Source organism: Mesorhizobium sp. WSM4310 (genome assembly GCF_007003935.1).
In the GTDB taxonomy this organism is placed as follows: domain Bacteria; phylum Pseudomonadota; class Alphaproteobacteria; order Rhizobiales; family Rhizobiaceae; genus Mesorhizobium.
In genome coordinates this window covers 54,751-102,680 of record NZ_VFTA01000024.1, presented here as the reverse complement: position 1 = coordinate 102,680, position 47,930 = coordinate 54,751, and the positions used below count along the sequence as shown (strand labels likewise).

Below are 47,930 nucleotides of genomic sequence, written 5' to 3'. Positions count from 1 at the left end.
CGGGCTGCGGCGGCTCCCGCGACCAGCGGTCTCGGCAGTGCGCTCAACCTCAACAACATCGTCGGCGGCGCCGGCGGCGGCGCGATCCTGACCGGCATCATCGGCGCTGTCATGGGCGCTATGAAGAAGTAAGCCTGACGGTCTCAGGTTTGTTCAAATGGGCGGCTTCGGCCGCCCATTTCTGTTTCTGCAACGACTGACTGTTCGTGTTTCGAGCGTGGACGCCCTTCATTCGCGCCGCCGGAGTGGTTCATCGTTTCAAGGAAACGCAGAACCACTCCGTCTCTTTATTTTGACGCAATTCCCAAGGGAAAGCGCTACGCGCTTTTCCCGGGAAAACCGTCTCACACTTTGCCTGGAAGTGTTCTACATCACCGCGTGAACATCGAAAGGACGATCATGGGTCAGCTCAATGCCGGCATCGTGCCGGTCACACCGTTTCAGCAGAACTGCACCATCCTGTTCGACATGGTCGACAAGCACGGCGTCGTCGTCGATCCGGGTGGCGATATCGACAAAGTGCTGGCGGTGTTGAAGGACAATGCGATCACGGCCGAGGCGATCTGGATCACGCACGGCCATATCGACCATGCCGGCGGCGCCATGGAGCTGAAGGATGCGCTCGGCCTCGAAATCATCGGCCCACATGCAGCCGACAGGCCTTTGCTCGACAATCTGGAGAAACAGGGCAGGCTTTACGGCATCGCCGGGGCGCGTAACTGCGTGCCCGACCGGTTCCTCACCGAAGGCGATACCGTGTCGTTCGGCGATCATGTGTTCGAGGTGCTGCATTGCCCCGGCCACGCGCCCGGCCATGTCGTCTACTACAACCGCGCGGCCAAGTTCGCCCATGTCGGCGATGTGCTGTTCCGCGGCTCGGTCGGCCGCACCGACCTGCCGGGCGGTGACCACGCGACGCTGATCGCCTCGATCAAGGACAAGCTCTTGCCGCTCGGCGACGATATCGGTTTCATCTGCGGCCACGGCCCCGGCGGCCGTTTTGGCGAGGAGCGGCGAACCAATCCGTTCCTTGTTTAGGATCAGCACCCTCGACACGAAGTTGCAGATCAATCAAAAAGCGCTGGCCTTGCGTTCAGCGCTTTTGTCTGGGGCAGGGAAGCCCTAAGCGCTTTCGCGCTTTAGGTTTTTGTCTGGTGCAAGTCGTTATCCCAAAACCGCTGCGCACTTTTGGGCGAAATGCACTCAGTTGGCAGTGCAGAAATGCTGCTCGCCGTCATTGCCGGTGAAGGTGCCGGTGCGGGAGTTGAAGCTGCGGTAGCGGTCCGAGCAGTATTCGTACCAGTCACGCGTCCACGGCTCGGCATAGCGATCGGCATAGACCACCCGCGGTTCGACATAGTAGCGACGGACCGGTGCCGGGCGGATCCGCACGTCACGATCGTAGTAACCGTCATCGTAGTAGCGGTCAGCGTCAGGCGGTGGCTGGTCATTGGCCAGCGCGCCACCGATCAGCGCACCGGCGGCGAGGCCAAGCACACCGGCGGCAATGGCGTCGCCATTGCCGTGGTGGCGGTGATGGCGCCATTCATCGGCGTTGGCCGCGGGCAAGGCCACCAGCATGGTGGCCGCCATGGCGGCGGACAGCACGGCAGTCTTGAAAATTCTGTTCATCTTGGTCTCCTTCGTACCGGGCCGTGCAGTTTTGCAGGGGATGCGGTCCGGCTTTACCCAAGACTAATATGCGACCGTGGCTGAACGGAGGCTGAACGGATTTCGACGTGCCGGGTAAGAGGGCCGTCAAAAACCAGGCTCTGATCGAGCTGCGCAGCCCTGCTGAAGCCGACAGTCTGAAGCCGGCTCAGCCGACCGACAGGTTGACGGCCTTGGGTCCCTTGCCTCGCTTGTCCGGCTCGGTGTCGAATGTTACTTTCTGCCCATCTTCGAGACCGGGAAGACCCGACGCCTGCACGGCCGAAATATGGACGAAGACATCCTTCGCGCCATCGTCCGGCGTGATGAAGCCGAAGCCTTTGGCATGGTTGAAGAATTTGACGGTGCCGGTCTGCGGCATGGGAAGCTCCTTTGATCCCATAAACTCCAGTCTCGGGCCGGCAAATGCCCGAGAGGAAATTTGTCCTTTATTTTAGCGTCATCGGCAAGAGAAAGTTTTGCGGGCACTTAAAGCGCCTTAGGCCCTTGTTGTGATGCATGTCGTTGACCGGGGGCCGGATCCACTTCCGGGCTACATGCATTGATGCCGCGCCACGGACATGAAAAAAGGCACGACGAAAATCGCCGCGCCTTTTTAAAAATCTGTCTGCGTTCCCACAGGCTGGGCAGGCTTCGAACCCTCGTTCGCCCGCCGTCAGGGACGCGCGGCGCCGATGGTTCAGGCAGCGCGGAGGTTGACCGCCTTCGGGCCCTTGCCCATGCGGTCCGGCTCGACGTCGAAGGTGACCTTCTGGCCGTCGACGAGCGTGCGCAGGCCCGATGCCTCGATCGCGGAAATATGGACGAACACGTCCTTGGCGCCGCCGTCGGGCGTGATGAAACCGAAGCCTTTGGTCGCGTTGAAGAATTTAACGGTGCCGGTCTGGGCCATTGGGGAAACTCCTTCACCCGTTCAGTCTTTGTTGGTCCTGCCCGCCACCTGGCGTCGAGGGCAGTTCCCGGTGGTTGCTTTCGGCAGTCATGCATTGGCGCATGGTCAAACCCCCCGCCGAAAAACGGGGCCGTCAGAGATTCACAGTATCGGGGAAAGGTCGTCCAAAACGTTCCGCTCTCCGGGTCGCAAATGCCCGAACACGGAATTTATCGCACGGAAACGTGAAGGTTGCAAGATAGCGCCGCGGGCCGCCGCACTGAGCGCATCCCGACGCAAGAATCGACCGATCTGAGCGTCGACGGGCCGCAAATAGGCCCCGTTGCCGGGCCGGTCATTGACCCACAGAGAGGGTCGCGCATGTGCCAGTGTTGCCGGCGGACGCCGGCCATGGCTGTAACCGGCGTTTCCGTCCCCGCGAACGCGGTCGCATCCGCGAGCGGGGTTGCATTTGACAGGGGAATGGCGAGGATCGTGATCGGGGATGGGATCGAGGGAGGAATCAGCATCAAATTCCTGGCGTCGGTTTTTTCGCGGCAAGGGTTTGCCGTCCTGTTCCTGTCGGCGCTTCTGGCCGCCTGCACCGTGGTCGTCGATGATGGGCCAGGACCGCGGCCGCCGCGTCCCGAACCGGAATTCTGCACCAGGCAATACGAGCCCGTCTGTGCCCGGCGCGGCGGCGACCGCCAGACCTTCGCCAATGCCTGCCTTGCCGACCGCGCCGGATACCGCATCGTGCGCGACGGCCCCTGCCGCAGCGATGGCGGCGACGGTGGCGATGGTGGTGGTGGTGGTGGTGGCGAAGAGCAGACGTTCTGCACCCGTGAATACGCGCCCGTCTGCGCCCGCCGCCATGGCGAGATGCGCAGCTTCCCCAATGCCTGCGAAGCCCGCGCCGCGGACTACCGCGTCGTCGGCGATGGCCCGTGCTGAGAACGTCCTACCGGTCCACGCCAGTATAGGCTTTGCCTTTCAGCAGGGCTGCCAGGTGGGCGGCATTAGACGCGGCCATCTCGATCATGCCGGCGACCTTTTCGGGGGTCTTTGGCAGATCGACATAATTGACGTCGCCCATCGCCTCGCCCACCCAATAGACGCCGCCATTGGCCGGAATGGTGAAGCCGACATCGTTGAGCGCCTGGAAGCACTCGGCATGGCAATGGTGGGCACCATCTTCGTTGCCGACGATCGCCACCAGTGCCACCTTGCCGGCGGCCGGCATGCGGCCCTTGCCGTCGGTTTCCTCGAGAAAGGCATCCATCCGTTCCATGACGCGCTTGGCGACGCTGGAGGGTTGTCCCATCCAGATCGGCAGACCGAGTATGAATATATCGGCCGCGATAATCTTCTTACGCAGACCAGGCCAGTCGTCGCCTTTGCCCATGTCGGAGAGCACTCCGGGCTTGATATCATGATCGAGGGCGCGCACGACCTCCCCCTTCACGCCATGCGGCTTGAGCGCTGAGAGCAGGTCGGCGATGAGCCTGTCGGTGGAGGATTTTTCCTTGTCACTGGATGCTTTCAGCGAGCAGTTGACGGCAAAGGCGGTGAGGGACATTCGGCGGCTCCTGCATATGACTGCAGGCTCAACGTCGCGAGGCGCTTGCGGTTGCTCTGATCGCTCAACGCATCCCGAAAGAACTCGCAACCCCGCGAAGACTTGAACCTGCCGCGCCAATGGCCTAGATCGCAGCAGGCGGACAAACACGGCAGGTTTCCCATTAACAGAGATCAAAGACGAGCGGCGAGTGCGGGAACCAGGTCTGGCGCAGGCGGACAGCCGCCGCTGGGTCTCGACCAGTATGTGCAGCAGGCCCTGCAATTGCACCAGGCCGGGCGCCGGCAAGAGGCAGAGACCATCTACCGGCAAGTCTTGGCGCGCCAGCCCAAGCACGCGGCGGCGGCGCATTTCCTGGGGCTGCTGCTGCACCAGACCGGACGCAGCGAAGAAGGGTTGGACCTCATCGAGCGGTCGGTGAGCCTGCAGCCGACGAATGCCGATTTCCTCAACAATTTCGGCACGGTGATGCGCGATCTCGGCCGCGTCGCCGCGGCAACCGACTTCTTCCGCGGCGCGGTGGATCTGCGGCCGGAGCAGCTCGCCGCGCGCGACAATCTCGGCTCGTCGCTGAAGCAGCTCGGCCGGTTCGAGGAGGCCGAAGAAATCTATCGCGGCACGGTAGCGCGCAATCCCTTCCATGTGCGCGCCCGCATCGGGCTTGCCGAAACCCTGCAGGAAGCCGCTCGCTTGGACGAGGCGCTGGCCGTGTTTCGCGAGTCGCTGACCATCCGTCCCAAGGATGCCGACCTTCTGCATGGGCTCGGAGTCGGGCTGATGGAAAAGGGCAGGCTCGACGAGGCGGCCGATCTGTTCCGGCAGGCGCTGGCGGTCAACCCGGGCATGGCCAAGGCCTGGCTGATGTTGTCGCAGGTCAAGCGCCAGAAGGAGCGCGATGCCGAATTGTCCGGCATGGAAGCGCAGCATGCCAAGGCGCCGCAGGACAGCCTGGCGCGCATGCAGCTGTCGTTCGGCCTCGGCAAGGCCAATGACGACCTGAAGGACTATGAGAAGGCCTTCGACTATTTTGCCGAAGGCAATGCCATTCGCCGCAAGGGGATCAACTATGATCCCGTCAGGACGCGCGAGGAATTCGCGGCGATGAAGACGGTGTTCGATGCCGGCTTCTTCGAAAGGCACAGACCGAGCCCGATCACCGATGACGCGCCGATCTTCGTCGTCGGCATGCCGCGGTCGGGCACGACGCTGGTCGAGCAGATCATCGCCAGCCATCCGCAGGTCTATGGCGCGGGCGAGCTCAGCATCCTGAAGAACGCGGTCGGCAAGCAGTTCCCGGCGACCATGCCGGGCGGCTTTCCGTGGGGCGTATCGGATACGGACGATGCGGATTTCGCCGAGGCGGGCCAGGCCTATCTCGACATGCTGCATGCCCGCTATCCGCATGTCAGCCACGTCACCGACAAGATGCCGGGCAACTTCCTGCTTGTCGGCTTCATCCACATGATGATGCCGAAAGCCAGGATCATCCATTGCGCCCGCGATGCGGCTGCAACCTGCCTGTCGATCTACAAGGTGCATTTCCGCGGCGACAGCCACCGCTATGGCTACGATCTCGGCGAGCTCGCCGACTTCCACAATCTCTACACCGACATCATGGCGCATTGGCACAAGGTGCTGCCCGGCGTCGTGCATGATGTGCGCTACGAGGATTTCGTCGCCGATCAGGAAGGCCAGAGCCGGGCGCTCATCGACTATCTCGGCCTGCCATGGGACGATGCCGTGCTGTCGTTCCACGAAACCGACCGGCCGGTGCGCACGGCGTCCGCCGCGCAGGTGCGCCAGCCGATGTATCAAGGCTCGGTCGACCTGTGGAAACGCTATGGCGACCGGCTGAAGCCGCTATTGGACAAGTTGGATTAGCGCGCGAGGTCCTCAGCTTCGTCATCCACGGGCGGAGCAGCTCAAGGGGTCAGCGCCGCGTCGCTTCGCGCCTTGCTCCGCCATAGGATGACGAAGCGGTGGGGCTCAACTGCTCAAAGCTCGATGAAGGGCTGGAAGCCGCCGAAGATCATGCGCTTCATATCGAAGGGCATGGGACCCAAATCGGGTGTCAGGCGCGGGTCGGCCATCACCTTGGCCATCACCGTGTCGCGGCTTTGCCTGGATTCATAGACCGCCCAGGCGAAGACGACGATCTCGTCGTCCTTTGCCTGGACGGCACGCGGAAACGAGGTGAGTTCGCCATAGGGCACGTCGTCGCCGATGCATTCGACATAGGCCAGCGCGCCGTGTTCCATCCATATGGGGCCTGCGAGGTTGGCCAGCTTCTTGTAGTCATCGAGTTTGGCCTTTGGCACGGCAAGCACGAAACCATCGACATAGGACATGGTGAGCTCCTTGCTGAAAACCGAGCGCCGGGTCGGCGGGGATACGACCCGGCGCGGTGAGCGCGTCAGCCCTGACGGGCGACGCCTGCTCGCTACTTCACCGGCGCGTTCATCGCCCAGGCGACGCCGAACGGATCATTCAGCTGGCCCCAGCGATCGCCCCAGAACATCACCTGCAGCGGCGTGACCACTTCGCAGCCGGCATCGACGGCGCGCTGCCACCAGGTCTCGATGTCGCCATCTTCGAGATGGAGCTGCAGCGTGTAGCCCTGCGCGGCCTTATGTGGATGGCCGTGCTCGGGATAGGCGTCGCCCAGCATCAGCGTCGAGCCGTTGATGTGGAGATGGATGTGCATGGTGCGGCCTTTTTCATCCGCCGGATAGGCAAAGACCTGCTTGGCGCCAAAGGCCTTCTTGTAGAAATCAGCGGCCTTGAAGGCGCCGTCCACCTGCAGGTAAGGGGTTAACCCGCCGAGCACTTCTGCCCTGGGCTGAATGGGGGTCTGGTCAGTCATGTCTTGCTCCTCTTTGCGTTCGGCTTGGCCTTACGAACCACAGGACGCGCGAGGTGACGGCAATCCTACATGGCGGCGCGAATTTTCTTTCGAGCCGGACCCGGACGGGCCGGGCAACCGGCGGATTGAAGCGGCAATCGCATGAACAGGCTGATCGCGGTCATATGACCTTGGTCGAGAAGGTCGTTGCACGACGGCTGTTCCGCGCGTCGAAGAGGTCCGGAAAGCCGATGTCCTTACGCAATTCGGCTGGCAGCGAGATCAGGATGCGTTCGCTGCGATGGCGGGCACGTGCCGCCGCGTATTGGGTTGCGATGCGACCGATGGATGAAAGGACCGACATGATGTTCTCTCCCTGGGTTGATGCCGGCATCATCGCGTCGGCATCCCAAGGACGTGGCAGGTTCAGGCGATCCGACAGAGCGCCGAATTTTTTGTTACGACTCCGAATTCGATCGAAGAAGCCTTCGTCGCTCAGAGCGGCGGCTATGCGACCTTAAGCGTTGGGATCGCTGAAACATCAACCTCGCGCTCGGCGTGCCAGGCATCGAAAGCCGCCTGCATCCGAAGCCAGATCGCGGCACCGTCGCCAAACATCTTCCCAAGGCGAGCGGCCACAGCCGGCGAAACCGGCTTCTTTTCGCGGATGATGTCATAAAGCTGTTGCCGGGAGATCCCGAGCAGATTTGCAATTTCCACCTTGGTCTTTCCGGTTGCCGGGATAATGTCCTCAAGCAGCGCTCCCGGGTGGGAGGGACAACGCTCGATCGGACGCATCGGCTCGTGCACGGTCATAAGTCGAACTTCTCCAATCTGGCCGCCTCAGTGGTATTGCTCGAAATCGACGCGGGCGGCGTCCTTACCGTCGAATTCAAATGTGATGCACCACGGGCCGTTGACATGGACCGTGTAGCGAATTGGATCGAAGCCTTTCAGCGGGTGGAAGTCGAAGCCGGGGAGGTTCATCTCCTCCGGCTTCTCCGAAGCTTCCAGGCGGTCAAGCTGGACCAGAATGCGCTTGTGCATTTTGGCGTCGATCTTACCGGTTTTTCCGGTTTGAAAGAGGTCCGACAGCTCCTTGTTCTTGAAGGACTTGATCATCGATCTATGTAAACAGGTTGCTTACACAGATCAAGATGTGTAAGCAACTAATTTACAGGCAAAACGAACCTGTCTCGCCGCTCAACCGCCGCCTTCCGCTACCTCAAGGAAAAAGCCCTCGGGGTCCTCGACCTCCGTCAGCTTTCGCTTCTCGATCAGCCAGAAACGGTTGCCGACGGCGCGGATGAAGGAGCGGTCGTGCGAGGCGAGCACGCAGCTTGCCTGGTGCTTGAGCAATTCCTCCTCCAGCGCTTCCTGGCCATCGATGTCGAGATGGTTGGTCGGCTCGTCGAGCAGATAGAAATTGGGATTGGCGAGCCTGAGCGCAAGCATCATCAGCCGTGCCTTCTGGCCGCCGGACAGCGCGCCGATCCTTTTCTCCTGCATCTCGATGACCACGCCGGCGCCGGCAAGCAACGAGCGGGCGCGTTGTTCGCCGACGTCGTAGCGGCGCGAAACCATCGCCAGCGGCGTGTCGTCGCCGCTGATGCCGGACAGCGCCTGGTCGCTGTAGCCGAGCACCGTCGACGGCGTCACCTTCACGTTCTGCACCGTGTCGGGCTCGGCGATGGCGCTGCGGATCAGGCTGACGAAGCGCGATTTGCCGACGCCATTGCGGCCGAGCAGCACGATGCGGTCGCCCTGACAGATGTGACGCTTGCCGGTCTTGAACAGCAGCGTGCCATCGGGCGTTTCGACCACCGCGTCGTCGAGCGTGATCAGCACCTTGGCGTGGGTGCCGCGATTGGCAAGCCGGATCGCACCGGCCGATTTTTCGCGGTGCGCCGATACCGCCTCCTCTTCGAGTTTGTCCGCCCGTTCCCTGAGCTGCTTGGTTTTCACCGTCAAGAGGTCGCTGCCGGAATTGATGCCGATGTTGTTGAGCTTGGCGGCCTGCTTTCGCAGCTGCTGGGCGACCTTCATGTCGCGCTCGAATTTTCGCGCTGTCGAGGCGTCGACCTCGTCGAGCGCCTGTCTGGCGCGGGAGTAGGGCAGCGCAAACACCGGCGACTGTTCCGGGCGCAGGAACAGCGTCCGGTTGGTGGTGGCGTCGAGGAAGGCGCGGTCATGGCTGGCGATGACGACGGGCACTTCGCGCGGCAGCGCGTTCAGCCAGGTTTCCAGCTGGCTGATGCGGGCAAGGTCTAGATGATTGGTCGGCTCGTCGAGCAGCAGCACATCGGGATCGGTGACCCAGACGCGGGCGATCAGCGCCAGCCTCTGCCAGCCGCCGCTCAGCGCCTGCATTTCCCGCTCGCGCATCGGCTCAGGCACGTCGAGAGAATCCAGCACCACGTCGACGCGCCACATCTCGCTTTCGGCCTGCTCCGACGGCAAGGCGCCGGCCACCACCTCATGGAAGCTGCGGCTGAGAAGGGCAGGGGGAACCGACTGCTCGACATGGCCGACGCGCAAGCCGCGCGTGCGGGTGATGTCGCCAGAGGTCGGCTCCATCTCGCCGGTCAGGCATTTGAGCAAGGTCGACTTGCCGCGGCCGTTGGCGGCAACGATGCCGAGCCGGTCGCTACTGCCGATGGTGAGGTCGAGGTTTGCGAAGAGCGGCGCACTCACGGTGACGCCGAGGGATTTGAGGCTGATCAGGGCCATTGTGATTTCTCTGGTCTTGCCGGAAACAACTCCGGATGCACTTTGACGGTGCGCGTGCTGGCCATCAGGCTCGGCGTTGCGGCACCACGAAGGGCAGACCAAAAAAATCGAAGCGGGAAAAACCCGGACCGTCCCTGGTCAGCCCTGCAAGCTGGCTTGCAGGGCAGAAATCGGGCCACGCTGACGATGGTGATCAATAGACACGCAGCCCTCCTTTCAAGACGTTCGAGTGTGCGAAGCGATTACACCAAAGGCGGTGCGGATGGCAAGGCCGCCGCTTTCGCCCGGTGCGGGAACGGATCCAGCACCAATATGCAGCCACCGATGATTGCTACCGCGCCGAAGGCCTGGATGATGGTCAGCGACTCGCCGAGCATGACAGTGCCAACCAGCACGGCGATCGTGGTCACGGCGAATTCGACGCTGATCGTCCTGGTCGCGCCGATGCTGGCCACCAGCCGGAAGTAGACGACATAGGTCAGCGCGCTCATCACGCAAGCGAGAAGGGCGAGATAGAGGAAATCGACAGGGCGCGGCATGGCCGGCACCGGGACGGCCAGCAGCAGCGGCAGTGTCATCAGCCCGCCGAACAGAAAGGCGGCGCCGGTGAGTTCGAACGAGCCGGCCGAGCGCAGATGGCGATTGGCGTAGTTGCTGCCGAAGGCGGCGGAGAAGGAGCTGAACAGCGAGGCGGCGCAGCCGAATGCGAAGGACGGCGTGATCGGCACCGAAGGGAAGCCGACCAAGACCACGATGCCCGCAGCGCCGAGCAGCAAGCCGGCCAGCCCGCGAACGGTGATGCGCTCGAGCCCCCATAACTGGCCAAGGATCATCGAGAACAGCGGGATCGCGGCAACGAGAATGGCCGCCATCGCCGTGCCGATACGCGGCGTGGCGTAGGACAGGCCGATCAGCTGCGCCGCGACGGTCGTCGCGCCAACCATGGCGAAGTGCCGCCAGCCGGCGCTGAAATCGAGCCGTCGCCGCGTCGCCGCCGCCAGCAGGAAGAGCGTGATGCCGGCGATCAGCGAGCGCAAGGTCACCGCGCCGACCCAGCCGAATGCGTGTACCACCTTGAGCAGCACGAGGAACGACAGGCCCCAGGTGACGGCCAGGAAGGCGTAGGCTGCGATATCCTTGGGTTTCATTTCGCGCGGCTGCGTGAGGTTTAGGCGGGAGACGAGAGCCCCACGGCCGTATCGCTTCGGCCGGCGACTGACAAGGGAAGGCGCATGGTCCAGTCGGCCGGCAAATACAGTTTCGAGATTACACGGGTCTCAGGTGACCGCCGCTTAGTTCATATTCCTTGTTGAGGTCGAGCAGGAAATGGCCGAACACCGTACAGGCGCGGAGATCGATAATGATCACGAGAAGGCGTTGAACCTGCCTGTGCCAATCAAAACCTGGTCAAACCGATTTTGGGCATCCCGGTAAACATAGTGTACGTCGTTCAGGTAGGGCACACCGATATCGTTGAGGTCCAGTGCGTCGACATAGGGCCATATGTCTACGACGGCATTCACCGTGGCGGTGACATTCGTCATCGGCTCAGCGAAGCAGGCTTTGAACTCTTTCTCATCAAGTCTGCGAACGACCACCATCATTTATTCTAGGTGATGGCGCTTGAAAATCGCAACCGATCGAAACGTGATGTTTACAGGCCGCTACTTGCCCGGCCTGCCCGTTTTCCCAGGCCGGCGCTTTTCGCGGCGGGCGTCGCCTGGGTCCTCGTAGGAGCCGATTCCGGCGCGTTGGCGGATGATTGGTTTGTCGTCGCGATCTGTCGCGCCTGTCCTGCCGGCCCCCACGAGGGGGGAGATCGGCTGGGGCTTCGCCGGCACTTTTCCTTCGACCGGCTTTTCCGTGCGCCGCACGGTCATCTCGTCCAGAGAGTTCTTCTTGAACAGCGGCTTGACCGGCTCGCCGGGAATACCGAAGTCGGAACCGTGCGCTTCGGACGCCGACTGTTTCTTGAACAGCGAACGTGACATTACACCCGCAGGCGTCGGCATGTCGGTGCCGGGCCCCATATCGTCGATCGAGGGTTTGGCGAACAGCGGCTTCTTCACCGGCACGGCGCCGTCGGCGCCCATCTCGTCGAGATCAGGCTTGCGGAACAGGTTGGGCCGGGCAGCCCTGGCGGCCTCTTCGGCGGCGCGTGCTTCGTCGAGCTTGCGGAAACGTTCCTGTTCCTCAGCCGTGCGATGCTTGGCCACGCCCTTGTTGTGCTTGCCCTTTTCGCGGCCCGAGACCGGGCTTTCCATCTCGGCGTATTTGGCCAGCGGGTCGTCGGAAATCGACAGTTCCATCTCGCGCAGCCGCTTGATCTCGTCGCGGATGCGGGCGGCCTTCTCGAAGTCGAGATTGGCGGCGGCGTCGCGCATCTGTTTTTCCATCGCGTCGAGATGCGCCTTGAGGTTGTTGCCCATCATGGCGCCGGCGCTGTCGGTGAACTGCGAAATGTCGGCGCGGACATGGTCCTTCTCGTAGACCGAGTCCAGAATGTCGGAGATGCGCGACTTGACCGATTCCGGCGTGATGCCGTTGGCGGCGTTCCACTCCATCTGCTTTTCGCGGCGGCGGTTGGTTTCGGCCATCGCCCGCTCCATCGAGCCGGTGACCTGGTCGGCATAGAGGATGACCTTGCCGTCGACGTTGCGGGCAGCGCGGCCGATTGTCTGGATGAGCGAGGTTTCCGAGCGCAAAAAACCTTCCTTGTCGGCATCGAGAATGGCGACGAAGCCGCATTCGGGAATGTCGAGGCCTTCGCGCAAAAGGTTGATGCCGACCAGCACGTCGAAAGCGCCGAGGCGCAAGTCGCGCAGAATCTCGATGCGCTCCAGCGTGTCGATGTCGGAGTGCATGTAGCGCACGCGCACGCCCTGTTCGTGCAGATATTCAGTCAAATCCTCGGCCATGCGCTTGGTCAGCACCGTGACCAGCGTGCGGTAGCCCGCGGCCGTGGTCTCGCGGATCTCGCCGACGACATCGTCGACCTGGCTTTTCGCCGGGCGCACCTCGACCGGGGGGTCGATCAGGCCGGTCGGGCGGATGACCTGCTCGGCGAAGACGCCGCCGGACTGTTCCATTTCCCAGCCGCCCGGGGTCGCCGAAACGGCGACGGACAGCGGGCGCATGGCGTCCCATTCCTCGAAGCGCAGCGGCCGGTTGTCCATGCAGGAGGGCAGGCGGAAGCCATACTCGGCCAGCGTCGCCTTGCGCCGGAAGTCGCCGCGATACATGCCGCCGATCTGCGGCACGGTGACGTGGCTTTCGTCGATGAACACCAGTGCATTGTCCGGGATATACTCGAACAAGGTCGGCGGCGGGTCGCCCGGCTGGCGGCCGGTGAGATAACGCGAATAGTTCTCGATGCCGGCGCAGGAGCCGGTGGCTTCCAGCATTTCGAGGTCGAAGCGGGTGCGCTGCTCCAGCCTCTGCGCTTCCAGCAGGCGGCCGGCGCGCTCCAGTTCCACCAGCCGCTGCTTGAGCTCTTCCTTGATCGACTTGATCGCCTGGTTGAGCGTCGGGCGCGGCGTCACATAGTGCGAATTGGCGTAGATCTTGACGCTTTTCAGCTCGCCGGTCTTCTGGCCGGTCAGCGGATCGAACTCGGTGATCTGCTCGATCTCGTCGCCGAACATCGAGATGCGCCAGGCGCGATCCTCAAGGTGGGCCGGGAAGATCTCGATCGTGTCGCCGCGCACGCGGAACGAGCCGCGCACGAAATTGATGTCCTGGCGCTTGTACTGCTGGGCGACGAGGTCGGCGAGCAAAGCGCGCTGGTCGAGCCGGTCGCCGATCTGCATCTGGAAGGTCATCGCCGTATAGGTCTCGACCGAACCGATACCGTAGATGCAGGACACCGAGGCGACGATGATGACGTCGTCGCGCTCGAGCAGCGAGCGCGTCGCCGAGTGGCGCATGCGGTCGATCTGTTCGTTGATCGAGGATTCCTTCTCGATGAAGGTGTCGGTGCGCGGAACGTAGGCTTCCGGCTGGTAGTAGTCGTAATAGGAGACGAAATACTCCACCGCATTGTCGGGGAAGAATTTCTTGAACTCGGAATAGAGCTGCGCGGCCAGCGTCTTGTTGGGCGCCAGGATCAGGGCCGGGCGCTGCGTCTCCTCGATCACCTTGGCCATGGTGAAGGTTTTTCCCGAGCCGGTGACGCCGAGCAGCACCTGGGTGCGGTCGTTGTTGTCGACGCCTTCGACAAGGTCCTTGATGGCGGTCGGCTGGTCACCGGCCGGCTCGAAGTCCGACACCATCTTGATGGCGATGCCGCCTTCCGACTTTTCCGGCCGGGCAGGGCGGTGCGGCGTCCACAGCACGCCATCCTTGTGCAGCGGATTGCCGGATTCGATCAGCGCCGAGAGCGCGGCGACCGTCGCGGTGACGCCGCTCGACGTCATCGTCTCGGCTTCTTCCAGCGAGATATCGAGGCCGGCGACCGGATTGAGGCCGGCCGCGGCGCGTTCGCGAGCGGTGGCCGCGCCGCCCATCGAGGTGCCGCGCGCCGTGCGCCCGGGCGCGGAGGAACGCTCGGGAACCTTCTTGGATGGTCTTGGCGCTTTGCCGCCGTCGCCCTTGCCAGCCTGGCGCCCTTCGCGCTCCGCCTCCTGCTCGATCTGTTCGGCCCAGTCGGCGATCGAACCGGTCAGCGGCGTGCCGGACAGTTCGGGCTGCGGCATCTCGGCAAAGCCACCTTTATGCAGCGGCTCGGAGGCGTCGAGGAAATCGGTCAGCGGGCTGCGCCGCTTCGGCGCGGCGCGATCGTCATTCGCCGTCGGCGGCGTTCTTTTATCGGGGGATTTGGCCATGCCCCGAATATGGGAGGTCTTGGCGAAAATGGAAAGAGCGCGATGCGGCTAGGCGCATGCCCCGATGCAGCTCCTGACAGCAGGCTGTCAGGAGGAGGCAGTTGCCGAGGGGGTCATCCGCCCGCGGTCAGGCGCCGCGGGCGTTGTCCGTCGCGACCTGGGTCGGCGATCCGTTGAGGCGCGGCACGACGACGAGGCGTGTGACCTTGCCTTTCTTGAAGGCGGCGAGGAAGCGGGAATAGTCCCTGAAGACCACGCAGCCATTGGACTCGGCGCGGCCGCCGCGCAGCATGTAGGTGTGGGCGAGCAGGCCGTTGCGGTTGTATTTGTTGCCACCGCCGACCGGAGTCAGGCGCAATGCCTCGACGCCATGGAAGCGCGATTCACGCAGCGACAGATTGTAGGTGTTGGGGGGCGTCGGGCCACGATCCTTCACATGGACATAGCGCGGCTGGTCGACCATGGCGCCGAGGCCGGAATGGGCCTCGAGCCGCTGGCCGTCCGGCATGTAGACGGTCTTGGCGCTGATGTCATAGACCGCGACGCCGTGGCCGGCTCCACTTCCGCCGCTCGGTCCATTGAAGAGGTTCCTGAACGCCTGGCCAAGGCCGCCCGAAGGCGTGTCCGGCTTGGCATAGGCCAGCACATCGCCGCCATCGCGGCCGGCCCGGGCCGGCCTTGCGGGCTGGGCCTGCTGGACCGGCTTTGCCTCCGGCGCCGGCTTTTGCTGCGCGATCTTGGGCTGAGCAATCTTGGGCTGCGGCGCCGGCTCATCCTGTTCCACCACGGCCCTTGGCTGCCGCGGCGCGTCATATTGCGGGCGGCGGGTCGGCAGCGGCACGTCGTCGGTCAGCGCATCCGGCAGCGAGGCAGCGTCGCCGGGCTGTTGCGGCTGGGTCTCGGCAGGCGCAACCGCGACATCGGCAGAAGATTCGGTCATCGGCAGCGGAGAGGCAAATGCTTCGTCCTCGACGGGCAGCGACTGGACGAGGGCCAGCGCCAGCTGCGTGTTGTCAGGCGCCTGCGACTGGGCGAGGCCCATCGGCGCCGGCGCGGTCTGGACGACGGCGCCGGTATCGGCACGGGCAAAGCGTTCCGCCACCGGAGCCGGCATGTCGCTCGACAGGCTGGCCACCACCTGGACCGACGGAACCAGCGACGCCTCGGTAATCTGCGGCGCGGCCGTGGAAATCACCGGGCGGGCGTCGGCCGTGGCGACGGGCTTGCCGGCGCCGGCAAAGGCGGCGGCGAGCTTGGTCGGCGACAGCGACGCCTCCATGCGGTCGAAGCGTTCCTGCGCCTTCGACTTCAAGATTGGCTGTTCCGGCCTTGCGTGGGCCGCGAGGCGCGCGGATTTCTCACCCAGCGGGCTCACACGGGCCAGCTTGAAGCAGGTGGCGCCGCATTGCACGGCATGGTCATGCAAGGCCTGGCTGCCGCCATGGGCATTGGCCAGCACGAACGGCGCCGAAGACCTCAGGAAATGCTGTTTCAGCGGATCGGCCATCGCCAGCGAGCCCGGCATGGCCAGCGTCTGAGGCAGGCCGCTCGATGTCGCCGACAGCGACGCACCGACGGAGCTGAGGCCGGCCATGGTGCCGATCAGCCAGAGGCCGACGGCGGCGCTGGCACCGGGGACCGCGACCCAGCGGACGATCCGTTTCGGATTGAAGGAAGGGGTGCGCTGCGCATCGACGAACTCGCCGCCCTCGCGCTGGTCCCGGATTATTTTGTGTTTACTCGACAACGCCATGCAACCAATCTCGCTCCAATCGGTTTTCCCCGTACGTGGCCTTGTCAGCCGCGACGACCATTCTGCGAGTGATCCCAGGGTGGTCCCCGACGCGTTTGCCGCGCCTGTCGTTGATTGCCGATTGCTTCAAAATATGGACAAAGTTGGTTAACCAATCCCTCTCAAAACCAACCGAGAGGCGTGGACTTTGTGCCAAAAAAGGCTCGTCCACGATCATGCACGCGGTATTTCAGCCCTTCCGATGCAGGTTTGCTGCCTGTTTTTGGCGACCGAGTCAAGCAAAACAGCCATTGCTAATATAAGGCAAGGTCGCTCCGGCGGGCCCTGCGGCAATGCGGCGTGCCGTTACACGGCCCTGAAAAAGCCGATGGCATCGGCGAAACTGTTGCCCGCTTGCCACATTTTTTCGGCCCGCACGGTCGTCCCCCGACGCCCATTGACTCGTTTTGGGAGGCGGTGCAATCGGGTTGAAGTGCTTGGTTTTGGGGTGGCAAAGGCCACTTTTGGAGGCTTTTTCCATGAAGCGTCGAGATTTCTTGACGCTGTCGGCGGGTGCGGCGGCGTTCTCCATTCTTCCGGCCGCGGTCAGGGCCAACGTGCCCGTGCCCTACGACCGCAACGCCGAAGTGCCGATCAACGACAAGAAATCGTTCATTGACTGGATGGTGGCCAATCGCGGCGAGGATCCGAAGCTTTTGGCGCAGCGATTCGATCGCTTCCAGATCATGGTCTACAACAAGGACGTGCTGGACGACCGCAACAAGCGCGCCTTCCTTTTGACACCGCGTGAGGAATTCGTGCTGCCGCAGAATATGGGGCGCGCCTATGACCATGCCTTCCTCGACATCGGCTATGGCGTGACGATTTCGGGTCCGCACCTCGTCGGGCGGATGACGACGTCGATCGACGTGCAATTCGGCGAGGCCGTGCTCGAGATCGGCACCGGCTCGGGCTACCAGTCGGCCTATCTCGCCAACCTCACCGACAAGGTGCACACGATCGAGATCATCAATCCGCTGGCGCAGCGCACGCGGCGCACCTATGACGGGCTGGTCGAGCGCGGCTACAGTGAGTTTGGTTCGGTCACCAGCCGCAATGCCGACGGCTATTATGGCTGGGAAAGCGTCGGCCCGTTCGACAAGATCATCGTCACCTGCGGCATCGACCACATCCCGCCGTCGCTGCTGCAGCAGCTGAAGCCCAACGGCGTGATGGTCATTCCGGTCGGCCCGCCGGGGGCGCAGCACGTGCTCAAGGTGACCAAGCAGCAGCTCGCCGACGGCACGTTCAACATCGTCCGCTCGGACATCTACAATGGCAAGGTGGTGCCATTCGTGCCGTTCACGAAGCTCGAGGGCGACCAGATCGTCGGCACGCACAACGGCTGAGCATTTGCGGCATCAAGGGACCTGAATGGCAGCCGTTGCATCGAATTCCCGCCTGAGCATCCCTTCCCTGGAGGCGCCACGGCCGGCGCACTACCTCGCGGTCGGGCTGGTCGCCGGCGCCATCATCGCCCTGCAGATCGCCGTCATGCGGGTGTTCGCGGTCGGCAGCTGGTCGCATTTCGGCTCGCTGGTGGTCAGCCTCGCCATGCTCGGCTTTTCGCTGTCCAGCGTCGTCATCTTCGCCGGCAAGGGCTGGTTCGACCGCCATTGGCAAGGGGCCGCCACTGCGGCCCTGCTGCTCATCGGCCCGCTCGCCGTCGGCTCCAACCTGGTTGCCCAGACGGTACCGTTCAACGCCATCTTCCTGGTGTCCGATCCGGCGCAGAAATGGCGGCTGCTCGCCAATTTCCTGCTCTATCTCCTGCCGTTCCTGGCCGGCGCGTTCTTCCTCGGCATCGTCTTCCTGAAAAGCCGCATGGCCTTCGGCCGCGTCTATTTCGCCGACCTCACCGGTTCGGGGCTTGCCGGCCTCGCCGTGCTGGTCTCGCTCTATCTGTTCGCGCCGGAAACCATCATCGTCGTGCCGCTGCTTTTGTGGGCCGCCGGTTCGCTGCTGTGGTTTGTTGCTTTCGGCGCCTGGAAGAGCGTCGTCGCCGGCGTCGTGGTCGCGGCACTGTCGATATCAGGCTATCTCATGCTGCCCAGCCTGCTCGGCATACCCGACATAGCCGTATCGCAATACAAGGGCGTCGCCTATGCCCGCAATTTTCCGGACGGCAAGCGCATCTACCGCAGCGTCTCGCCCTTCGGCGATCTGCAGGTCTATGCCAGCTCCTACATGCATTTCGCGCCGGGCCTGAGCGACAATGCCGCCTTCGGCATGCCTGAAGTGCCGGCCAACACCTATGTCGGCATGTATCGCGACGGCGACGGGCCTGAAGGCATCATGCGCAACCTGGCGCCGGCCGAGCAGGTCTATTTCCGCTATCTGCCGATGCACTATCCCTATGTCATCAAGGATAAGCCCAAAACCTTCGTCGTGCAGTTCGGCGGCGGCATCTCTACGCAGGCGGCGCTCAATGCCGATTCGACCTCGGTGACCGTCGCCGAGAGCAATCCGATGACATTGCGGGCGTTCCGCGACCCTGTGCTGAAGGATGTCACCGGCGACATCCTGGCCGAGCCGAGGCTCAAGGTCATCGACTATGATGGGCGGCTGTTCCTGGCCAACACGACGGAGCGCTACGACGTTATCGACCTCAGCCTCGCCGACAGTGTCGGCCTGTCCAATCCCGGCGGCTTCGCCATCTCGGAAAAATACGCCTACACGCGCGAAGCGATGCTGAGCTACATGCACGCGCTGGCCGATGGCGGCGTGCTGTCGATCACCTTGTGGAACAAGGAAGAGCCGCCGAAATCGGTTCTGAAGCTCTATTCGACCGTCGCCGAGGCGGCGAGGACCTTCGACAGCCAGGGCGCCGCCAACGACATCTTCGCGGTCTCGAGTTACCTCTCGACCACGACCGTGCTGTTCAAGCGCGGCGGCTTTACCGAGGCCGAAATCAAGACGCTGCGCGACTACACCAAGTCGATGTCCTGGGAGGAGGTCTACTATCCAGGAATGACCTATGACGGTTCGGGCGCACAAAAGGTGCTCGACGATTATCGCGCCTCGATCTTCGGCAGCGGACAGGACGCGACACTGACGCAGCAGCCGGCCGCCGGCGCGACCGCGCCTGCCGACCCGACCGCGCCGGCAAATCCTGATTGCGACCCGACGGCGCCGGCCGATCCGACGCTCGACGCCTGTGCGGGGGCCGGCGGCGATGCCGGCCCGCAAGTGCTGCCGGCGACGGAACTGCAGCGCATGAGCTGGCACGCGCTTTTGACCGGCGGCTGGGAAAAACTTGCCGGCGACTACGTCTTCGACACCCGGGCGCTGAGCAACGACCAGCCCTATTTCGCCGCCTATGTGAAGGTCGCCGACCTGCCGCGCACGCTCGACCGGCTCGACCTGTTCCAGGACGATTGGGGCTATCTCTTGATCTGGGCGACGCTCGGCATCGCCTGCATCACGGCGGCATCACTGGTGCTGCTGCCGGTCATCTTCGGCTGGCGCATCGTGTTCTCGCGCTCGCGCGGCAAGCTCGGCACCATCCTCTATTTCGCCTGTCTCGGCCTCGGCTACATCATGGTCGAGGTCGGGCTGATCAGCCGCTTTACGGTGGCGCTCGCCAACCCGACCGTGTCGGCCTCGGTGCTGATCTCCTCGATGCTGGTGTTTTCCGGGCTCGGCAGCCTGTTTGCCGAGCGCATCTTCGACCGCGCCAGGACGCTGCTGCCGATCGTGCTGCTGGCGGTCTGCGGGCTGCTGCTCGCCTATGGCTTCTATCTGTCGCCGGTGCTCGACCGGATCGGCGCCTATCCCTATGCGGTGCGCCTGCTGCTCTGCTTCCTTTTGGTGTCGCCGCCGGCCTTCCTGATGGGCATGCCGATGGCCACCGCCATGACCTGGCTGGCACGGCTCGGCAAGGAGCATCTTTTCGTCTGGGCCTGGGGCATCAATGGCTGTTTCTCGGTCATCGGCTCGGCCGCCGTGCCGATCGTCGCCACCAGCTTTGGACTGAGCGCCGTGCTGCAATGGGCGGCGATCGCCTATCTCATCGCCATCCCGGCCTTCTTTGCCGTACTGTTGCCGTCGAAAGCGCCGTCCGTGCGGCTGGTGGCGGCCTGATGCCGGACCGCCGCGCCATCGTTGCCGGATTGCTGGCCACGGCGATGTTTCCGGCGGTGAGCCAGGGGGCGCGCTTGCGCAAGGCCATATCCACCATCGTGCCGTTCAAGGCATCGCCCTTTCCCTACCGTGGCAAGCTGCCCGACGGCTCGGCGCCGTTTCTCGACGTCACGGCGGCGGATGGAAGGCGCGGCCACACCTCGCCACGCGGCGGCATCTATTGGGAAGACGAGACCTATTCCGACCGCTCGACGCTGCTGGCGGTGCCGAAAGGGTTCGATCCGGCTAGGCCGGCGGTCATCGTGGTGTTCTTCCACGGCAATGGCGCCACCTTGCAGCGCGATGTCGTCGGCCGCCAGCGTGTCGTCACGCAGGTCGAGGCGTCCGGCCTCAACGCCGTGCTGGTGGCGCCGCAATTCGCCAGCAATGCGCAGGATTCCAGCGCCGGCAATTTCTGGACGCCGGGCTATTTTACCAAATTCATGGCCGAGGCTGCGCAAGGCATGGCCAGGCTGACCGGCGCCAAGGCGGCAAAGTTCGACGCCATGCCGGTGGTGCTGGTGGCCTATAGCGGCGGCTACAATCCGGCCGCTTCCATTCTCAGGAACGGCGACATCGGTGGACGCCTGCTCGGCGTCGTCCTGCTCGACGCCGTCTTCGACGAGGCGGACATCTTCGCCAGCTGGATCACGCAGCACCGGAAGAGTTTCTTCGTCAGCGCCTATGGCAAGTCCTCGGCCTCCGGCAATGCCGAGATCAGGCAGTTGCTGGCGGGCCAGGGCATCGACGCCAGCACCGATCCGCCGCGTCGGCTCGAAGCCGGAACCATCGCCTTGCTCGCCTCCGATGCCGCCCATGACACGTTCGTCACCCGCGCCTTCGTCGGCAATCCGCTGCAGTGGCTGCTTGGCCGGCTGCACGGGTTTCCGCGCTAAGGCTTTTTGGTACTCCAGTCCAAGTCCCCGTTCATGCTTCTGACCGCCATCGTCATCGCCCAGCTGTTGGACCCGCTCAGGATCCTGCTGGTCGGGATCGCCTATTTTCTCAGCCGGCTGGTTAAAAGGCCGGGCGTGGCCTGGCTTGGATTGTGCGCGGCGATTGTCGTCATCGCCGCTGGATTTCCATTCGTTGTCCTTGGCCAATCCGGCGAAATCGCCTGGACGACCGCCGTCATCGGTGTGATATCGAACGCGCTGATAGCCGCCGCCATGGCCGGGCTGCTGCGGCTTCAGCGATGGCTTTTCCAACTCTTTGTTTGACACAATTTCTGCGGGAAAACCGTTTCACGATTTTCCCGGAACTGCTGGCGCCGTGGATGCTGGATACTTCTCCCGCGCCCAGCGAGGGCAGGGATCCAGCTTCTGATAGGCCGCTCAGTTGAACCACAGCGCGAACGTCAAAAACCCGCCGCCGCCAAATTCGCGCTGGATCTGGTCGAAATCCTCGGTGGTCAGGATCCTGCCGCTTTCGAGATAAGGCGCGATTCCAGGGCCGGTAATCGACAGCACCAGGTCGAAGGGCTTCGGCTCGTCGAAGAAGCGCTTCATGTTGATGCCCTTGCCGGCGATGCGGAAATGCGGCAGCAGCGCGCGGCCCTCGAGCAGGTCCTCGGCCATGGTCAAGGTGGCGAGCCACGCCTGGACCTGCTCCTCGCCGACTTCGAGGCCTGTCAGCGGGTTCTCGCCCTTCTGCTGTGGCCCGGGCAGCCATTCGCGGTCATTGTCGGTCTCGGCGCGGATCGCCTTCCAATCCTCGCGCGACAGCTGGATCATTTCGAGCAATTCCTGGCGGGCCGCCTTGCGGCGCTCCGGTTCGACCACCGGCCAGTTGATCATGTGCACCATCGAGATGAAATCGGCGATGCGCCATTCCGAGGCGAACATGCTCGAGCCCACCTCGCTGGGCGGCGGCACGAGAATATCCTGCAAGGGCAGCTTGGCGCGCGGGAACAGCATGTGGAAGGAGCCATCGAAAGTGGTTCTGAAATCATGCGCCAGCCAGAAATCGGCCTGCGCCATCAGGAATTCGGCATAGCCCTGCAGCCAATAGCCGTCGGCGCGGTCGAAGCGGAAGGTCAGCGCCGGTGCGGTATCGCCCTGCGAAAGGCCACCGTGCGACAGCGCGGCCATGATAGCCGCCATGCTTTCGTCCGGCGCGATCGTGCCGTCCTCGTTGAGGTCGATGCCGACATGGGTGAGGTCGATGACCATGCCGATATCGGCATCGGCCGGCACCGAGCCCAGGGTCGCGGCGGATTTTGCCAACCTGTCGCGGAAGGCCGCCAATATGGCGCGGAACTCTTCGTAGGTCAGCGGCTCGGGATTGGGATTGGAGGGCACCGGCAGCTGCATCAGGGGCAGCATGAAGGATTGCGGGCTTTCGAAGCCGTGGCGGTGCAGGCCGCTGGCGAGCAGTTCAAGTGCCGTGAAGAACTCACCGGCGCCTGCGGCATAGGCCGATGCCGGATCTTTCGGTGCGGCCGCCTCCAGCGTCGACAGGGCGCTGTCGCGCGCGGCCACGGTCTTAGCCTCGAAAAGCGCGGTTGCCCCTTCGGGCACGGCGGCGTGCGCCGAAGACAGCGGCACAAGCAGAATGAATGCGGATGCCATCAGGCTTGCTATTCGTGTCATCTTTCCCTCCCAAGCATTTGCCGCCGACGACCATACACAGATTTGCGGCTATTTGCGGTGTCGCGCCCGTCAGTGCCGATGCGCCGTCCACATCGTTGATTGACGACGGCTTCAACCCGCCCACGGGACAGTCTAAACAAGGCAAACGATTGGGCATTGCGTGTCGAACTATCCGCTTTCCTACAAACTGTCCTGGCTGCCGCGTTTCCTTAAGCCGTCGCTTGGCGGCGACGGCAATGGGTTTGCGCCGATGGCGGGGATGTTGATGGAGCCGCCGCCAAGGCGGACGGTGCGGCTTGCCTTCATCGGCGACATCTCGGCCGTGGCCAACGGCAGCACGCCGGATTTCGATCCGGCGATCAAGGCGCTGCTTGGCACCGCCGATCTGGTGATCGGCAATTGCGAAAGCCCTGTCGTGGACAGGCCGAGCGCGGTGCTGGGCACAAGGCTCGGCACGCACCATGCGATGAGCGAGCGGTTTCTGGCCGAGGCGCTCGCCGCGGCCGGTCTTGCGCGCGAAAAGCTGGTGCTGTCGCTGGCCAACAACCATGCGCTCGACCAGGGCGTCGCCGGTTTCGACGAGACGGTGGCGGCGCTGAAGCGGCTCGGTATCCGCAGCATAGGCCTTGCCGCCGATGGCCCGGTGCAGGCGGTCAAAGTCGGGCTGCTGAATGTCGGCTTCGCGGCCTTCACGCTGTGGCGCAATGCAGATGAGAGCCTGTTTGCAGGGCGTGTGTCGATGGGCAGTGATCCGGCCGGCTGGCCGCGCGGGTTCGATCTTCTTTGCGCCGTGCCGCATTGGGACTGGGAGTTCCGGCACTTTCCGCGCGCCGGGACGCGTGCATTGGCTAGGCGCCTGGCTGGGCAGGGCGTCGGCCTGATCGCCGGCCATCACGCGCATGTGGTGCAGCCGGTGGAGCTGATCGGCGAGACCGTCGTCGCCTATGGGCTCGGCGATTTCCTCGGCACCGCCCTGGCGCGACAGCCATGGCCGGGGCGCATTGGTGGGATTTTCGTTGTGGATGTCAGTGCGGATGTCGAGACGCGCGGTGCGATTGCGGCCTACCGGATGCATCCGTTCGTGCGGCTGCGGGGCAGCGGCCATGAGCGGCTCGTGCCGGTGGAAGGGTTGGAGGGCGCGATGAGGGAAAGGGTCGAGAGGCGGTTGGGCGCGATCTTTCCTTCTCCCCTTGTGGGAGAAGGTGGATCGGCGCGTTAGCGCCGAGACGGTTGAGGGGTGGGTGACGAAGCGCCGTCGGCGTCAAGCTGGAACACCCCTCGTCCGACCGAGCTTCGCTCGGCCACCTTCTCCCACAAGGGGAGAAGGGATCACCGCTTCATCCGTCTGGCGCCGCTCCTGCAAAACCAGCTATCATGATCGTAGTCAGGCTTGCGGGGGGTGGTGGTGGAAGCAGCGGATTTCATGCCTGATGAGACTGTCATCGCCGGCATCCGGAAGAACATCGAGGCCTATGAGGCGGCGCGGGCCTCGGCGGTGCGGCAGGTGCGCTGGCGAGTGCCGCTGTTCGTCGGGCTGGTGCTAGTGGCCGTGGCGGCGATCGCCTGGCTGTTCAACAAGGTTGCCGACCCCAACGAGCAATGGTTCTCGACGCCGCATGTGTTCCTCTATTGCATCGGCTTTGCCGCTTCGATCCTGCTGTATTTCCAGGCCATGAAGCCGGCGACGCGGCTGCAGCAATCGTTCCGCGACACGCTGCTGCCGATCATCTTCGGCTTCATCCGCGACATCAGTTATCAGCATGGCGGCAGGCCGAACTCGTTCGACCGGCTGCCGCGCGAGGCGGTCGGGCCCTTCAACCGGCAAGCCTTCGACGATGTCGTGTCCGGCCGCTACGAAGGGTTTCCGTTCGAGCTCTACGAGGCCGAATTGCGCGAAGGCACCGGCAAGGGCTCATCGACGGCGTTCAAGGGCGTCATCGTCGCTTTCGAGGCCGTCGAGCCGTTCCCGGGGATCCTGGTGGCGACGCGGCGGACCAATGCGGTCGTCGGCTTTTTCCGCGGCCTGTTCGGCTCCAAGCTGCAGGAGCTGTCATCGGGCGAACCATTGCTCGACGCGGCCTACGAATTCCGCACCGACAATGTCGAGGCGGCGCGGCCGCTGGTGACCGGCCGGCTGGCGCAGGCGCTGAAATGGCTCGGCGAAACCTGGCCGGACGATCCGGCCCGCGTCGCCCTCAACGGCGGCGATGGGTTCCTGCTGTTGCCGCAGGCAAAGAATTTCTTCGAGCTGCCGGAGATTTCGGCGCCGCTCGACTACACCAGGCATGTCGCGCCGATGATCTCCGACATGGGCGCCATGCTGGCGACGGCCGCATTGGTGCGCAAGATCGGCGCGAAGGACGAGATGGGTTGATCGCCGTCAGCAGTCGAAGCCATATTGTTCGCGCATGGCGTCTGCTTCTTCTTTGGACATTTTCTTGAACATCACGCAGACGGTGAAGCTGCCAACCTGCCGTCCACCGCTTCTGTATCCCCAGTCGGAAATGTCGTCCCTGGTGAATTCTATGGCCTGGCCGAGGACGACATTGTGCACCCCCTCCGGCTGATTTGCCAGGATGCCGACAAATCCGGCCCCGGTGCGGCTGAACGGGATGACCCAGAAATGTTCGGTGACGTGTCCATCCCGCACCTTAACCTTCAGTTTGAACGTGTCTGTCCCAGGGGGAGGAGCCTCGGACAAGGCGAGGAATTCATCCAGTCTGCTGCGCGCCTTCGCGGTAGCCAGAGCCATATCGGGATCGTCGGGAGTAAAGATGACGGTTTTGTCGCCCGGATCAAGGCCTTGTGCGCCGGCCAATCCCGGCGCAAACGCCAGCATCAGGGATATCATGGTCCGGACTGCAAGTTTCATCGTGTCCCCCGTCGCGACGGTTGAAATCATCGCGCATTCATTTCGGATTTGCAACCACAGCGCGAGTTTCATCCGCCTTTTTGAGATCGCGGTTGAGCTGATCCATGCAACAAAACTTGTATCAACCGAAGATCAGCAGGCTGTTTCGTGATGCAATCCGGGGCGGATTATGGCGGCTGCGTGATGGCCGCGAGGCGCCCGCTGCAATGGCCTAAACGATTCTTTTCGTGGACGAACGGCGCGCGTCGAAGCAAACGATAAGGCAGGAAACTGCGTCAGCCGCAAGCAATGTGTCAGAATTAAGCCTATGATTTCCTTTGCGAAAAGTCACTCAACGTGATTTGCGGCCAGCAGGCTTTCAGGCCCAGTGTCGGCTCGTTCGGTGCTGTCGTTGCGCAAGGCGGCAGCCCGGAAAAGTGAAACAGCACGGAGTGCTATCGATGAAGAAGACCCTCGCAACCACCGCCGCTCTGCTCGCCTTCCTCGGTACGGCCTATGCCGCGTCCGTTCAGGGCACCATCCAGGCGGTCGATCCGACGACCAAGTCGATTACACTCGACGACGGCAAGATCTATCAGCTGTCGCCGGAAGCGAAGATCGGCAAACTCAAGGTCGGCGCCAAGGTGGCGGTAACCGTCGATGACAAGACCGGCATGGTGACGTCGATCAAGAAGGCTTCGTAGCCGCGAGCGTCATGCGTCGGCAGACCTGCTGACCGTACTTTTCAGACCCTGCCCCAATGTTGGCCGGTTCCTTCGGGGATCGGCCATTTTCATGCTCCTGTTCACTCATGCCAGGCCACTGAGGTGGCGGAACGCTGCCCCGGTAGCGGCCCCTATGGTTTTCGCCGAAGAGCCGCGCTATCCCTTGGCCAACGGGGGATCTGCATGGCTGACGAACAGAAGGGGTTTCGCCTATCGCGCCGGCTGGTGCTCGGTGCGGCTGTCGTCGGCGGCGCGGTGCTGTGGGGCGGAACCACAATGGCGCGGCTGGCGCGCGGGCCTTCAGGGCCGAAGAATGCCGGACGCATCGCCGACATCGATGGCATTGCCCTGCCGCTGAAACCGATTGCCAGTCCGCCAGCCTTTGAGCCTTCGCTACCCTGGTCGGCCAAGGGCGGCGACATGAACGATGCCAGCGGCCTGTCGCGGACGCCGGTCTATGGCGTGGTCGAGGTCAGCGAGGAGGACCATATCGCCAGGGCGTTGGCCTTCGCCCGCGCCAACGGGTTGAAAGTGTCGCTGGCCGCCATCCGCCATTCGATGGGCGGCCATGCCTTCGACGACAATGCGCTGGTGCTCGACCTCAAGAAATTCAACAAGGTCAGCGTCGACGCGGCGGCCAGGACCATGACGCTGCAGCCGGGCGCGCGCTGGCACGACATCCAGAACATGCTGCATCCGCGCTTCGCGGTGAAGGCAATGCAGTCCACCGACATTTTTTCGGTCGGCGGCTCGCTGTCGGTCAACGCGCATGGCATGGACCATCAGGCCGGTTCGGTTGCCGGCTCGATCCGCTCGATGCGGGTGATGCTGGCCGACGGGTCGGTGACGACCTGCTCTGCCACGCAGAACAGCGAGCTGTTCCGCCATGTCGTCGGCGGCTACGGCCTGTTCGGCGTGGTGGTGGAGGCAACGCTCGATATCGTCGACAACGCCGTCTACCGCACCTCACGCGAAATCATCAAATCGGACGATTTCCCAAAGTTCTTCGCCGAGGTGCTGGAGCCGAACAAGGATATCGGCCTGTTCTACGGCCATCTGTCGACGGCGCCGGGCAATTTCCTCGAGGACATGATCGTCTATCGCTACGACAAGGTGGCCGAAGAGCCGCCGGCCGACCAGCCCGATATCGGCGAGCCGGGCTCGGTCGGACTGAAGCGGGTGATCATCAACCTGGCGAAATGGGGCAGCCTGTTCCAGGAGCTGAAGTGGTTCACCGAGAAGACGCTGGAGCCGAAATTCGAGAGCTGCACGGTGGCGCGCACGGCAGCCATGGCGCAAGGCGAGGCGTGCCTCGTCACCCGCAACAACCCGATGCATGATTCGGTGCCGTATCTGTTCAACGATCTGACCGACGAAACCGACATACTGCACGAATATTTTATTCCACGGGCTGCGTATAATCCGTTCATCACCGAAGCGCGCGAGATCCTGCGCCATCAGTCCCTGCCGGTGCTCAACGCCTCGGTGCGCATCGTCCACAAGGAGGATGTGGCGCTGACCTACGCGCCGGAGCCGGCCTATTCGCTGGTGCTCTACATCAACCAGCCGACCGATGCCGACGGCAATGCCAAGATGCGAGCGCTGACGCGGGCGCTGATCGACGTGACGATCAAGCATGGCGGGCGCTTCTTCCTGCCCTACCAGCTGCACTACACGGCCAAGGAATTGCAGGCCTGCTATCCCGAGCTGCCTGCCTTCGTGGCGGCGAAACGGCACTATGACCCTACGGAACTGTTTTCCTCGACCTTCTACCGTGGCATCAAGGCGCTGAGCGGGGTTGCATAAGCAGGAGAATAGTCGATGCGCATGGTATCAGCGGCAGCCCTCACTCTCATCGCGCTGTGCGCTGGACCGGCCGGAGCCGAGGACCTCAAGGCGTTCAAGCTGACCATCGACGGCGTGGCGGTCGATATCGACCCCGGCGAGAGCAGGACCATCACGCTGCCCGGCGGCAAGCAGAGCAAGGTGACGCTCGAGCGCAACGACTTCGCCACCTTTTCCGGCGACAGTTTCTCCTTCGTCCATCCGAGCGGCATCTCGGTGACCAAGACTGATCTCGGCGAGACCATCACGCAATATCTGATGGCTTCGGCGCTTGGCACGATCGTCGTCGTGCAGGAATATGGCAAGATGAACCCGGTGTCGCTCAACCAACTGATGCTGCAGGAGATGACCAGGGAATCGGTGCAGACCGGCGCGACGCTGACGCAGCAGCCGACGACGCGCAAGCTCGCCGACGGCAAGGAGTTGACCGGCATCCGCGCCGAGGTGAAGACGCGCACCGACACCGCTTATTTCGAGATCGTCGGCTACGGCCTCGCCGATCAGGGGCTGTTGTTCGTCACGCGCGTCGGCAGCGAGGACCTGGCCACCGAACAGCCGCTGATCGACAAATTCTGGGAGAGCCTGAAGGTCAAGATGTAAATCTTTCCCTTATGCAGTCGTTGTCGCAAAACCGCTGCGCACTTTTGGGCGACATGCATTGACTACAGCCCCGTCGGCACCAGGCCGGCCAGCCAGTTCACGGAGCGTTTTGCGGCATCAGCCGTCGCGGAAGCCGCACGGCCAAGATCGGTCTTGACCACGGCATAGCCGTTCTTCGTGCGATAGAGCACGCCGGTTCCGCCATCGACCATCTGTTCGTAGGCGACGGGCCGGGCAGCGTCCGCGTCGACGGTCGTCGTCGGCGAGCCGACGGGCACGCTCGGCCGATGGCTCAGTTCCGGCGGCAGCGGGCTTTCCGTCCGCACGACCCTGCTGGCGGGCTTGAGTTCGGGGCGCGATGCGGTGGCGGCCAGTTGCGAGGAGGATGACGAGCCCTTGGTGCGGCAGATGCCGGACACCAGCGGATAGTCGAAATTGCGCTGGTGCAGGATCTGGCTCTTCATCGCGGCCTCGCATTCGGCGATGGTCGACCACTTGGCCGGCGTCTCGCCGATATATTCGCACAGTTTGGCATCGCAGTCGCAGCCGACAATGGTCATGGCGACAAGGGCGGTCTTGATCACGGTCTTGTCCCTTCGAGATGCCCCCCGGCAGCCATTCAGGTGCATGTCGCCCGTCAGGCAACATGCACCGTTCCATCGCGCGCGAACAAGGCGGGATTTGGCCCCGATTGTGAAATGAGCATGGCGGCAGTCTGATCCTTGCCGGGCGTGGCCGAAAGGCCTCAATAATCGTAGACGTGTTCAAGCTTGGCGCCTGCTTTCATCAGCGACGGCAGCACCAGATGCAGCTTGCGCACGGCCACGACCATGCCGGTGCGGCGCGTCGAAGGATCCGCCGGCAGCGGATAGCTGAACAGGATGCGCATGCCTTCGGGAACAGCGATCGAGTCGGTCGACAGCATGGTGACCATGATCTCGTCATTGCCGCCGATCTCGACGAAGGAGACGCCCTTGTCGATCAGCCGCGGGATCATGTCGGTGAAGACCTGATAGCGCCTGGTGACGAAGACGGTGCCGTCGGCACCGTAGTCGCGCTCCAGCAATGTGTCCGGCTCGTTGCGGGTGGCTTCGCCGACCGGGCCCTTGGCCCAGACATGGACATCGAGGAAGGCCGGGTCGGAGGTCGCGGCAAGTGCCTTTTTGATCAGGTCGGCATAGCCCTGCTTGATGGTGTCGGCGAGGCCGAAGGCAAGCTTGCGTTCGCTGGTGCGGACGGAGCTGTCGCCTGGCGCCGGCTGCACGGCAAACAGGCCGGCGCGCTTTTCGGCATAAGCGAACTGGTACCACGGCACCTGGTCGAGGAAGGCGGCGTAGTCCGCCGCCACCTTGGCCTGGTAGATGTCGGCGGCGGTTCGCTTGGCCGATGTCGCCTCGGTGACGCGGCCGACCGTGTTCTCATAGGCCCATTGCAATATATGCTCAATTGAGTGGCTGGTGCCGATGATGACCAGCATCTGGTGGTTGGCATAGTTGAACTTGTAGGGGGAACTGGCGCGGATCACCGTCACATAATCCTGCCAGAAGCGGCCGACATAGGACCAGTAGGGAAAGCCGCTCGGGGGGTCCTTGGCGACGAAGCCGGCATATTCGCGCGCGGCGTAGACGATCGCCCATTCGGGGTAGGTGAGGAAGGTCGACTCCTCCGGCCGTTGGTAGCCGGGAATTTCGGCGCGGACCTTGTCGGCCAGCGCCTTGGGCGGCGCGCCATCGGCAATGCCGGGCAGCGGCGTCTTGTCGAGCGCCGGGGTGGTGAGGAAGCCATAGCTCAGCCCGACGACCGGGATGAGGATGATGATGACGATCAGCCAGAGGATCGTCTTGATGATGCGCTTCAGCCAGCGGAACAGCAACATGGCCGGTCAGGCCGTGGCGAAGTGGTCGTGTATGCGCTTCGACAGCCAGAAGCCGACATAGACGGCGAAGCCGCCAATGACGATGTGCGGCAGGTTGGCGAAGAAGCGGGTGGGGAACTCGATGTCGTTGAGGGAGCGGAAACCGTTGATGAAGATGCCGGCATCGAGGCAGCCGGAGCCGGTGATCAGCCCGAGCACGCCGTCGAACAGATAGACCGAGCCGAACAGCTTGAAATAGAACACCGCCTGGCGGTGCGAGATGAAGGCGGCGGCCAGCGCCCAGACGCCGGAGAAGGCGTGCAGCAGGTCGTCGTACCATTGCAATGAGAACAGGCCGAACAGATTGCCGTTGGCATCGTTGAACGCCGGTATGTAGCCGATGGCGACGACGGCGAAGAACAGGAAAGCATAGGCAACGGCCAGCTTCTGGATCAGCGTCATGAAGTATCCCCCTTCAATTGACGTCGAACGTTAGCTGATTTTGCCGCCGGTTGCAGCCCCAAGCGGAAACACCGTAAAAATTGTGCGGGATGGAAAAACGACAGTCGGCGCTGGGATTTCTCCCAGCGCCTCCCTGTCAGATCAGGACACGGTCGCGGCAGCAACTTCCGTAAAGTCGTCGCGCCATGCCGGCCTTGATTTTGACGGTCCTGCCAGCCACCACCCGAAGGCAGCGTCCGTTCCAGACCACGCTGGTCTTGGCCCTTGCGGGCTTTGCCCTGCGTGCCATCGAAGGTTTTTGCCGTCCTTCATGGCAGCATCGGTCCGCCGTCGGCGTTGGCACGCTTTCCGCGGCCCCGTAGGTCTCGGCTACCGTCCCTCGAAACAGGCAAGCCTGCTCTCGCTCCGGGCCGTACGGGCCTCAGGAAATCAGCCTTTCACTTCCGCCTTTCGGCTTGGCGATCGGTAGCCGCCTGAGATGGGTTCAACGTACGCCGGGTAAGTGTCCCGGGGAATGGCCCTGGGCCTGTGGATAGCGGGATTATCGGGGACCGTTTGGCGAGAGCTCGGGAACTTCGGTGCCCACTGCCTTAGACAGCCTGCCCCTCTTTTCGTCGTCGCAATCGACAGCGCCCCTTGCTCCGCCGGCGGGCGCGGGCTTCAATGCCGGCAAACGATCGGGCATGGATGTCCGGCGCCGGGGAGGGTGCGTCTTGAAAGTCGGGGTGGTTCTCAATCCGATAGCCGGTGGCGGCCGGCTGAAACGGCATTGGCCTGAAGTCTCCGCCTCGCTGAAAGAGCACTTTGGCGATTTCGAGCTGCGCGAGACGCAGGCCGAGGGCGACGCCGAACGGTTGGCCATCGACCTCGCCGCCACCGGCTTCGACCTGGTTATCGCCGCCGGTGGCGACGGCACCGCCAGCGAAGTGGCCGACGGGCTGCTGCAGGCATTCGAGGAGAGCGGCAAGACGACCGAGCTTGGCCTGCTGCCATGCGGCACCGGCATCGATTTCGCGCGCGGGCTTGGCCTGCCGAAGGCGGTGGACGCGACCTTGAAGCGGATAGCCGGGGCAGAGGGCCGCAAGGTCGATGCCGGCCGCATCTGCTACATCGATGACCATGGCGCGCTCGCCAGCCGCCATTTCATCAACATCGCCAGCCTCGGCCTGTCAGGCGCCACCGACCGCGCCGTCAATGCCGACAAGCGCAAGGGGAAGACGTCGGCCAAGGCGCTGTTCCTGTGGCGCACCGTGGTCGAGTTCATCCGCTACCGCTTCCAGCGTGTGCGGATCACCGTCGACGACGGCGCGCCGGTCGAGGCGCGCATGGCGCTGGTGGCGGTGGCCAACGGCAAATTCTTCGGCGGCGGCATGATGATCGCGCCGGACGCCGAGCTGACCGACGGGCAATTCGATATCGTCATCCTGCGCGCGGCTGGCAAGCTGAAGCTGATCTGGGACATCCGCCTGCTCTATGGCGGCCGGCACCGCAACCATCCGGCGATCACCATCCTGCGCGGCAAGAAAGTGGTTGTCGAACCGCTCGACGATGTGGAAAAGAATGGCGCGCTGGTCGACATAGACGGTGAGTCGCCCGGACGCATACCGGCGACCTTCGAGATCCTGCCTGGCGCGCTGACGCTCAGATATTGAATCAAGGCGTTGCCAGATTGATTCAGGTCTTTTCGAAACTGAATCCGGCTATCGATTCAAGCAGATGAAATTGCTTGGTTTTCCGGTCTCCGGTCAGATTCCCAGTTTGGCTGGAAAACCAGGCGCGCGCAGGTCGGTGCCGACGGCATCCTCCAGCAATTTGACGATCCGGGTCGACCAGGCGCTGCCGCCATAGGCCGCCTTACCCTGTTCGAAAATCGCGTTGACGCGGGATGCCAGCTCCAGCGGCACGCCGAAATCCTTGCCCATGCCCAACGCAAAGCCGAGGTCCTTCAGTGCCAGGTCCATGGTGAAGCCGATGTCGTAGGAGCCGTTGAGGACGAGCTGGCTTTCGGTCTCGTGGACGAAGCTGTTGCCGGAGGAGGCAACGATGGCGTGGTAGGATTGGGCGAGGTCGAGGCCACCCCTCTTGGCCAGCATCAACGCCTCGCCGGCGGCGACGAGATGGATGAAGGCCAGCATGTTGGTGATCACCTTGATCACCGCGGCCGAGCCGATCGGCCCCATCAGGAAGGAACGCGCGCACATCGCTTCGATGGCCGTGCGATGGCGTTCGTAAAGCGCGGCATCGCCGCCGACCAGGGCGGTGATTTTTCCGACCGCCGCCAGATGCACGCCGCCGGTGACCGGGCATTCCAAGGTGTCGACGCCCTTGGCCGAGGCGAGGGCGGCGAGGCGCACGATCTCGTCGCGGCCATTGGTCGACATCTCGATCCAGGTGCCGCCCGGGGCCAGGCCTTCGAGCAAGCCGCGGGGACCGGCAAGCACCGCTTCGCTGACCTTCGGCGAGGGCAGGCAGGTTATGGCATTGCCGGCCCGGGCCGCCGCCTCGGCAGGGCTGTCGGCAGTGGTGGCGCCGAGCGCCACCAGACGCTCGCCGGCAGCCGGGTCGCGGTCGAAGACGGTGACGGCAAAGCCGTTGCGGATCAGGCTGGCGGCAAGGTTGCCGCCGAGATGGCCGAGGCCGATGAAGGCGTAACTCTCGCTCACGGCATCAACGGGCTCTGCATCATCTGCAGATGCAGATCCTTGCCGGTGTAGGGATGCGCATCGCAGACCGCCTCGTCGAGCTCGACCCCCAACCCCGGTTCCTTCGAGGGGATGACGTTGCCGTCCTGCCACTCGATCTTCTTCTTCAGAAGCGTGGCGTGGAAGCCGTCCCACTGCTTCAGCGATTCCAGGATGAGGAAGTTGGGCAACGTCACCGCCAGCTGGATGTTGGCGGCGCCGACGATCGGCCCGCAATAGCAGTGCGGCGCGACCTGGATGTGGTAGGCCTCGGCCATCGCCGCGATCTTCTTGGTTTCGAGGATGCCGCCGGAGCGGCCGAGATCCGGCTGCAATATGGTTGCGGCGCGGTTTTCGATGACGCGGGCGAATTCGAATTTGGTCGTCAGCCGCTCGCCGGTGGCGATCGGGATCGAGGTGCCCCGGGCGACCTGCGCCATCACTTCGGGCATGTCGGGCGGCACCGGCTCCTCGAACCACAAGGGATCGTAGGGCTCGATGGCGCGTGCCATGCGCAGCGCCCCTGACGCGGTGAACTGGCCGTGCGTGCCGAAGAGGATGTCGGCGCGGTTGCCCACCGCCTCGCGGATTGCCTTGATCATGCGGGTGGAGACGTCGATGTCGATGAGGCGCGGCTGATGGCCGTCGAAGGCGGTATAGGGGCCGGCCGGGTCGAGCTTGACGGCATTGAAACCCTGCTCGACATATTCGAGCGCGCAAGCCGCCGCCATTTCGGGGTCGTTGTAGACGTTCCGGCCGTCCGGCGCATCCTCGGAATGGACGCTGCCGGTGTGCGGATAGAGGTAGGTGTAGGAGCGCAGCGTCTCATGTACCTGGCCTCCGAGCAATTTGTAGACCGGCTTGTTCGCCTCCTTGCCGATAATGTCCCAGCAGGCCATTTCGAGCGCCGAGAAACAGCCCATGCCGGAGACGTCAGGGCGCTGGGTGAAGCCGGAGGAATAGGCGCGGCGGAAGAAGTTCTCGATGTCGTGCGGATCGCGGCCGACGAGATAGCGCTCGGCCATGTCCTCGACCATTTTCGCCGTGACATGGGCGGAGAAGGTGGCGTTGTAGGCTTCGCCATAACCGACCACGCCGCCATCGGTGGTCAGCTTGACGAAGATGAAATACTTGCCGCCGATGCCGGGCGGCGGGTTGCCGACAACCCAGGTCTTGACGTCGGTGATCTTCATTTTTGGTCCTCCAGAACCAGTTCGGCGCCCTTCCACCCGGTCATGACCGAGGCGGCATTGGTGTTGCCGGTGATGTTGTCGGGAAAGATCGAGGCGTCGATGACGCGCAAGCCTTCGAGGCCGTGCACCTTGAGGCGCGGATCGACGACGGCGCGCGCGGAATCGGGACCCATGCGGCAGGTCGAGACCGGGTGATAGACGGTGCCGGAGCGTTTCCTGAAATCGGTGATCAGGTCTGCGTCCGACTGGATCGACGGGCCGGGCAGGACTTCCTCCTGGATGATTTCGGCCATGGCCGGCATCGAGGCGATCTTGCGCACGAACTTCACCGCCGCCAGCATCTCCTCGACATCGGCATTGGTCGAATAGGCATTGGCGGTGATCTTTGGATAGTCCAGCGGATTGCTGGAGCGGATCATGATCGCGCCCCGGCTCGACGGGCGGCAATTGGACAGGCCGATGGAGAAGCCCGGCCATGGATCCGGCGTCAGGATCGGCCGCTCACCGCTCTTCGGGATGACGGTCGAGAAGGCCTGGAAATAGAGCTGCATGTTGGGGCGCGAGAACGCCGGGTCGGTGCGGAAGAAACCGCCGCCATGGTTCATCGACAGCGACAGCGGTCCCGAGCGCGTCAGTATGTACTGCATGCCGACCAGCAGCTTGCCCCACCAGGGACGCAGGATCTGGTTGAGCGTCGGCACCTTGCCCTTGAACGTGTAGTTGATGCCGACATGGTCCTGCAGATTGGCGCCGACATTCTCGTTGGCGTGGACGATCGGGATGCCCAGCCCATTTAGCAAAGCCGCAGGGCCGATGCCGGAGAGTTGCATGAGTTGCGGCGAGTTGATCGAGCCGGCGGACAGGATCACTTCACGGCCGGCGCGCGCCGTCTTCGGCTGACCGTTCTGCAGATATTCGATGCCGATTGCGCGCTTGCCTTCGAACAGGATGCGCGTGGCCAAAGCGTTGGTCTCGACGCGGACATTGCCGCGCTTCATCGCGGGGCGCAGGAAGGCGCGCGCCGCGGACATACGGCGGCCGTTCTTGGTCGAGATCTGGTAGGTGCCGACGCCTTCCTGGGCGGCACCGTTGAAATCGGGATTGAGCGGCAGGCCGGCCTGCTGGCCGGCGGCGAGATAGCGCTTTGTCAGCGGGTGGACGGCGTTGGCCGTGTCGCTGATGTGCAGGGGACCACCGGTGCCGCGCCATCTGTCGGCGCCGGCCTCATTGTCCTCGAGCGCCTTGAAGATCGGCAACAGTTCGTCATAGCCCCAGCCGGGATTGCCGGCGGCGCGCCAGTCGTCGAAATCCTCGCGCGCGCCCCGGATCCAGACCATGGCGTTGATCGAGCTCGATCCGCCGAGCAGCTTGCCGCGCGGCCAGTGGTCGACATTGCCGCCGAGACCGGGATCGGCTTCGGTCTTGTAGTTCCAGTTGACCGCGGGATCGAAGAAGGTCTTGCCGTAGCCGAGCGGCATCTGCACGTAGAAGCGCCGGTCGGTGCCGCCGGCCTCCAGCACCAGCACTGAAAAACGCCCCGAGGCGGACAGTCTGTCGGCGAGCACCGAGCCGGCCGAGCCGGAGCCGACGATGATGAAGTCAAAAGTCTGCATGATTGAAACAGGCGGCTCCGGAAATCTGGCCGCAGCCTAGACGCGACGGCTTCGCCGCGTCGCCGGGCCTTCCGGCATGCGTTGTGAAAAATGCGACCGCGATGTCAGGTCGAGTTGCGGGGAATACCGACAATCGCGCTTGATAAGCATGGGGTCGACAGCTTATGCGAGGGCACCAGCCAAATCTGCGGAAGGCAGGACATCATATGCGGACCTTGTCGGATGCCTTCATTCCCGAGTTGCCGGGCCACTACAAGGGTAAGGTTCGCGAAAATTACGATCTGGCGGACGGACGACGCATCATCATCGCCACCGACCGTCTCAGCGCCTTCGACATCATCCTGACCTCGATCCCGTTCAAGGGCGAGATCCTCACCCAGACGGCGCGCTACTGGTTCGAGGAAACCGCCGATATCTGCCCGAACCATGTTCTCGAATATCCCGACCCTAATGTCGTCGTCGGCACAAGGCTCGACATCCTGCCGGTCGAGATCGTCGTGCGCGGCTATCTCGCCGGCACCACCAGCACCTCGATCCTGACCCGTTACCGTCGCGGCGAACGGGAGATGTACGGGATGCGCCTGCCGGACGGGCTGCGCGACAATGAGAAGCTGGCCGAGCCTGTCATCACGCCGACGAGCAAGGCGGCGGATGGCGGCCATGACGAGCCGCTGTCGAGGGCGGAGATCCTCGGACAGGGACTGCTCACGCAGGCACAATGGGACACCGTCTCGGATTACGCCTTGAAGCTGTTCGCCCGCGGCCAGGCGCGCGCCGCCGAGCGCGGCCTGATCCTTGCCGACACGAAATACGAATTCGGCACCGACAAGAACGGCACGATCATCCTGGCCGACGAAATCCATACGCCCGACAGCAGCCGGTACTGGATCGCGGCGAGCTATGAACAGGCGCTTACAAGCGGCACGCGGCCGGACAGTTTCGACAAGGATTTCATCCGCTCCTGGGTGGCGGCGCGCTGCGATCCCTACAAGGACCCGATCCCCCGGATTCCCGACGAGATCGTCGAACAGGCCTCGCGCATCTATGCCCAGGCCTACGAGGCGATCACGGGCAAGGCATTCGTTCCCGACCTTTCCGGGGACACGGTTCTCGATCGCATCCGTTCGAACCTGGCGCGCTTCTTCTAGCAGCCAGGCGAAGCATTGCCCGGGGCGCGTTGACGCGTCCGCGCGATGACGCTACGGGATCGAGGGCAGTCGATCTCAAGCCATCGACCTTGAGGGATTTCTCGCATGGTGCATTACGCGGACGGACGGCCGATCGGAGACCTCACGTTGCGCACGCTGGCCATGCCTTCGGACGCCAATGCGGCCGGCGACATCTTTGGCGGCTGGGTGATGGCGCAGATGGACCTTGCCTGCGGCATCCGCGCCGCCGAGCGCGCCAGGGGCCGCGTGGTGACGGCGGCGGTCAAGGAGATGTCCTTCGCCAAGCCGATGAAGATCGGCGACACGCTGTGCATCTACACCCATGTCGAACGCGTCGGCCGCACCTCGATGACGCTCAAGGTCGAAGCCTGGGCGCAGCGCTATCTCTCCGATTTGATGGAAAAGGTCACCCACGCCGATTTCGTCATGGTGGCTTTGGACGGCGAGGGCAAGCCGAAGGCCGTTCCGGCCGAGGGTTGACCAGCCCGTTCTCGCGCCCCGTTTTCCCAGCGCAGGGCAATTGTAACATCGTCCGTGCGGGCGATGCGTTTGCCGACATCCATTGGTTGCCTTGACGCCCGACTGTGCCAGCGTTGGGGGAGAGACAATGCGTCAACACATACTGAACAGCTGGCTCGTGGCAGCGCTTGTCGCCTTGGTCTGCCTGCTCGGCGTAACCGCCTATGCCGAAGTCAAAAACGACCTTCGGCCCATCGCCTGCACGCATGGCGACAAGGGTGACCGCAAGCCTGCCGCGACATGCGCGCCCTGAGCACGGCGCCTGGCGATGGCCTGGCGCCGAGAAGTTGAATGGTCCGCCTATGGTCCGCGGTTGTCGTCGTCAAAGTAGCATGTGTGCCGGTCTGCCACCGGCGCCATAGGACAAAGTTGCGAGCCCGCGTCTAGAGAACCACGACTTCCCCGCTGCCAGGCAATTTCACCTGATGCGAAGCTCCGGATCCGTTGCCGCGCAAGGGTTTCAGCCATGCACGCCGTCGAATTTTTCGCGTGCCTCCCGCACACGCTGCGTGTTCCTGCGCGCCCATTCGCCAAGCGCGCTGACCGGGATCAGCAATTCATGGCCGAGTTCGGTCAGCTCGTAGTCGACGCGCGGCGGTATGGTCGGGAATACGGTGCGGGTGACGAAGCCGTCGCGCTCCAGTCCGCGCAAGGTGGTGGTCAGCATCTTCTGCGAGATGCCGCCGACAGCGGTGCGCAACTCGTTGAAACGCAACGGTCCTTGGCCGAGCTTGCCGACCACCAGAACGGTCCATTTGTCGCCGACGCGCTGCAGGATTTCCGAAACGGCGCGGCAATCTTCGGTGTTAAGCGGGTTCCTCAGTAACAAAAAGGTGCCTCCTTGCGCATCGAGTTGACAGTATCTCATATAGCGCCGGTATCCAAATGATACCAGCTTATTACTGGAATGGAGAGCCCCCCATGTCAAAGCCGAAAATCGCCATCATCGTCGGTTCGACGCGCGCCGCGCGCTTCGCCGATGTGCCCACTCAATGGATCGCCAAGATCGCCAAGTCGCATGCCGATATCGATGTCGAGGTCGTCGACCTCAGGGACTTCCCGCTGCCCTTCTTCGACGAAGTCGCCTCTTCCGCCTGGGTGCCGTCGACCAACGAGGTGGCGCAGCGCTGGCAGAAGAAGGTCGCCGAATTTGACGGCTTCATCTTCACCGCCGCCGAATACAATCACGGCCCGACGGCCGTGCTGAAGAACGCCATCGACTACGCCGCCAACGAATGGAACAAGAAGCCGGCCGGCTTCCTCGGCTATGGCAGCGTCGGCGGCGCCCGCGCCGTCGAGCAGCTCCGTCTCCATGCCGTCGAACTGCAGATGGCGCCGGTCAAGTCGGCCGTTCATATCGCCTGGGGCGACTTCCTCGCCGTGCGCCAGGGCGAGAAGAAGCTCGAAGACCTCGAGCATCTGAACCAGGCGGCCACCGCGCTGGTCAACGACGTCGCCTGGTGGGCAAAGGCGCTGAAGAAGGCGCGCGATGCCGACGTGGTCGACGAGGAAATCAAGGCGGCCTGACCGCCGGTCAAATTATCCTCCCAAGGGATATGGGGCGGCGCTTGCGCCGCCCTTTTCATATGGATCGCATGTCAGAGGTGATCAATTTGCATGACATGCGGCGCTGCCTCTCATCCGCCTGCCGGCACCTTCTCGTATAGTGACGGGAGAAGGGAAGCGGCCTCATCGCATCACGCTGTCGGATCATGCGCTGCAGACGACGGTCTGGCCAAAGCTGCGACCTCTCCTGCTCGATTATTCGGACGCGTCGAACTCTACAGCGATAACGGCATGAGAAACATCGTGGAGGAGCGGTTCGATGCCGGCGTGCGGCTCGGTGAAAGCATCGACAGGGACATGATCGCCGTCCGCATCGGCCCGGCTGGTGGCAGTGGCGTCGCCGGACCACTTTCGGCGTCGTCCGGCTCCGAAGACGCCGCAGGATCTCGTCGGGCATGACTGCATCAATATGCGCCAGGCCACGTTTGGCGGGCTATATGCTTGGGAGTTCGCAAAAGAGGGCCGCGATCTGCGTGTCCGGGTGGAAGGCCAACTCACCTTCAACACGTCCATCGCCATGATCGATGCCGCGATGAGCGGCTACGGCATCGCCTACGTGCCGGAAGATCTGGTCAGCCACCATCTCTTGGAGGGGCGGCTGGAACTCGCGCTGGACGACTGGAGCCCGCCGTTCCCTGGCTATCCTCTCTATTATCCAAGCAGGCGGCAGGTGTCTCCGGCGATGGCTGTTGTCGTCGATGTACTGCGGTATCGAAACTGAGACCGAACCAAGGCGCCGCTGGCGTGAAGACGTCAGGAGCGGCCGCCCGAGGGTGAACCCGCGCGGGCGAGCAGCAGCGCGCGCTCCCTCTCATTGCCGGTCAATTCGGCGGCCTGGCGGAACGCGGCGCGGGCTTCCGCCCGATGTCCCAGTTTCTCCAGAAGATCGCCGCGCACCGTGGGCAGGAGATGCGAGCCCTTCAGGCGCGGCTCGTCCTTCAAGGCCTCGACGATGGCGAGGCCCTGCGCCGGTCCGAACGCCATGCCGACGGCCACCGCCCGGTTGATCTCGACGATGGGCGAGGGGGCCGCCAAGGCAAGGGCCTGATAATAGGCGGCGATCGCGATCCAGTCGGTGTCGGCGGCGGTTGCCGCGCGGCTATGGCAGGCGGCGATCATCGCCTGCAACTGATAGGGGCCCGGTGTCGATGTCAGGGTCATCGCCCGGTTCAGGCCGTCGAGGCCGCGCCGGATGAGCGACCAGTTCCAGCGCGTGCGGTCTTGGTCGAGCAGTAGGATCGGCTCACCCGCTTTGCCGGTGCGGGCAGGAAAGCGCGAGGCGTTGAGTTCCATCAGCGACACCAGCCCCTGCACCTCGGGCTCATCAGGCATCAGCGCCGCCAGCGAACGGCCAAGGCGCAGCGCCTCGCCACAGAGATCGGCGCGCAGCCAGTCCGATCCAGCGGTCGCCACATAGCCTTCGTTGAAGATGAGATAGACCACCTCCAGCACAGCGGCGAGGCGTTCGCGCCGCTCTTGCCCGCGCGGGGTCTCGAACGCGATGGCGGCATCGCGAAGCGCCCGCTTGGCTCGCACGATGCGCTGGGCGGCGGTGGCTTCGGGCACCAGGAAGGCGCGGGCGATCTCGGCCGTCGACAACCCGCCCAGCAGGCGCAGGGCGAGGGCCGCGCGCTGCTCGACCGGCAAGATGGGATGGCAAGCGGTGAAGATCAGCCGCAAAAGGTCATCGTCGATATCCTCGTCCAGCGCGGCCTCGATGTCGGGCATCTCGCGCTCCAGCTCGGCGAGGTCGATGGCGAGTTCGCGGTGCTTGCCGTCGATCATGGTGGTGCGGCGCAGCCGGTCGAGCGCCCGGTTCCTGCCGACCTCGGTCAACCAGGCGGCCGGGTTGCGCGGGATGCCGTCCCGCGGCCAGCGCTCCAGCGCCAGCAGGAAGGCATCGCCGGCGACCTCTTCGGCGAGCCCGACATCCCTGAGACAGCGGACGAGCCTGGCGGTGAGCTTCGGCTGCTCGATCCGCCAGACCGCTTCGATGGTAGTTGTGGCCGTCAACCCATCAGCTCGCCAAAACCTTCCGCCACCTTCTGCACGTCCTCGGGGAAATCGCTCATCTCAAAGACGCGGCGAACCTCGATCACGTCATTTTGCCCTGCGGGGCAGCGGCGGGCCCATTCGATGGCTTCTTCACGCGAGCGTACGTCGATGACCCAATAGCCGCCCAGCACTTCCTTGACCTCCGCGAACGGCCCGTCGGTGACGACGGGCTTGCCGCCCTTGAAGCTGACCCGCGCGCCCGATGACGGCGGATGCAGCCCGTCGAGCGCCAGCAACACGCCGGCCTTCTTGAGCTCCTCATTGTATTTCATCATTCCCTCCACCCCCTTGGCGTCGGGCCTGACGTCGGGCGCTGCCTCGGCGTAGCCGCCGGGGATCATCAGCATCATGAACCGCATGGTCTTCTCCTTGGTTGGGTTGGTTCGATGATACGACGAACAACGGGTGGCGGAATCGACAGGTGCCGCAAAAAAAGTTCGAATCGCGATTGCCCCCGGACCGACAGCGTTGGACCGCCACATGGGCGAGGCTGCCATCTGGCCCTGTCCTTTTGCCCTGATATGTCAGCTTGCATCCGTCATCCTCGAGAGAAAGCCCGCGTGAAATCATCCAGCCTGGCCGGCGCCGTTTCCCCTATGGTCCCGGTGCTCGTCTGCGCATTCGGTATCTTCCTTCTGTCCGGCATGGATGCGGCGATGAAGGTGCTGGTCATCGCGGTCGGTGTCTACAACACGGTGCTGTGGCGCAGCATGCTGGCGACATTGGTCGCGGGGGCGGGCTGGCTGGCGGGGCCGCGCTCGCTTCCGGTTGCCTCGGTGCTGAGGCTGCATGCGCTGCGCGCGGTGGTTGTCGGCATTGTCCTGCTGTCATTCTTCTGGGGGCTTGCAAGGCTGCCGCTGGCGGAGGCGGTCGGGCTTAGTTTCGTGGCGCCGCTGTTCGCGCTCCTGCTGGCCGCGCTGCTTTTGGGCGAAAGGATACAGCGCAAGGCCATCTGGGCCTCGCTCGCCGGTATTGCGGGTGTCGCAGTCATAGTGGCGGGCCAGTTCGGGCAGAAGACCTATGCCGGCGATGCGCTGCTCGGCACCGCTGCGGTGCTGGTCTCGACGGTGTTCTATGCCTACAATCTGATCCTCGCGCGGCGACAGGCGATGCTGGCCAAGCCAATCGAGATCATGCTGTTCCAGAACCTTTGTGTCGCGGTCATGCTTGGTCTTGCCGCGCCCTGGCTCGCTATCGCCTTGCCCAGCAATCTTTGGCTTCCGCTTGCCGGGGTGACGGCACTGTCGCTCGCCGGCCAGTTCCTGATGAGCTGGGGCTATGCGCGGGCCGAAGCGCAATATCTGATCTCGACCGAATATTCGGCCTTCATCTGGGCGATCGCGCTCGGCTGGTTCTTCTTCGACGAGGCGGTGACCTGGACGACGCTGGCGGGAGCCGGCCTCATCGTGGCCAGCTGCCTGATCGCCGCGCGCTCCAACCCCAGACTTGCCGAGCCGATCGAAGTCGCGGTTTGAGGGAAGCGCGCAAGTAGATCGGTGCCTATTGTAAAATTTTATTAAATATTTCGTCGGGCGAATTACTGCCTGTACACCATTCGTCGGGTTGTTGTGCTTCCAGTCCCGGAAAACGTCACTCAATGGTCGATGTAATGGTGAACTATGTGGCAAGTTCCTGGAACGGTATCGTGCATGGCAACGTTGGTCCGGATGCGGCCGCCTGGAATCGAACGATCCGAGCAGGCCAGGCATCACGAGGAGGATTTGTCCTATGAGCTTCTTCGTCAACGCCCTAGGCGTTCCGCTTCCCTACAGCGGCGCTTCCAGCCATTGGTACTCGGCGGCAGGGTCCGGGCCGGACTTGTACGGCAGCTCCGGAAACGACTCATTCTACGGAGCATCCGGTGTCAACGTCACCATGCACGGAGGCACGGGCGATGACATCTATTACCTCTATGCGGCGGGCAACAAGGTGGCGGAGGCCCCTGGGGCAGGCATCGACACGATCAGCACATGGATGAGCTATAAGCTCCCCGACAACGTCGAGAATCTCGTCGTCACAAACGCCAACAACTATGCTTTCGGAAATGGGTTGGACAACATCATCACCGCCAAGGCCGGGCACCAGACTCTGGACGGCGGCGCGGGAAACGATGTGCTGATCGATGGCGGCGGCGGTTACGACACGTTCATCGTCTCGAAAGGCAACGGCAGCGACCTGATAGCGAATTTTGCCGCCACCGACACGGTCCGCCTTAATGGCTATGGGTTCATGTCGTTCGACGCCATCCATTCAAACATGATCCAGGCGGGATCGAACGTGCTGCTGAACCTCGGGTCCGGCGAGATCCTCGAGTTCAAGGACACGACCATCGACAAGCTGCAGCCCAGCCAGTTCGAATTGCCGATCGACAAATCCGGGATGCAGCTCTCCTTCAGCGACGATTTCAACACGCTGAACCTTCACAATAGCCAGGGCGGCACGTGGGATTCCAACTTCTGGTGGGGAGCACCGAACGGCAGCACGTTGAGCAGCAACAACGAACTGCAATGGTATATCGACGCCAACTACGCACCGACGAGCTCCGTCCATCCGTTCAGCGTGAACAACGGCGTGCTCACAATCACCGCGGCGCAGGCGCCGGCGGACATCAAGCCGCTGATCAACAACTACGAATACACCTCAGGCATACTGACCACCCACGATTCCTTCGCGCAGACCTATGGCTATTTCGAAATACGGGCCGACCTGCCCGAGAATGCCGGTGCCTGGCCGGCCTTCTGGCTGCTTCCGGAAGACGGTTCGTGGCCGCCGGAACTCGATGTCGTGGAGACGATCGGCCAGGCCCCGAACTCATTGATCATGACGGCGCACTCGAATGAAACGGGGACGCATACCAAGGTCACGTCGATAGTGAGTGTCTCGAACCCCGCTGGCTTCCACACCTATGGCCTGCTCTGGACGCCGGACAAGCTCGTCTGGACCTATGACGGCGTGCAGGTCGCGGAAACGGCGACGCCGTCCGACATGAACAAGCCCATGTACATGCTGGTCGATCTCGCGGTCGGCGGCTTGGCCGGCACCCCTCCTGATCATCTGGCCACGCCGGCCGAGATGAAGATCGACTACGTCCGCGCCTATACGCTGGACAGTGCGCCGGCAAACGCCCTGAACATCACCAGCAGCAGCATCGGCACGCACAGTGTCGCAACGCACGGCAACAGCACGCTCCACGGCGGTTCCGAGTTCGGGGGCCACGCGTAGGGTCTCGGGAACATGCAGCGTCGGGGAATGTGGAAATGACTGGACCGTCTGGCCTGCGTCCGGTCTTCATGCGCGCCATCGCCGATGTCGGCGTCTTCTCGCTGTTGATCAACGTCCTGCTGTTGGTGATTCCGCTCTACCTGCTGCAGGTCTATGACCGCGTGCTGCCGTCCTCCAGCGTCGAGACGCTTGTGTATCTTTCGGCCATCGCGGTTCTCACGCTCGCTTTCCTCGGGCTTCTGGACGCGATCCGCGCCGTGTACACGCAGCGCGTTGCGGCGACCGTCGACCAGAAACTGGGCGCCAGCACATTCGCTGTTTCGCTTGGCGCGAAACATGCGGGCGGCCTGTCGCCGCTGCGCGACCTCGCCTCGGTCTGCGCCTTCATCAGGTCGCGCGGCGTGGCGGTGTTGTTCGACCTGCCTTTCGCCCCTGTCTTCCTCGCCTTGCTCTATCTCATCCATCCGGTGCTGTTCTGGGTGACGGTCGCCGGCGCGGCGCTTCTGCTTTTGCTGGTCGTGGCCAACCAGCTTGCCATCGGCAGGAACGACGCCTTGTCCGCGGAGCGTTCGGCCTTGGCCAGCCAGGCGGAACAGGCATTTGCCCGCAATGCCGAAACGCTGCGCGCCATGGGCATGGTGGAGAACGCCGCGCAGATCTGGGGACGGCACGTGGCGGCAGCGCTCACCCTGCATGACCGTTCCTCGAGTGCCAATGCGGTCTTCAGCGGTGCCTCGCGGGCGCTGCGCATGATGCTGCAACTGGCGATCCTGGGCGCCGGCGCATGGCTGGTGCTCAAGGGACAGATGACGGCGGGCATGATCTTCGCTTCCTCGCTGGTGTCGTCGCGCGCGCTGCAGCCGCTCGACCAGTTGATCGGCGCCTGGCGGCAGATCGCCGACGCCCGGCGGGCGTGGAAGCGGCTGGAGACGGCGCTTGCGGCGCGTCCAGCTGAAGCGCGCAAACTCATCCTGCCCGATCCGGCAGGCGCGATTTCCGTGCAGGACGTTTTCTTCATGGCGCCGAATGCGCAGCCCGGCACCGAACCCATCCTCAAGCGGCTGAACTTTCAAATCGGTGCCGGCGAAGCGTTGGCCATCGTCGGCCCGAGCGGCGCCGGCAAATCGACGCTGGCGCGGTTGCTTGTGAGCGCTGCGCGGCCGACCGGCGGTGCGGTCAGGATCGACGGCGCCGACCTCAGGACCTGGGACGAAAACCAGCTCGGAAAGCATGTCGGCTACCTCGCGCAGGAGGTCGAGCTCTTTCCAGGATCGATCGCGCAAAACGTCGCCCGCTTCGACCCCGATGCAGATGACGCCGCGATCATCGAGGCAGCAAGGCGGGCCGAGGCGCATGAGCTGATCCTGGCGCAGCGGGACGGCTACCAGACATTGATAGGTCCTTCGGACAGAACGCTGTCGGGCGGCGAACGCCAGAGGATCGGGCTGGCACGCGCCTTCTACGGCAATCCCAGAATTCTCGTCCTGGACGAGCCCAGCACCCATCTCGACGGCACCGGCGAAGCGGCGCTCGAGGCGGTACTCGCCGCCGCGAAGGCGGCCGGCGTCACGATGGTCGTGATCACGCATCGCCCTTCGATTGCCGCGTCTTGCGACCGTGTGATGCTTCTGCGTGGTGGCGCGATCGAAGCCTTCGGCCCAAGCAGCGAGGTGCTGCGGCATTCGGGCAAGGGCCTTCCCGCGCAGCCGAATACGGTGGTGACAGGATCATTCGCCACGACGATCCGCACGCATAACATCCGTTTTGGATCCTAGATGATGGCCGCGCAGATCCTCGCCTGGGAGGAAGGCAACCCGCGTACCAACATAAGGCGCGTCGCATTCGCCGGATATGCGGCAACGGCGCTATTGGTGGGTTGCTTCGGCTATTGGGCTGTCAGCGCGCCCTTGTCCGGAGCGGTGATCACGCAAGGCACGATCTCGGCGACCGGCGGAAACATCCTGATCCAGCATCCCGACGGCGGCATCATCGAGGCGTTGCTGGTCCATGACGGCGATCGCGTGCAACAGGCCCAGGATCTGATCGTGCTGGATCCGACAGCCGCGCAGGCCGAGCTCAACCGGCTGACGAGACAGTCGATCGCGCTCAGGGCGGGTGCGGCGCGGCTGGAGGCGGAACGCGACGGGTTGGACAGGCTCGCGCCAATCACCAAACCGGCGCCGACATCGCTCCAGGCCGATTTCGAAGCCCTGATTCGAGAACAGCAAAAGGAATTCGATGCCAGACTCGCCCGGTTCCGATCGGAACAATCGATCCTCGCCCAACGCGTAGCCATGCATCGGCAGTCCGTGGTGGGATTGCAGTCCCAGAAAGAGGCCGTTCGGCAACAAGCCGAAATCGTGAAGAAGGAACTCGGCATCAAGACAAGCCTGCTGGACAAGGGCCTCACCAATCGCACCGAATATTCGCAGCTTTTGCGCAGCGAGGCCGATCTCGTCGGGCAGGCCGGGGCGCTGCAAGCCAATCTGGCGGCGGTCAACACCCAGATCGTCGAGGCCCAGGAGCAGATCGAGCGGCTGACCACGCAACGCG

Annotated in this window: 46 protein-coding genes and 1 pseudogene (1 of these 47 running past the window's edge); 22 read left to right on the top strand and 25 right to left on the bottom strand. The window is 63.6% G+C overall.

Annotated features, from left to right (window positions below; genetic code table 11):
• Positions 1 to 399 precede the first annotated feature (399 nt).
• On the top strand, positions 400 to 1,038 hold the full coding sequence (locus tag FJV80_RS23775; RefSeq protein WP_142877559.1) for an MBL fold metallo-hydrolase: 639 nt from the start codon (positions 400 to 402) through the stop codon (positions 1,036 to 1,038).
• A 165-nt stretch (positions 1,039 to 1,203) separates the two neighbouring features.
• Here FJV80_RS23775 and FJV80_RS23770 read toward each other — a convergent pair whose 3' ends face one another.
• From FJV80_RS23770 to FJV80_RS23760, 3 genes are all read right to left on the bottom strand, one after another.
• Positions 1,204 to 1,632: a BA14K family protein gene (locus FJV80_RS23770; protein ID WP_010911084.1), complete on the bottom strand. Its 429-nt coding sequence runs from the start codon at positions 1,630 to 1,632 to the stop codon at positions 1,204 to 1,206.
• A 187-nt stretch (positions 1,633 to 1,819) separates the two neighbouring features.
• On the bottom strand, positions 1,820 to 2,032 hold the full coding sequence (locus FJV80_RS23765) for a cold-shock protein (RefSeq protein ID WP_008877668.1): 213 nt from the start codon (positions 2,030 to 2,032) through the stop codon (positions 1,820 to 1,822).
• 318 nt (positions 2,033 to 2,350) lie between these two features.
• Entirely contained in the window at positions 2,351 to 2,563 is a 213-nt protein-coding gene (locus FJV80_RS23760) for a cold-shock protein (RefSeq protein ID WP_006202520.1), read from the bottom strand.
• A 462-nt stretch (positions 2,564 to 3,025) separates the two neighbouring features.
• On the opposite strand from FJV80_RS23760, the gene FJV80_RS23755 reads away from it, so the two are divergent.
• The gene (locus FJV80_RS23755) at positions 3,026 to 3,496 is read left to right on the top strand and encodes a Kazal-type serine protease inhibitor (protein WP_185975253.1); all 471 of its coding nucleotides are present in this window, start codon (positions 3,026 to 3,028) and stop codon (positions 3,494 to 3,496) included.
• 7 nt (positions 3,497 to 3,503) lie between these two features.
• On the opposite strand, the gene FJV80_RS23750 is transcribed toward FJV80_RS23755, so the two are convergent.
• The gene (locus FJV80_RS23750) at positions 3,504 to 4,121 is read right to left on the bottom strand and encodes an NAD(P)H-dependent oxidoreductase (protein WP_095789071.1); all 618 of its coding nucleotides are present in this window, start codon (positions 4,119 to 4,121) and stop codon (positions 3,504 to 3,506) included.
• Between the two features lie 246 nt (positions 4,122 to 4,367).
• On the opposite strand from FJV80_RS23750, the gene FJV80_RS23745 reads away from it, so the two are divergent.
• Positions 4,368 to 6,002: a tetratricopeptide repeat-containing sulfotransferase family protein gene (locus FJV80_RS23745; RefSeq protein ID WP_095773551.1), complete on the top strand. Its 1,635-nt coding sequence runs from the start codon at positions 4,368 to 4,370 to the stop codon at positions 6,000 to 6,002.
• A gap of 113 nt (positions 6,003 to 6,115) precedes the next feature.
• Here the strand turns inward: FJV80_RS23745 and FJV80_RS23740 are convergent, their stop codons facing one another.
• The 10 genes from FJV80_RS23740 to FJV80_RS23695 all read right to left on the bottom strand — a co-directional run bounded on the left by FJV80_RS23740 (position 6,116) and on the right by FJV80_RS23695 (position 16,269).
• Positions 6,116 to 6,469 carry a DUF1428 domain-containing protein gene (locus FJV80_RS23740; protein WP_095792807.1) on the bottom strand — a complete coding sequence of 118 codons (354 nt, stop codon included), beginning with the start codon at positions 6,467 to 6,469 and terminating at the stop codon, positions 6,116 to 6,118.
• Positions 6,470 to 6,561: 92 nt separating this feature from the next.
• Positions 6,562 to 6,984: a glyoxalase/bleomycin resistance/extradiol dioxygenase family protein gene (locus FJV80_RS23735; protein ID WP_142877558.1), complete on the bottom strand. Its 423-nt coding sequence runs from the start codon at positions 6,982 to 6,984 to the stop codon at positions 6,562 to 6,564.
• A gap of 160 nt (positions 6,985 to 7,144) precedes the next feature.
• On the bottom strand, positions 7,145 to 7,327 hold the full coding sequence (locus tag FJV80_RS23730; protein WP_142877565.1) for a hypothetical protein: 183 nt from the start codon (positions 7,325 to 7,327) through the stop codon (positions 7,145 to 7,147).
• 143 nt (positions 7,328 to 7,470) lie between these two features.
• Entirely contained in the window at positions 7,471 to 7,779 is a 309-nt protein-coding gene (locus FJV80_RS23725; protein WP_095792808.1) for a HigA family addiction module antitoxin, read from the bottom strand.
• A 27-nt stretch (positions 7,780 to 7,806) separates the two neighbouring features.
• Positions 7,807 to 8,085 carry a type II toxin-antitoxin system RelE/ParE family toxin gene (locus FJV80_RS23720; RefSeq protein ID WP_142877557.1) on the bottom strand — a complete coding sequence of 93 codons (279 nt, stop codon included), beginning with the start codon at positions 8,083 to 8,085 and terminating at the stop codon, positions 7,807 to 7,809.
• Between the two features lie 81 nt (positions 8,086 to 8,166).
• Entirely contained in the window at positions 8,167 to 9,693 is a 1,527-nt protein-coding gene (locus FJV80_RS23715) for an ABC-F family ATP-binding cassette domain-containing protein (RefSeq protein ID WP_142877556.1), read from the bottom strand.
• Positions 9,694 to 9,935: 242 nt separating this feature from the next.
• Entirely contained in the window at positions 9,936 to 10,841 is a 906-nt protein-coding gene (locus FJV80_RS23710; RefSeq protein ID WP_095773556.1) for a DMT family transporter, read from the bottom strand.
• A gap of 216 nt (positions 10,842 to 11,057) precedes the next feature.
• Entirely contained in the window at positions 11,058 to 11,297 is a 240-nt protein-coding gene (locus FJV80_RS23705) for a hypothetical protein (RefSeq protein ID WP_185975252.1), read from the bottom strand.
• Positions 11,298 to 11,357: 60 nt separating this feature from the next.
• Positions 11,358 to 14,516, bottom strand: a complete 3,159-nt coding sequence (uvrB, locus tag FJV80_RS23700) for an excinuclease ABC subunit UvrB (RefSeq protein ID WP_142877555.1) — start codon at positions 14,514 to 14,516, stop codon at positions 11,358 to 11,360.
• Between the two features lie 127 nt (positions 14,517 to 14,643).
• On the bottom strand, positions 14,644 to 16,269 hold the full coding sequence (locus FJV80_RS23695) for a tlde1 domain-containing protein (protein ID WP_142877554.1): 1,626 nt from the start codon (positions 16,267 to 16,269) through the stop codon (positions 14,644 to 14,646).
• Positions 16,270 to 16,787: 518 nt separating this feature from the next.
• Here FJV80_RS23695 and FJV80_RS23690 point away from each other — a divergent pair.
• From FJV80_RS23690 to FJV80_RS23675, 4 genes are read left to right on the top strand one after another with little or no spacing between them, the layout of a single operon-like run.
• Positions 16,788 to 17,657, top strand: coding sequence for a protein-L-isoaspartate O-methyltransferase (locus FJV80_RS23690; RefSeq protein WP_142877553.1), 870 nt, complete (start codon positions 16,788 to 16,790; stop codon positions 17,655 to 17,657).
• Positions 17,658 to 17,682: 25 nt separating this feature from the next.
• Entirely contained in the window at positions 17,683 to 20,391 is a 2,709-nt protein-coding gene (locus FJV80_RS23685; RefSeq protein WP_142877552.1) for a hypothetical protein, read from the top strand.
• Positions 20,391 to 21,326 (top strand): hypothetical protein, encoded by a 936-nt coding sequence (locus FJV80_RS23680; RefSeq protein ID WP_142877551.1) that lies wholly within the window; start codon positions 20,391 to 20,393, stop codon positions 21,324 to 21,326. The genes FJV80_RS23685 and FJV80_RS23680 overlap by 1 nt, the downstream gene beginning before the upstream one ends.
• Before the next feature lie 33 nt (positions 21,327 to 21,359).
• A complete protein-coding gene (locus tag FJV80_RS23675; protein ID WP_095789083.1) occupies positions 21,360 to 21,650 on the top strand; it encodes a hypothetical protein in 291 nt (96 codons plus the stop codon).
• Between the two features lie 114 nt (positions 21,651 to 21,764).
• Here FJV80_RS23675 and FJV80_RS23670 read toward each other — a convergent pair whose 3' ends face one another.
• Positions 21,765 to 23,021: a hypothetical protein gene (locus tag FJV80_RS23670; RefSeq protein WP_142877550.1), complete on the bottom strand. Its 1,257-nt coding sequence runs from the start codon at positions 23,019 to 23,021 to the stop codon at positions 21,765 to 21,767.
• 160 nt (positions 23,022 to 23,181) lie between these two features.
• On the opposite strand from FJV80_RS23670, the gene FJV80_RS23665 reads away from it, so the two are divergent.
• Together FJV80_RS23665 and FJV80_RS23660 are read left to right on the top strand one after the other, a co-directional pair.
• Entirely contained in the window at positions 23,182 to 24,240 is a 1,059-nt protein-coding gene (locus FJV80_RS23665; RefSeq protein ID WP_142877549.1) for a CapA family protein, read from the top strand.
• A gap of 204 nt (positions 24,241 to 24,444) precedes the next feature.
• Complete coding sequence (locus FJV80_RS23660; protein ID WP_185975251.1) at positions 24,445 to 25,395, top strand: DUF3137 domain-containing protein; 951 nt, start codon at positions 24,445 to 24,447, stop codon at positions 25,393 to 25,395.
• A gap of 6 nt (positions 25,396 to 25,401) precedes the next feature.
• On the opposite strand, the gene FJV80_RS23655 is transcribed toward FJV80_RS23660, so the two are convergent.
• Positions 25,402 to 25,893 (bottom strand): DUF2314 domain-containing protein, encoded by a 492-nt coding sequence (locus FJV80_RS23655; RefSeq protein ID WP_142877564.1) that lies wholly within the window; start codon positions 25,891 to 25,893, stop codon positions 25,402 to 25,404.
• A gap of 440 nt (positions 25,894 to 26,333) precedes the next feature.
• Between FJV80_RS23655 and FJV80_RS23650 the strand changes: the two genes are divergently transcribed.
• From FJV80_RS23650 to FJV80_RS23640, 3 genes are all read left to right on the top strand, one after another.
• Positions 26,334 to 26,576: a DUF1344 domain-containing protein gene (locus FJV80_RS23650; RefSeq protein WP_027047290.1), complete on the top strand. Its 243-nt coding sequence runs from the start codon at positions 26,334 to 26,336 to the stop codon at positions 26,574 to 26,576.
• Between the two features lie 204 nt (positions 26,577 to 26,780).
• Positions 26,781 to 28,403, top strand: a complete 1,623-nt coding sequence (locus FJV80_RS23645; protein ID WP_142877547.1) for an FAD-binding oxidoreductase — start codon at positions 26,781 to 26,783, stop codon at positions 28,401 to 28,403.
• A 15-nt stretch (positions 28,404 to 28,418) separates the two neighbouring features.
• Positions 28,419 to 29,042: a hypothetical protein gene (locus FJV80_RS23640; RefSeq protein ID WP_142877546.1), complete on the top strand. Its 624-nt coding sequence runs from the start codon at positions 28,419 to 28,421 to the stop codon at positions 29,040 to 29,042.
• A gap of 62 nt (positions 29,043 to 29,104) precedes the next feature.
• On the opposite strand, the gene FJV80_RS23635 is transcribed toward FJV80_RS23640, so the two are convergent.
• From FJV80_RS23635 to FJV80_RS23625, 3 genes are all read right to left on the bottom strand, one after another.
• Positions 29,105 to 29,626, bottom strand: a complete 522-nt coding sequence (locus tag FJV80_RS23635; RefSeq protein WP_095773568.1) for a hypothetical protein — start codon at positions 29,624 to 29,626, stop codon at positions 29,105 to 29,107.
• Positions 29,627 to 29,787: 161 nt separating this feature from the next.
• Positions 29,788 to 30,918, bottom strand: a complete 1,131-nt coding sequence (locus tag FJV80_RS23630) for a hypothetical protein (protein ID WP_142877545.1) — start codon at positions 30,916 to 30,918, stop codon at positions 29,788 to 29,790.
• Positions 30,919 to 30,924: 6 nt separating this feature from the next.
• On the bottom strand, positions 30,925 to 31,359 hold the full coding sequence (locus FJV80_RS23625) for a DUF4383 domain-containing protein (RefSeq protein WP_142877544.1): 435 nt from the start codon (positions 31,357 to 31,359) through the stop codon (positions 30,925 to 30,927).
• Between the two features lie 713 nt (positions 31,360 to 32,072).
• Here FJV80_RS23625 and FJV80_RS23620 point away from each other — a divergent pair.
• Complete coding sequence (locus FJV80_RS23620) at positions 32,073 to 33,011, top strand: diacylglycerol kinase family protein (protein ID WP_095789090.1); 939 nt, start codon at positions 32,073 to 32,075, stop codon at positions 33,009 to 33,011.
• 93 nt (positions 33,012 to 33,104) lie between these two features.
• On the opposite strand, the gene FJV80_RS23615 is transcribed toward FJV80_RS23620, so the two are convergent.
• From FJV80_RS23615 to FJV80_RS23605, 3 genes are read right to left on the bottom strand one after another with little or no spacing between them, the layout of a single operon-like run.
• Entirely contained in the window at positions 33,105 to 34,022 is a 918-nt protein-coding gene (locus FJV80_RS23615) for an NAD(P)-dependent oxidoreductase (protein WP_095773572.1), read from the bottom strand.
• Positions 34,019 to 35,233 carry a mandelate racemase/muconate lactonizing enzyme family protein gene (locus FJV80_RS23610; RefSeq protein WP_095789092.1) on the bottom strand — a complete coding sequence of 405 codons (1,215 nt, stop codon included), beginning with the start codon at positions 35,231 to 35,233 and terminating at the stop codon, positions 34,019 to 34,021. Before FJV80_RS23610 ends, FJV80_RS23615 begins: the two co-directional genes overlap by 4 nt.
• A complete protein-coding gene (locus FJV80_RS23605) occupies positions 35,230 to 36,846 on the bottom strand; it encodes a GMC family oxidoreductase N-terminal domain-containing protein (protein WP_142877543.1) in 1,617 nt (538 codons plus the stop codon). The genes FJV80_RS23610 and FJV80_RS23605 overlap by 4 nt, the downstream gene beginning before the upstream one ends.
• Positions 36,847 to 37,052: 206 nt before the next feature.
• On the opposite strand from FJV80_RS23605, the gene FJV80_RS23600 reads away from it, so the two are divergent.
• The 3 genes from FJV80_RS23600 (at position 37,053) to FJV80_RS34645 (ending at position 38,787) form a co-directional block, all read left to right on the top strand.
• On the top strand, positions 37,053 to 37,994 hold the full coding sequence (locus tag FJV80_RS23600; protein WP_095792827.1) for a phosphoribosylaminoimidazolesuccinocarboxamide synthase: 942 nt from the start codon (positions 37,053 to 37,055) through the stop codon (positions 37,992 to 37,994).
• A gap of 105 nt (positions 37,995 to 38,099) precedes the next feature.
• Positions 38,100 to 38,495 (top strand): acyl-CoA thioesterase, encoded by a 396-nt coding sequence (locus tag FJV80_RS23595; protein WP_010911043.1) that lies wholly within the window; start codon positions 38,100 to 38,102, stop codon positions 38,493 to 38,495.
• A gap of 127 nt (positions 38,496 to 38,622) precedes the next feature.
• Positions 38,623 to 38,787, top strand: a complete 165-nt coding sequence (locus FJV80_RS34645; RefSeq protein WP_095773576.1) for a hypothetical protein — start codon at positions 38,623 to 38,625, stop codon at positions 38,785 to 38,787.
• Positions 38,788 to 38,994: 207 nt separating this feature from the next.
• Here FJV80_RS34645 and FJV80_RS23590 read toward each other — a convergent pair whose 3' ends face one another.
• Positions 38,995 to 39,363, bottom strand: a complete 369-nt coding sequence (locus FJV80_RS23590) for a helix-turn-helix domain-containing protein (protein ID WP_179295992.1) — start codon at positions 39,361 to 39,363, stop codon at positions 38,995 to 38,997.
• A 92-nt stretch (positions 39,364 to 39,455) separates the two neighbouring features.
• Between FJV80_RS23590 and FJV80_RS23585 the strand changes: the two genes are divergently transcribed.
• Together FJV80_RS23585 and FJV80_RS23580 are read left to right on the top strand one after the other, a co-directional pair.
• Complete coding sequence (locus tag FJV80_RS23585) at positions 39,456 to 40,061, top strand: NADPH-dependent FMN reductase (RefSeq protein WP_095773578.1); 606 nt, start codon at positions 39,456 to 39,458, stop codon at positions 40,059 to 40,061.
• Between the two features lie 166 nt (positions 40,062 to 40,227).
• Positions 40,228 to 40,821: pseudogene (locus tag FJV80_RS23580) on the top strand (LysR substrate-binding domain-containing protein); the annotation flags it as partial.
• Between the two features lie 32 nt (positions 40,822 to 40,853).
• Here the strand turns inward: FJV80_RS23580 and FJV80_RS23575 are convergent.
• Positions 40,854 to 42,113 carry an RNA polymerase sigma factor gene (locus tag FJV80_RS23575; RefSeq protein ID WP_095792831.1) on the bottom strand — a complete coding sequence of 420 codons (1,260 nt, stop codon included), beginning with the start codon at positions 42,111 to 42,113 and terminating at the stop codon, positions 40,854 to 40,856.
• Entirely contained in the window at positions 42,110 to 42,514 is a 405-nt protein-coding gene (locus FJV80_RS23570; protein WP_142877542.1) for a YciI family protein, read from the bottom strand. The genes FJV80_RS23575 and FJV80_RS23570 overlap by 4 nt, the downstream gene beginning before the upstream one ends.
• Positions 42,515 to 42,751: 237 nt before the next feature.
• Here FJV80_RS23570 and FJV80_RS23565 point away from each other — a divergent pair, with 237 nt between their 5' ends.
• The 4 genes from FJV80_RS23565 to FJV80_RS23550 form a co-directional block, all read left to right on the top strand.
• Complete coding sequence (locus tag FJV80_RS23565; protein WP_246689035.1) at positions 42,752 to 43,630, top strand: DMT family transporter; 879 nt, start codon at positions 42,752 to 42,754, stop codon at positions 43,628 to 43,630.
• A 253-nt stretch (positions 43,631 to 43,883) separates the two neighbouring features.
• The gene (locus FJV80_RS23560; RefSeq protein WP_142877540.1) at positions 43,884 to 45,377 is read left to right on the top strand and encodes a family 16 glycosylhydrolase; all 1,494 of its coding nucleotides are present in this window, start codon (positions 43,884 to 43,886) and stop codon (positions 45,375 to 45,377) included.
• Between the two features lie 35 nt (positions 45,378 to 45,412).
• Positions 45,413 to 47,152, top strand: a complete 1,740-nt coding sequence (locus FJV80_RS23555) for a type I secretion system permease/ATPase (protein ID WP_142877539.1) — start codon at positions 45,413 to 45,415, stop codon at positions 47,150 to 47,152.
• Positions 47,153 to 47,930, top strand: the 5' portion of a protein-coding gene (locus tag FJV80_RS23550; RefSeq protein ID WP_246689034.1) for an HlyD family type I secretion periplasmic adaptor subunit. The gene runs 548 nt beyond the window's last position; 778 of the gene's 1,326 nt are visible here — the first part of the coding sequence; the start codon lies at positions 47,153 to 47,155; the stop codon falls past the right edge of the window.

Coding starts and splice junctions, on each gene's coding strand:
- FJV80_RS23775 (WP_142877559.1), top strand. CDS start 400: ATGGGTCAGCTCAATGCCGGCATCGTGCCGGTCACACCGTTTCAGCAG.
- FJV80_RS23770 (WP_010911084.1), bottom strand. CDS start 1,632: ATGAACAGAATTTTCAAGACTGCCGTGCTGTCCGCCGCCATGGCGGCC.
- FJV80_RS23765 (WP_008877668.1), bottom strand. CDS start 2,032: ATGCCGCAGACCGGCACCGTCAAATTCTTCAACCATGCCAAAGGCTTC.
- FJV80_RS23760 (WP_006202520.1), bottom strand. CDS start 2,563: ATGGCCCAGACCGGCACCGTTAAATTCTTCAACGCGACCAAAGGCTTC.
- FJV80_RS23755 (WP_185975253.1), top strand. CDS start 3,026: ATGGCGAGGATCGTGATCGGGGATGGGATCGAGGGAGGAATCAGCATC.
- FJV80_RS23750 (WP_095789071.1), bottom strand. CDS start 4,121: ATGTCCCTCACCGCCTTTGCCGTCAACTGCTCGCTGAAAGCATCCAGT.
- FJV80_RS23740 (WP_095792807.1), bottom strand. CDS start 6,469: ATGTCCTATGTCGATGGTTTCGTGCTTGCCGTGCCAAAGGCCAAACTC.
- FJV80_RS23735 (WP_142877558.1), bottom strand. CDS start 6,984: ATGACTGACCAGACCCCCATTCAGCCCAGGGCAGAAGTGCTCGGCGGG.
- FJV80_RS23730 (WP_142877565.1), bottom strand. CDS start 7,327: ATGTCGGTCCTTTCATCCATCGGTCGCATCGCAACCCAATACGCGGCG.
- FJV80_RS23725 (WP_095792808.1), bottom strand. CDS start 7,779: ATGACCGTGCACGAGCCGATGCGTCCGATCGAGCGTTGTCCCTCCCAC.
- FJV80_RS23720 (WP_142877557.1), bottom strand. CDS start 8,085: ATGATCAAGTCCTTCAAGAACAAGGAGCTGTCGGACCTCTTTCAAACC.
- FJV80_RS23715 (WP_142877556.1), bottom strand. CDS start 9,693: ATGGCCCTGATCAGCCTCAAATCCCTCGGCGTCACCGTGAGTGCGCCG.
- FJV80_RS23710 (WP_095773556.1), bottom strand. CDS start 10,841: ATGAAACCCAAGGATATCGCAGCCTACGCCTTCCTGGCCGTCACCTGG.
- FJV80_RS23705 (WP_185975252.1), bottom strand. CDS start 11,297: ATGATGGTGGTCGTTCGCAGACTTGATGAGAAAGAGTTCAAAGCCTGC.
- uvrB (WP_142877555.1), bottom strand. CDS start 14,516: ATGGCCAAATCCCCCGATAAAAGAACGCCGCCGACGGCGAATGACGAT.
- FJV80_RS23695 (WP_142877554.1), bottom strand. CDS start 16,269: ATGGCGTTGTCGAGTAAACACAAAATAATCCGGGACCAGCGCGAGGGC.
- FJV80_RS23690 (WP_142877553.1), top strand. CDS start 16,788: ATGAAGCGTCGAGATTTCTTGACGCTGTCGGCGGGTGCGGCGGCGTTC.
- FJV80_RS23685 (WP_142877552.1), top strand. CDS start 17,683: ATGGCAGCCGTTGCATCGAATTCCCGCCTGAGCATCCCTTCCCTGGAG.
- FJV80_RS23680 (WP_142877551.1), top strand. CDS start 20,391: ATGCCGGACCGCCGCGCCATCGTTGCCGGATTGCTGGCCACGGCGATG.
- FJV80_RS23675 (WP_095789083.1), top strand. CDS start 21,360: ATGCTTCTGACCGCCATCGTCATCGCCCAGCTGTTGGACCCGCTCAGG.
- FJV80_RS23670 (WP_142877550.1), bottom strand. CDS start 23,021: ATGACACGAATAGCAAGCCTGATGGCATCCGCATTCATTCTGCTTGTG.
- FJV80_RS23660 (WP_185975251.1), top strand. CDS start 24,445: ATGCCTGATGAGACTGTCATCGCCGGCATCCGGAAGAACATCGAGGCC.
- FJV80_RS23655 (WP_142877564.1), bottom strand. CDS start 25,893: ATGAAACTTGCAGTCCGGACCATGATATCCCTGATGCTGGCGTTTGCG.
- FJV80_RS23650 (WP_027047290.1), top strand. CDS start 26,334: ATGAAGAAGACCCTCGCAACCACCGCCGCTCTGCTCGCCTTCCTCGGT.
- FJV80_RS23645 (WP_142877547.1), top strand. CDS start 26,781: ATGGCTGACGAACAGAAGGGGTTTCGCCTATCGCGCCGGCTGGTGCTC.
- FJV80_RS23640 (WP_142877546.1), top strand. CDS start 28,419: ATGCGCATGGTATCAGCGGCAGCCCTCACTCTCATCGCGCTGTGCGCT.
- FJV80_RS23630 (WP_142877545.1), bottom strand. CDS start 30,918: ATGTTGCTGTTCCGCTGGCTGAAGCGCATCATCAAGACGATCCTCTGG.
- FJV80_RS23625 (WP_142877544.1), bottom strand. CDS start 31,359: ATGACGCTGATCCAGAAGCTGGCCGTTGCCTATGCTTTCCTGTTCTTC.
- FJV80_RS23610 (WP_095789092.1), bottom strand. CDS start 35,233: ATGAAGATCACCGACGTCAAGACCTGGGTTGTCGGCAACCCGCCGCCC.
- FJV80_RS23605 (WP_142877543.1), bottom strand. CDS start 36,846: ATGCAGACTTTTGACTTCATCATCGTCGGCTCCGGCTCGGCCGGCTCG.
- FJV80_RS23600 (WP_095792827.1), top strand. CDS start 37,053: ATGCGGACCTTGTCGGATGCCTTCATTCCCGAGTTGCCGGGCCACTAC.
- FJV80_RS23595 (WP_010911043.1), top strand. CDS start 38,100: ATGGTGCATTACGCGGACGGACGGCCGATCGGAGACCTCACGTTGCGC.
- FJV80_RS34645 (WP_095773576.1), top strand. CDS start 38,623: ATGCGTCAACACATACTGAACAGCTGGCTCGTGGCAGCGCTTGTCGCC.
- FJV80_RS23585 (WP_095773578.1), top strand. CDS start 39,456: ATGTCAAAGCCGAAAATCGCCATCATCGTCGGTTCGACGCGCGCCGCG.
- FJV80_RS23570 (WP_142877542.1), bottom strand. CDS start 42,514: ATGCGGTTCATGATGCTGATGATCCCCGGCGGCTACGCCGAGGCAGCG.
- FJV80_RS23565 (WP_246689035.1), top strand. CDS start 42,752: ATGGTCCCGGTGCTCGTCTGCGCATTCGGTATCTTCCTTCTGTCCGGC.
- FJV80_RS23560 (WP_142877540.1), top strand. CDS start 43,884: ATGAGCTTCTTCGTCAACGCCCTAGGCGTTCCGCTTCCCTACAGCGGC.
- FJV80_RS23555 (WP_142877539.1), top strand. CDS start 45,413: ATGACTGGACCGTCTGGCCTGCGTCCGGTCTTCATGCGCGCCATCGCC.